Source organism: Serratia sp. TSA_130.1, assembly GCF_052691795.1.
Map to the genome: position 1 here is coordinate 1,067,769 of NZ_JBQZFS010000002.1, position 56,946 is coordinate 1,124,714.

Here is a 56,946-nt window from a genome sequence, read left to right on the forward strand (position 1 = left end):
GCTTCAACGGAGCAGGATACCACCGTTGAGCCGCCCGTCCGGTGAACTTTTCACTCCGGCACCGGCAGCGCGGTGGTGTACTTGATTTTTTCCATGGCAAAGCTCGAGGTGACGTCGATAAGGCCCGGCACGCCGTTCACCAGGCGCTTGTAAAAACCGTCGTAGCTTTTCATGTCCGCCACTTCGACCTGCATCAGGTAGTCGTACTCTCCCGCCATACGGTAGAACGCCAGCACCTCGGGCATCTGGCTGGTCAGCTGCACAAACGCCTGATACCACTCGCTGCTGTGCTGCTGGGTCTTGATCAGCACGAACGCCGTCAGCCCCAGGCCAAGCTTTTCGTTATCCAACAAGGCCACCCGGCCGCGGATATAGCCTTCGTCTTCCAGACGCTTCAGGCGCTTCCAGCACGGCGTAGAGGTCAAATTAACCGCATCGGCCAGCGCCTGCAGCGACTGGGTGCAATCTTGCTGCAGCATGCACAGCAGCTTACGGTCTGTTTTATCTAACATAGCGGCCACCTGGAGAAAAATTTTCTCCCATTAAGCGATTAAACAGGGAAAATGGCAATCCTTTTTTCCCGCCGACAGGCTATGCTACGCCATAAATCAGCCCCCTATTCTGAGGCCAAATCATGACAAACTCTTGGGTAAAATATGCTATCGGTGAAATAGAAGCGGATTTTCAGCGCTCCGCCGATACGCACCTGATTCGCCTGAACCTGCCGGCGTTTCCCGGCATCTGCCTGTATCTGAAGGATGAGAGCACCCACCCGACCGGCAGCCTGAAACACCGTCTGGCGCGCTCGCTGTTCCTTTATGGCCTGTGCAACGGCTGGATCACCGAGAACACCACCATCATCGAGGCCTCTTCCGGCAGCACGGCGGTGTCCGAAGCCTACTTCGCTCGCCTGATCGGCCTGCCGTTCATCGCAGTGATGCCGTCCTGCACCGCGCGCCGCAAGGTGGAACAGATCGCCTTTTACGGCGGCCGCTGTCACTTCGTCGATCACGCCGCCCAGATCTACGCCGCCTCCGAACAGCTGGCGAAAGAGCTGAACGGCCACTATATGGATCAGTTCACTTACGCCGAACGCGCCACCGACTGGCGCGGCAACAACAACATCGCCGACAGCATCTTCCGCCAGATGGCGCGCGAACCCTTCCCGGTGCCGAAACACATCGTGATGAGCGCCGGCACCGGCGGCACCTCCGCCACGCTGGGGCGTTATATCCGCTATCAGGGGCACGACACCCAATTGACGGTGGTCGATCCGGAAAACTCGGTGTTCTATGACTGCTTCCACCACGGCGATCGCACCCTGATCGGCAGCTGCGGCAGCCGTATCGAAGGCATCGGCCGCCCGCGCGCCGAGCCGTCGTTCATCCCGTCGGTGGTCGACAACATGCTGCGGGTGCCGGATGCCGCCAGCATCGCCACCATTCACTGGCTGGAAGGCGTGCTCGGCCGCAAGGTCGGCGCCTCCACCGGCACCAACGTCTGGGGTGCGCTGCAGCTGGCGAAACAGATGCGGGAAAACGGCGAGCAAGGGTCGATCGTCACCCTGCTGTGCGACAGCGGCGAGCGTTACCTGGATACCTATTACAACCCGGAATGGGTCAGCAACAACATCGGCGATCTGCAGCCGTATCTGGCGCAGCTGGCAAATTTGTAACGCCAGGCTTCGGGTAAAAAAAAGCCGGGTAGTCATACCCGGCCGGCTGTAAGGAGAACCTCATTCTTCGGGGGAATAGGTGAGGCAAGGTGAACGCAGCCAATGTTGTAAATAGTGGGCCACCGCCTGTTGTTGGCAATGGCCGATAACCGGTAGCTGCGGCAGCAGGGATTTCAGCTGCGGCAGGGCGTTGCCCATCACCACGCCGTGTCCCACCGCCCCCAGCATCTCTTTGTCGTTCATCGCGTCGCCGAACGCCATGCAGTCGGCCATCGTCAATCCCAGGTGACGGCTCAGCCGCTCCAGTGCCGCGCCCTTGTTGCAACCGAGCGGCAGCACCTCCAGGCAATCGTAAGCGGAGAAACACAGATCGGCCTCGCCGCCCAGCTGCGCCCGCAGCTGCACCTGCAATTCCAGCAACTCCTCATGCGGTGCAACAAAGCACACCTTGCTGTTGCCGAACGCCGGTAAGCGGCGCACGTCAGCCAATTGGAAGCGAAAGCCGCTCAGGTGGTGCGCCTGCAGCATCTCTTCCGGCGCGGGGAACTCGGTCAGCCAACCTTCGTCGCGGAACACGTGCATGCTGGCGCGGGTGCGCCAATGATGATGCAGCACCTCTTCGGCGATCTCCGCCGGCAGATCGGTGGCGTGCAGCTGTTGGCCACGGTTGTCATACACCCGCGTGCCGTTGCCGGTGATCAGATAGCCCTGCAGCCCCAGCTGCGCCATGATCGGTTGCGCATCAAGGTAGTGCCGCCCGGTGGCGAACGTCACCACCATCTCCCGCTCCACCAGCTGGTTCAGCACCGCCAGCGTTTCCGGGCCAACCCGGTGATCCGGCATCAACAGCGTGCCGTCCATATCGAAAGCCGCCAGGCGATACATAAAGACCTCATGAATGTGAACGCGATTACAATCAGTGCAGTATGGGATGGTATTTGCGGAAGTAATAGTGAACAATTTGGGAAAACTGTTCCGGATTTCTGCTCATGCGCCTGGTTCACCGTCTCAGCCAATATCAACGCCTGTATCAACAGCTCGGCAACGCGCCGGTCGCCGTGACCATCGGCGAGCTGGCGGCAATGTTCTACTGCAGCGAACGCCATGCCCGCACGCTGGTGCAGCAGCTGCAGGATCAGGGCTGGCTGAGCTGGCATTCGCAGCCCGGCCGCGGCAAACGCGCCAGCCTGCGCTGCCTGAAAACACCGGATGAGCTGCGCGCGCAGCTGTTGCAGCAGCTGTTGCAACAGGGCAATCATCAGGGGGCGCTGGAGATGGCGCAGCTCGATCCGCAACACCTGCAGGATCTGCTCAGCCCGCACCTCGGCGGGCAATGGCAGGCCGGCAGCCCGACGCTGCGCATTCCCTATTACCGTACGCTGGAGGCGCTCGATCCGCTCACGCTGACCGGCCGCGCCGAGCAACATCTGGTGTCGACCCTGCACGCCGGGCTGACGCGCCTGATGACCGGTAACCCGGAGCCGCAGCCCGATCTGGCGCACCACTGGCAGATAAGCGATGGCGGCCTGCGCTGGCGATTCTTTTTGCGTAGCCAGCTGCGCTGGCACAACGGCGAACCGTTGACCGGCCAGCAACTGCTGCAAACGCTGGAAAAACTGCTGGGCCATCCGCGCAGCCAACCCAGCCTGAGCAGCGTCGCGAACGTCAGCCTGCCGCATCCGCTGTGCATTCAGTTCGACCTGCACCTGCCGGACTATTGGCTGGCACACCGGCTGGCGGAGCTGCCTTGTCTGATGACGCACCCCGAACTGCCGGCCATCGGCGCCGGCCCATTTAAACTGGCGTTGAATGAACCGCAGTTAGTGAGGCTGGAACAGCATGCCGGTTACCATCTGCAGCATCCGTATCTGGACACCATCGAATACTGGATCACGCCCGATCTGCCCATCACCGGCGCCGACGCCAGCTGCCGGCATCCGGTGCGCATCACCATCGGTCAGCAAGACGATTTGGCGCAGGCCCGGCCGGTGCAGCGCAGCATGAGCCTGGGCTGGTGTTATCTGGCGCTGAACCTGCGCCACGGCGTGCTGAGCGAAGCCCAGGGGCAAAAGCTGCTGATGCTGATCCAGCAGTCCGGCCTGCTCAGCCATCTGCCGATCCCCAACAGCGTGATCACCCCCAGCCATGAAATGCTGCCCGGCTGGCGCATCCCCAGCCAACGGATTGAAGAAGATGTCCCGCTGCCCGCTCGGCTAACATTGCTGTATCGGCCGCCGGTCGAGCTGCAAACGGTGACGGTCGCGCTACAGCGGCTGCTCGCGCAGCACGGCTGCGAGCTGGAAGTGCGTTACTACGCCGGCAAGCGCTGGCAAAGCGAGGCGCAAATCGCCCAGGCCGACCTGCTGCTGGCAGACAACCTGATCGGCGAGGCGCCTGAGGCGACGCTGGAGAGCTGGCTGCGGCAGGATTCGCTGTGGCGCGGTATCCTGACGGCAAGCCGCTGGCAGCAGCAGCAGGAGACGCTGCGGGAGATCCAACAGCTGCAGGCGCAGCCACTGCGCTTCGAACGGCTGCAGGCCTATTATCAACAGCTGATGGCCGCCGCCATCATCACGCCGCTGTTCCACTACCAGTATCAGATCAGCGCGCCGCCGCGTATGCATGGCGTGACGCTGACCGCCCATGGCTGGTTCGATTTTTGCCAGGCGTGGCTGCCGCCGCCGGTGGATGACGCACCGACCGGAGCCGAACCGCCCTGCGCCTGACGGCCCTTTCTGCTACTATTGTCGCCGCAACGCAATTTTTATCCTGCCGCCCGAATGTGTATCGGGAATGGCCAAAGCCCAAAAAGGTGATTTTATGAAGCGCGCGGTTGTCGTTTTCAGCGGTGGACAAGACTCCACGACCTGCTTGATCCAGGCATTGCAACAGTATGACGAAGTTCACTGCGTCACGTTCGATTACGGCCAGCGCCATCGCGCCGAAATTGAAGTGGCTCAGGAGCTGTCGGAGGCCCTCGGCGCCAAGGCGCACAAGGTGCTGGACGTGACGTTGCTCAATGAGCTGGCCATCAGCAGCCTGACTCGCGACAATATTCCGGTTCCCGCCTACGATCCCAACCAGAAAAACGCGCTGCCGAGCACCTTCGTGCCGGGCCGCAACATCCTGTTCCTGACGCTGGCGGCGATCTACGCCTACCAGGTGGAAGCGGAGGCGGTGATCACCGGCGTGTGTGAAACCGACTTCTCCGGCTACCCGGATTGCCGCGACGAGTTCGTCAAAGCGCTGAACCAGGCGGTGGTGTTGGGCATCGCCCGCGATATCCGCTTCGAAACGCCGTTGATGTGGCTGAACAAGGCCGAAACCTGGGCGCTGGCGGACTATTACCAGCAGCTGGATCGGGTGCGTCAGGATACGCTGACCTGCTACAACGGCATCAAGGGTGACGGCTGCGGCGAATGCGCCGCCTGCAACCTGCGCGCCAATGGCCTGACGCAGTATCGCGCCAACCAGGCGGAAGTGATGGCGGCGTTGAAACAGAAGGCCGGTCTGGCCTGAGGCAGCGACGGCGGCAGCCGCCGCCGGTGAGCTGACTGCGAATGTTATTTGGGCGTGAGCGCTTCCAGGTGCTCGCGCAATTCCCCTTCAATCGGCAGCGCCCGCTGCGTTTTCAGATCGACGCACACGAAAGTCAGCAGCGCGTCGGCCACCGGCGTCCCCGCCGGATCCTGCGTCACCTTCTGGCTCAGTACCCCGCTTTTGCCGTTGAGCTGCACCATCTGGCTGTCGATGCGCAGTTTATCCCCCAATACCGCCGGGCTGCGGTAATTGATATTGATGTTCACCACGATGAAAGCGATGTTGTTTTCCGTCATCCAGCGGAACCCTGCCTCGTTTTCCAGCCACTCCCAGCGCGCCTCCTCCAGAAACTCCAGATAGCGGGCATTGTTAACGTGCTGGTAGACATCAAGGTGATAACCGCGAACTTTGATAAAGGTTTGCATAGGGAACGATCGCTCCTGCCTGGTGATTACAGAAAGAGGGAGCCGCGTGGGCTCCCTCGCCCGTTTGGTCAACGCGCCAAACTGGTAAGACCTGTAAAATGTAGCAGAGTCGCCATTGCCTCAGCGGCATTTTGCCGCGCAGCCGCGACCGGGATCACATTTTCAGCCGAGTGCGGTTCTTCTCGAACAGCGCCGGTCCGATGCCCGGCACCTCCTGCAGTTGCTCAACCTGGGTGAATGGCCCGTTCTGTTCGCGATAGCGCACAATGCCTTCCGCCTTCTTCAGACCGACACCGCTCAAAGCCGCTGCGAGCTGTTCGGCGGTGGCCTGATTGATGCTGACCGCCGTCTCTTCGGCCGCCTTGGTCATCGCCTGTTGCCCGCCATTGCTCGTCGGGGTTGAGAGCATCGGCGCCGGCGCATCGGCTTTATCCGCCGCGGCGGCCGGCACCGCCAGGCATAACAACAGCGCGGCCAGCGCGGCTTTAACGTGATGACGGTAACCTGATAACGTTTTTTTCTCTGTATGTTGCATGCTGTATCCTCCTTGTGTGTGACAGCACGGCTACCTTGCCGCGGCGGCAGATATTCAGCAATCGGCGGATATCAGATGTGGAAAAGGCCGCGAAAGCGGCCTTTGTTTGTTGCACTGCGTTGCAGAAAAATGCGGCGATTACTGCGGCTGTTGCTCAGCGGCGCCCATTTTAATTTTGGCTTCTTTACGCAGGCTCGCCAGCAGCGAATCGAAGGAAACGCCGGTCGCGCCCTCTTCCATCTTGCCGACGAAGGTTTTCATTTCGTCTTCCGGCAGCGTGCCTGGCTTCACCGCATCGAGTGCGATCAGCACCACGTTGTCCTGGCGATCCTGCGACATGCCGTACACCGGTTTGCCGTCCTGCGGGTGCGGCAGCGCGAACACGCTCTCCACCAGCTGGCTGTCTTCCGGCGCGCGCGCCATCTTCTGCACGGCACCAAAGCTCAGGCCGGCGGCTTTCATCGCCTCGTCGCCCTTGCCCTGCTTCAGCTCAACCAGCAGCTTCTCACCCTGCAGTTTCGCTTCCTGCACCGCCTTGTTGCGCTTCACCAGATCCGCCACGCGGTCTTTTACCTGGTCGAACGGCTCGATGCCTTCCGGCTTGTGGCCGCTCACGCGCACCACGAAGGCGCGGTCGCCGTCTACGGTGATCACGTCGGAGTTACTGCCCGGCGCGCCGTTCTCGCCGATCAGCGAACCGTCGAAGATCGCCTGCACCACCGGCTTGAAGTTCAGCGCCGCAGGGATGTTGTCGCGGGTGAACCAGTCGGTTTGCGCCGCTTTCACGCCGGCTGCTTCTTCAGCCGAGGCCAGGGATTCGTTGTCGCTGGTTGCCGCTTCGCTCACCTTCTGCTGCAGCGCGTAATACGCATCTACCGCTTTCTCCTGCTTCACCTGCTTGGCGATAGCGTCATGCACTTCGCTCAGCGGCTTCAGTTTCTCTGGTTCGATGTCGTTCAAACGCACGATCAGGTAGCCGACGGAAGATTTCACCACGCCGGACAGCTGCCCTTTTTCAGTCAGGTTAGCCTGTTTCAGCTCGTCGGCGGTGGTTTCCGGCTCCAGCCAACCCAGTTCGCCGCCGGTACGGCGTGAAATGATGTCGGTGGATTTCTCTTTCGCCAGCGTGGCGAAATCGGCGCCCTTCTTCAGCTCATCCAGCGCCGCATTGGCTTCCGCCTCGGTTTTCAGCTGGATCACGCTGTAGTTTTTACGCTCCGGCTGGCCGTAGCTGCTCTTGTGCTGGTCGTAGTAAGCGCTGATGTCCTCTTCGCTCACTTTCACCTTGTCCTGCATGGACGCGGCGTCCAGCGGGATATAGCTCACCTTCACCTGCTCCGGGGCGATGAAGCTGTTCTTGTTCTGATCGTAATACGCCTTCAGTTCGTCGTCGCCGGCGCTCTGTTTCGCCTGCAGCGCCTTCAGATCGATAGTCGCCAGACGCACGTCGCGCTCCTGCAGCACCAACGCCGCCATGGCTAGTGATTCGGACGGCAGCACGAAGCCGGATTCGCCGAAGGCCTGGATCAGCTGCTGATTGACCAGCTGCTGACGCATCGACTGCGCGAAGTTGTCGGCGGTGTAGCCCATACGGCCGATCAGGTCGAGGTACTTGGCGTTATCGAACTGGCCGTTGGTTTGGAAATAAGGCGCCTTGCGGATGGCGTCCTTGATCTGATCGTCGCTGACCGCCAGGCCCAGCTTCTTGGCGTATTGGTCGAGCAGCATGTTGTCGATCAACTGGGACAACACCTGACGGCGCATCTGCTGCATGTAGCCTTCGTTGCCGGCCAGCGCAGAGAACTGGTCACCCAGCTGCTGCTGCATGCGGCTACGCTCGCTTTGGAAAGCCTGTTCCAGCTGAGCGCGTTCGATCGTCTGACCATTTACTTTCGCAGCATAATCGCCGGAGCCGCCGATCAGGTAGTTACCCACCCCGGTCAGGACGAATGACAGGATGATCAGGGCCAGGATGATTTTGAGCACGACGTGATTGGCAGCCGCGCGTAAATTGTCCATCATAGTGTGACAACACTCCGCTGTGATGTGGATTAACAACCCTTGTGCAGGCGCGTTCCCTGCGACAAAAATAAAAAAAGCGCATCAGTCCGATGCGCCTTGTATCTTACCTTACCAGCACCGCTGCGTCAGGTGATTGTTTATTACAAAACCCTGTTACGCTAAACGGTTAGACGCCAAATCAGTTTACAGCGTCTTTCAGCGCTTTCCCTGCACGGAAGGCCGGCACTTTGGCTGCCGCGATCTTGATTTCTTTACCGGTTTGCGGGTTACGGCCGGTACGAGCCGAACGTTCACGCACGGTGAAGGAACCGAAACCAACCAGAGCCACGTCATCCCCAGCTTTCAGAGAGTCGGTAACGGAAGCGATTACTGCGTCTAAAGCACGTCCAGCTGCCGCTTTGGAAATATCAGCACCTGCGGCAATCTTGTCGATCAGTTGTGACTTATTCACTCTATCATCCCCTCTAGAATTCTATCGTCGCACCGAAAAATCCCTACGGTTGCGACAGCGCAGCTGTTATATCAATCCCATCGAACCTTGGCAAGCCACCGACTGCGTGGCAAAACGTGGGCCGACAGAGATCTAACTTAGCGGTACAAAAAAATACTGGCAAGTCCGAAATGGCTTGCCAGTATAAGTTTTATCAATGGTTTTTGCGATTCGTCACTATTTTGCCGCTACCGGCAGTGCGCCGAAGGCCGGGTTTTGCAACGCAATGTTCAAAACTTCATCGATTCGCTGCACCGGATGAATCTCCAGATCGGCGATGACATTATCCGGGATCTCTTCCAGATCGCGCTTGTTCTCGTAAGGGATCAGCACGGTTTTGATGCCGCCGCGATGCGCCGCCAACAGTTTCTCTTTCAGGCCGCCGATCGGCAATACCTGGCCGCGCAGCGTGATCTCGCCGGTCATCGCCACATCGGCGCGTACCGGGTTGCCGGTCAGGCAGGAGACCAGCGCGGTGCACATCGCGATACCGGCGCTCGGGCCGTCTTTCGGCGTCGCCCCTTCCGGCACGTGCACGTGGATGTCGCGTTTCTCGTAGAAATCGGCGTTGATGCCCAATTTCTCCGCGCGCGCGCGCACCACGGTCAGCGCCGCCTGAATCGATTCCTGCATCACTTCACCCAGAGAGCCGGTGTAAGTCAGCTTGCCTTTGCCCGGCACGCAGGCGGTTTCGATGGTCAGCAGATCGCCGCCCACTTCCGTCCACGCCAACCCGGTGACTTCGCCCACGCGGTTTTCGGTATCCGCACGGCCGTAATCGACGCGCTGCACGCCCAGGTAGTCCTTCAGGTTGTCGCCGTTGATCTCGATGTGCTTGCGCTTCTTATCCATCAGCAGCGTTTTCACCGCTTTACGGCACAGTTTAGAGATTTCACGCTCCAGGCTGCGCACCCCGGCTTCGCGGGTGTAGAAGCGAATGATGCCGATGATGGCGCTGTCGTCGACCGTCAGCTCGCCTTTTTTCAGCGCGTTGCGCTCAAGCTGCTTCGGCAGCAGGTGCTGTTTGGCGATGTTGAGCTTTTCGTCCTCGGTATAACCCGACAGACGGATCACTTCCATACGGTCCAGCAGCGGCGCAGGGATGTTCATCGAGTTGGAGGTGGCGACGAACATCACGTCGGACAGATCGTAATCCACTTCCAGGTAGTGGTCGTTGAACGCCACGTTCTGTTCCGGATCCAGCACCTCCAGCAGAGCGGAAGCCGGATCGCCGCGCATGTCGGAAGACATCTTGTCGATCTCATCCAGCAGGAACAGCGGGTTCTTCACCCCAACCTTGGCCATTTTCTGGATCAGTTTGCCCGGCATCGATCCGATGTAGGTACGGCGGTGACCGCGGATTTCCGCTTCGTCACGCACGCCGCCTAACGCCATGCGCACGTACTGGCGCCCGGTCGCTTTGGCGATCGACTGCCCCAGCGAGGTTTTACCCACGCCCGGCGGCCCAACCAGACACAGGATAGGCCCTTTGATTTTGCTGACGCGGCTCTGCACCGCGAGGTACTCGAGGATGCGATCCTTGACGCGCTCCAGGCCGTAGTGATCGGTATCGAGCACTTCCTGCGCCTTGACCAGGTCTTTTTTCACCTTGCTGCGCGCGTTCCACGGCACCTGAAGCATCCAGTCGATGTAGCCGCGTACCACGGTCGCTTCCGCCGACATCGGCGACATCATCTTCAGCTTTTGCAGTTCCGCTTCGGTTTTCTCGCGCGCCTCTTTCGGCATTTTCGCCGCATCGATCTTGCGCTTCAGCGCTTCGTGCTCGTCCGGCGCGTCGTCCATCTCGCCCAGTTCTTTCTGAATCGCCTTCATCTGCTCATTCAGATAGTACTCGCGCTGGCTCTTCTCCATCTGCTTCTTGACGCGGTTGCGGATGCGTTTCTCAACCTGCAGCAGGTCGATCTCCGACTCCATCATCGCCATCAGGTATTCCAGACGCTCGGTGATGTCGGACATCTCGAGCACCGACTGTTTGTCGCTGAGTTTCAGCGGCATGTGGGCGGCGATGGTGTCCGCCAGGCGCGCGGCGTCGTCGATGCTGTTCAGTGACGTCAGCACCTCCGGCGGGATTTTTTTGTTCAGTTTGATATAGCCTTCAAACTGATTGATCGCGGTGCGCACCAGCACTTCCTGCTCGCGCTCGTCGATAGCCGGCGATTCAAGGTATTCCGCCTGCGCGGCAAAATGCTCACCGCTGTCGGACAGCGTAGTGATGCGTGCGCGCTGCAGCCCCTCGACCAGCACTTTTACCGTGCCGTCCGGCAGCTTCAGCATCTGCAGGATCGACGCTACGGTGCCAACCGAGAACAAGTCGTTAATGCCAGGTTCATCCGTTGAGGCCTCTTTCTGTGCCACCAGCATGATCTTCTTATCGTGATCCATTGCGGCTTCGAGGCACCGAATCGATTTTTCCCGGCCAACAAATAACGGGATCACCATGTGCGGATAAACCACCACGTCGCGCAATGGCAAAACGGGGATTTCAATGCGTTCGGAACGCTCAGGGTTCATAGAGCTCTCTCTTAGTTTAATTTCCGCCAGGTTGAGGGGGAATCTCATGAGACGCAAGCATCTAACGTTTCATAAAATCTGGTTAATGAGTATATGGGGATGAATCTCTTACATTCAACGGCAAGAATGCAGGAAAAAGAAATGGGGGATGAAATCCCCCATTTTGCTGATAACGCGCTGGTTTAACTGGCTAATTATTCGCCAGACGCCTGGGCTTCCGGCTTGCCGTAAATCAGCAGCGGTTTGGATTGACCGGCGATCACCGACTCGTCGATCACCACTTTGTCCACGCTGTCCATCGACGGCAGATCGTACATGGTATCGAGCAGCGCGCCTTCCACGATGGAACGCAGGCCGCGGGCGCCGGTTTTGCGCGCCATGGCTTTCTTGGCGATGGCGTTCAGCGCTTCGTCACGGAACTCCAGCTCCACGCCTTCCAGGTTGAACAGCGCCTGATACTGCTTGGTCAGAGCGTTCTTCGGCTCTTTCAGGATCTGAATCAGCGCGTCTTCGCTCAGCTCGCTCAGGGTCGCCACCACCGGCAGACGGCCGATGAACTCAGGGATCAGACCGAACTTGATCAGGTCTTCCGGTTCGGCCTGCAGCAACAGTTCGCCTTCGGTGGCCTTCTCGGACTCGCCCTTGACGGTCGCGCCGAAGCCGATGCCGGAGCCGGTGTTGACGCGCTGGCCGATCACCTTATCCAGGCCGGCAAATGCGCCGCCGCAGATAAACAGGATCTTGGAGGTATCGACCTGCAGGAACTCCTGCTGCGGATGCTTGCGCCCGCCCTGCGGCGGAACCGCGGCGATGGTGCCTTCAATCAGCTTCAGCAGCGCCTGCTGCACGCCTTCACCCGAAACGTCACGCGTGATAGACGGGTTGTCGGACTTGCGGGAAATCTTATCGATTTCATCGATATAAACGATGCCGCGCTGCGCTTTCTGCACGTCATAGTCACATTTTTGCAACAGCTTCTGGATAATATTTTCCACGTCCTCGCCCACGTAACCGGCTTCGGTCAGCGTGGTGGCGTCGGCCATGGTGAACGGCACGTCCAGGAAGCGCGCCAGCGTTTCCGCCAGCAGAGTCTTGCCGCTACCGGTTGGGCCAATCAGCAAGATGTTGCTCTTGCCCAACTCGATACCGTTGCTGGTATCGCCGTTGCGCAGGCGTTTGTAGTGGTTGTACACCGCAACCGCCAGCACTTTCTTCGCCTGCTCCTGACCGATGACATAGTCATCCAGGTGGTGGCGGATTTCGTGCGGCGTCGGCAGCGCACTGCGCTCACGATGCGGGGCAACTTCTTTAATCTCTTCGCGAATAATGTCGTTACACAGATCGACACATTCATCGCAGATATACACTGACGGCCCGGCAATCAGCTTACGCACTTCATGCTGGCTTTTGCCGCAAAAAGAGCAGTACAGCAGCTTTCCTGAACCGTCTTTGCGCTTATCTGTCATCAGTCAAACCTCTTCTTTAGTCTTGTCCCGCAGGAAAATCACGGCGGCAGTGCGCCCAAACTCATATCGGGAACGCCGGGGGGCTACAACAGAGCGAGCCCCTGCCCACTCTGATTACTATAGTCCATCGGCGCCGCGTGGTTCTAGCTGCGGTGTGTCAGAATGCCGTCAACCAGGCCGTATTCCACGGCTTCTTCCGCGGTCATAAAGCGATCGCGCTCGGTATCGCGCTCGATCTGCTCCAGCGGTTGGCCGGTATGCTCGGCCATCAGTTCATTCATGCGCGCTTTCACCTTGAGGATTTCACGCGCGTGGATTTCGATGTCCGTCGCCTGGCCCTGGTAGCCGCCCAGCGGCTGGTGAATCATCACGCGCGAGTTCGGCAGGCAGAAACGTTTGCCTTTGGCGCCCGCGGTCAGCAGGAAGGAGCCCATCGAGCACGCCTGCCCCATACAGATGGTGCTGACGTCCGGCTTGATGAACTTCATGGTGTCGTAAATCGACATGCCCGCGGTGATCACCCCGCCCGGCGAGTTGATGTAGAGGAAAATGTCTTTTTCCGGGCTTTCCGCTTCGAGGAACAGCATTTGCGCCACGATCAGGTTGGCCATGTGATCTTCCACCTGGCCGGTCAGGAAAATGATGCGCTCTTTCAGCAGGCGGGAATAGATGTCGTAAGAACGCTCCCCGCGTGAAGTCTGCTCTACCACCATCGGCACCAGCGCCATGTTCGGTGCAAATTGATCTCGTTCGCCACTGTATGACATTACCGTCTCCTAATAGAAATTGCCTTGGCGGCCAGGGTGTCACCCTAATACGCCGATTCTACTTGAGAACGGCCATGATGACTATGCTCAAGCATTCGACCCGCGCCACACGTACCCGACGGTTATTTCATCCCGCGCACTTTGGCAAACAGCCCCAGAATTATTCTTTACAGATTGGGGGAGCCCGGCGCGATTTCAAGCCCAGAGGCCGATTTTCTCCGCGCGCCGGAAACGATGCCGTTATTCTGACCGTTATCATGCCAGCCAGTTCCCCAGGCAACAGGGTAAATATAGTGCATATTGCCCCGCTTAACCTGAGATTAATCAGCAACGTGGCAAAAAGAAAAGCCCGCAACCTGAGGTTGCGGGCTTTTTCATCGTGCGCCGGTTCGCCAGGCGAAACCGGGGGCGCCGTTCATCGCGCCCGGCACGCAGGCATTACGCCTGTTGAGTTTGGTTCATCAGCTCGCTGAAGGTAGTGGCTTTTTCAGTCACTTTCGCTTTTGCCAGCAGGGCTTCAACCGCTTGCTCTTCCAGAGCCACGTTGCGCATGTTGTTCATCAGCTCTTTGTTTTTGCTGTAGAACTCAATGACTTCGCTCGGATCTTCGTAGGCGGAGGCCATTTCTTCGATCAGCGTCTTCACGCGGTCTTCGTCAGCTTTCAGATCGTTGGTGCTGATCACTTCGCCCAGCAGCAGGCCAACCACTACGCGGCGTTTGGCTTGCTCTTCGAACAGCTCGCGTGGCAGTTCCAGCGCTTGCTTCTCGTTGCCGCCGAAACGCTGTGCAGCCTGACGACGCAGCACGTCGATTTCGCCGTCGATCAGCGCAGCAGGCACGTCGATTTCGTTCGCGCTCACCAGGCCTTCGATCGCCTGAGACTTGATGCGGTTACGCACGGCGCCTTTCAGCTCGCGCTCCATGTTCTTGCGAACTTCGGTGCGCAGACCGGCAACGGAACCGTCCGCCACGCCGAAACGCTTGATGAACTCTTCGGTCAGTTCAGGCAGCTCGCGCTCTTCAACTTTCTTCAGCACGATAGCGAATTTGGCCGCTTTGCCCTTCAGGTTTTCCGCGTGGTAGTCTTCCGGGAAGTTCACGTCGATGGAGAACTCTTCGCCCGCTTTGTGACCGACCAGACCTTCTTCGAAGCCTGGGATCATGCGGCCCTGGCCCATTGCCAGCACGAAGTCGGACGCTTTGCCGCCTTCGAACTCTTCACCGTCGATAGAACCGGTGAAGTCAACGGTCACGCGATCTTCAGCTTCCGCCGCGCGATCGGTTTCTTTCCAGGTCGCCTGCTGCTTGCGCAGAGTGTCCAGCATCGCGTCGACGTCTTCGTCGTTCACTTCCACTACTGGTTTTTCAACTTCGATGTTTTCCAGGCCTTTCAGCTCAACTTCTGGATACACTTCGAATTCAACGGCGAAAGTGAAGTCTTCACCTTCTTTGTACTCGCCCGGCACGTAGTTTGGTGCGCCGGCCGGATTAATCTTTTCTTTGATGATCGCGTCAACGAAGCTGCGCTGCATCGCTTCGCCCAGCACGTCCTGACGAACAGAGGCGCCGTAACGCTGTTCCACGATGTTCATCGGCACTTTGCCTTTGCGGAAGCCGTCGATACGCACGCTTTTCGCTGCGTTGATCAGCTCTTTCTTCACCGCCTGCTTGATAGTATCAGCCGGTACAGTAATAGAGAGACGGCGCCCAAGGCCTTGAGTGGTTTCTACTGAAACTTGCATCTTGTTACCTCAAAAAAATCACAGTGCTCGGTCAACTCCGTTCCAAGAACCAGGACGGCTACAAATAAGAACCGAGTTCCCTGATGACAGAAGCGTCCCGAAACCATTCCGGAAAAATAAGACGCGACATTATAGCGGCGCATGCATGGCGAGTCGAGGAAAGCTAGGCGGCGCAGGCGCGCTAAAAATCACACTTTTGTCGATTCGATCGCCAAAAGGCCGCCAAAACAGACCGAACGTTGGCCATATTGCGCATCGGCCGTGTCGTCGTCAAAAACAGAAACGGCCCGCAGGCCGTTTCAAAATTCGTCAGTAGTAATACCCTAATTCGAGGGCAAAGTTCCACTGATACCTGAAAATTTCCCCCTCAGGCCAGCGTCCCGGCGCCGCGGCACGGCGGCGAGGCCGGCACGGTATCCTGCAACCCTTCCCACTCTTTGAGCGTATAGGTGTGCAGCGCCAGCGCGTGTACGCCATCGGCCAACTCTTCCGACAATACCCCGTAGATGGAGCGGTGACGCGTCAAAAACCGTTCGCCGACGAAGCGATCGCTGACCAATACCACTTTGAAATGACTTTCTGAACCCGCCGGAACGTTATGACGATAGCTTTCATCAACGACTTCCAGATACGCGGGCTCAAACGCCGCCCTTAACTTTGCTTCTATTTGCTCGCGAATCATAGGATCTCCTTACAACACCGGCAGAGGACCGTGCCCATCTAGTTCAATATTAGCCGGTTTTCCCCCGTTTAGACCATCGCCTGGACAAATTTCTCTTTTCTGCGGTCAGAGGATGAGCGTCATCCCCGCCGCTTGGGGGATTATCCGATTGAGCGGGCCAAAAAAGCGTGTTTTTATCAACGGCAGGTAAAAATTTGTCACTCAGGCGCCTTCCGCGCTTCCACCGCACGGCGGCGATGCTATGATGTCGGCAATTCGTTGTCGGCTATCCCGCTCTGATTATTGCTAAATCCATCGAGAATGAGACAGAAAACATGTTAAAGAAACTTTGTCTTCCTTTGCTGACCGCCCTGCTGCTGGCCGGCTGCGCGACCAGCAGCAACACCCTGAACGTCACGCCGAAAATCGTTCTGCCGCAGCAGGATCCGACCCTGCAGGGCATCACCATCAGCATCAACGGCGCGGATCAGCGCACCGATCAGGCGCTGGCCAAGGTGAACCGCGACGGCCAACTGGTCACGCTGACGCCGTCGCGCGATCTGCGTTTCCTGCTGCAGGAAGTGCTGGAGAAACAAATGGGCGCCCGCGGTTACATGATTGGCGCCGACGGCCCGGTCGCGCTGCAGGTGGTCGTCAATAATCTGTACGCGGACGTATCCGAAGGCAACCTGCGCTACAACATCACCACCAAAGCCGACATCTCGATCATCGCCCAGGCGAAGAACGGCAACAAGCAGGTGAAAAACTACCGCTCGACCTATAACGTGCAGGGCGCCTTCACGGCGACCAACGACAAGATCACCGACGCCGTCAACTCCGTGCTGGGCGACGTGATCGCCGACATGGCGCAGGACACCAGCGTCAACGACTTTATCAAGCAAAACGCGCGCTAATCGGCGCGCCTGGCGCCGCCCGGCGGATCGGGCGGCGCAGACAGGGAACTCATGTCGAAACACTATCTGAACATCTTCACCCAGCGTAACTCCGCCATTCTGCTGCTGCTGGGCTTCGCGTCGGGTCTGCCGCTGGCACTGACCTCCGGCACGCTGCAAGCCTGGATGACCGTCGAAAACATCGATCTGAAAACCATCGGCATCTTCTCGCTGGTGGGCCAGGCTTACGTCTTCAAATTCCTCTGGTCGCCCTTCATGGATCGCTATACCCCGCCGTTCCTCGGGCGGCGGCGCGGTTGGCTGCTGATCAGCCAGCTGCTGCTGGTGGCGGCGATCGTGGCGATGGGCTTTATGCAACCCGCGCAGCACCTGTGGTGGCTGGCGGCGTTGGCGGTGCTGGTGGCGTTCTGCTCCGCCTCGCAAGATATCGTGTTTGACGCCTATAAAACCGACCTGCTGAAAGCCGAAGAACGCGGCGCGGGCGCGGCGATATCGGTGCTGGGTTATCGGCTGGCGATGCTGGTTTCCGGCGGCCTGGCGCTGTGGCTGGCGGATCGCTATTTCGGCTGGCAAGCCACCTACTGGCTGATGGCCGGATTGATGCTGATCGGCGTGGCTGCCACGCTGATGGCGCCGGAACCGGATGAAAGCATCCCGGCGCCGCGCACCATGGAACAGGCGGTCGTCGCGCCGCTGCGCGATTTCTTCGGCCGCAACAACGCCTGGCTGATCCTGCTACTGATCGTGATGTACAAAATGGGCGACGCCTTCGCCGGCAGCCTGAGCACCACCTTCCTGATCCGCGGCGTGGGATTCGACGCCGGCGAAGTGGGGCTGGTGAACAAAACCCTCGGGCTGTTCGCCACCATCGTCGGCGCTCTGTTCGGCGGCGTGCTGATGCAGCGTCTCACCCTGTTCCGCGCCCTGATGCTGTTCGGCGTCCTGCAGGCGGTATCCAATCTCGGCTATTGGATTCTGGCGGTGACCGACAAGAACCTGCTCACCATGGGCAGCGCCATCTTCCTTGAAAACCTGTGCGGCGGCATGGGCACCGCGGCCTTCGTCGCGCTGCTGATGACGCTGTGCAACCGTTCGTTCTCCGCCACCCAGTTCGCGCTGCTGTCGGCGCTGTCCGCCGTGGGTCGCGTTTATGTCGGGCCGATCGCCGGCTGGTTCGTCGAAGCCCATGGTTGGCCGCTGTTCTATCTGTTCTCGATCGCCGCCGCGCTGCCGGGCTTGCTGTTGCTCGGCGTCTGCCGCCAGACGCTGGAACACACCCAGCAGCATGGCGATTTTATGCCGCGCACCGCGTTTACCCAGGCTTACCGCTGGGCGCTGCGCCTGCTGACGCTGGGCTGCTCGCTGCTGGGGCTGTGGTTGCTGCTGCTGATCGCCAATGCGCTCGACTGGACGCAGGCGCCGCTGTTGGCCGACCGGCTGCTGCAGATCGGCGCAGCATTGAGCCTGCTCGGCGTCGCGATGGGCAGCATGCTGGATTATCTGGCGCTGCGCCGCGCTCGTTTGGCGTAACCCGACCGGCCGGCGATTTTGCCGGCCGAAAAAAAAGCGATCCGGGGGTGTATTTATTTCGTTAAAAAAAGATAATCAGCGAGAAAATTATTTTTTTATCCGACTGCGGCGCTCGGAAATAAAATTAAATTCACCTTTAAGACACAATTATTTTACATTAAATAAACCTTTTCTGCGTATTTCCCCGCCGCGCATTTCTTCGCCAGATTCATCATACCTTTAGTTTTCCTTAACATACGGACTGCTCGTCACGATTCAGCGTGCCAACGCGTTGTTGTCATTGGTAAATTGTCACGCAGGGTTACATCTGTGACCCCCTTAACAGAAAGTGTCAACAAGCCGCTGACACTCCCTTAAGCATGTTTACAGTACTGCAACCTTCCCGTAAAATGCCCGCACACATGAAACGACAATTGAGCCTTTGTTATTGAGGTCGTTAGATGAGACTTAAGAAATACAATAAAAGTATTGGGATGCTGTCATTAATTGCAGGCACTGTATTGCTCAGTGGCTGCGATATGGTTTTGATGAATCCCAAAGGAGCAATTGGTGTTGAGCAACGGACACTGATTATCACTGCAATCGCGTTGATGTTGATCGTGGTGGTGCCAGTTATCTTCATGGCGTTCGCCTTTGCCTGGAAGTATCGCGCTTCCAACAAAGACGCCAAGTACAGTCCGAACTGGGCCCACTCCAACAAGATCGAAGCGGTCGTCTGGACCATTCCTATCATTATCATCGCCATCCTTGGCACCATTACCTGGAAGACTACCCACGAACTCGACCCGTTCAAGCCGATTGTCACCGACAAGAAGCCGATGACGATCGAAGTGGTGTCGCTCGACTGGAAATGGCTGTTCATCTATCCGGAACAAGGCATTGCGACCGTTAATGAGCTGGCTTTCCCGAAAGATGTTCCAGTCGAATTCAAGATCACCTCTAACTCGGTAATGAACTCGTTCTTTATCCCGCAGTTGGGTGGACAGATTTATGCGATGGCCGGCATGCAGACCAAACTGCACCTGATCGGCAACGAAGCCGGTGCCTACAAGGGCATCTCCAGCAGCTACAGCGGCGCAGGCTTCTCCGGTATGAAATTCACCGCGATCGTTACCCCGACCGAAGGCGACTTCGATCAGTGGGTGGCCAAGGTGAAGGCATCGCCTAAAAACCTGAACACCACCGACGACTTTAACAAACTGGCAGAGCCGAGTGAAAACAACCCGGTCGAGTACTTTGCCGCTGTCAAACCGAATTTGTTCAAAGAAACAATTGCCAAATTCATGGGCGACATGGATATGCACAAGGGCGCTGGCGCGCACGAAGGCATGGACATGAGCCAAGGTATGGACATGGGTGAACATGCTGCTCACGCCGGAGCCGAGGAATAACTGATGTTGGGAAAATTAACACTTGATGCGGTTCCGTACCACGAACCGATCATCATGGTCACCGTAGCCGCAATTATCGTCGGGGGCCTGGCAGTGCTGGCGCTGCTGACCTATTTCGGCAAATGGAAGTGGCTGTGGAGCGAATGGCTGACTTCGGTCGACCATAAAAAAATTGGTATCATGTATATCGTCGTGGCGATGGTCATGCTGCTGCGCGGCTTCGCCGACGCCATCATGATGCGTAGCCAGCAGGCGTTGGCGTCCGCCGGCGAAGCCGGATTCCTGCCGCCGCACCACTACGACCAGATCTTCACCGCGCACGGCGTCATCATGATCTTCTTCATGGCGATGCCTTTCGTGGTCGGCCTGATGAACGTCGTGGTGCCGCTGCAAATCGGCGCGCGCGACGTCGCCTTCCCGTTCCTGAACTCCCTGAGCTTCTGGTTCTTCGTGGTGGGCGTTGTGCTGATCAACATCTCCCTGGGGGTCGGTGAATTCGCTCAGACCGGTTGGCTGGCGTATCCGCCGCTGTCGGGTAAAGAGTACAGTCCTGGCGTCGGGGTCGATTACTGGATCTGGAGTCTGCAGATTTCCGGTCTGGGTACCCTGCTGACCGGCGTGAACTTCTTCGCCACCATTCTGAAGATGCGTGCCCCTGGCATGCCTATGATGAAGATGCCGGTGTTCACCTGGGCGGCGCTGTGTACCAACGTCCTGATCATCGTTTCTTTCCCAATTCTGACCGTCACCATCGCGCTGCTGACCCTGGATCGCTATCTGGGCACCCATTTCTTCACCAATGATATGGGCGGCAACATGATGATGTACATCAACCTGATTTGGGCCTGGGGTCACCCAGAGGTGTACATTCTGGTTCTGCCGGTGTTCGGCGTGTTCTCCGAAGTCACCGCGACCTTCTCCAGAAAACGCCTGTTCGGCTATACCTCACTGGTATGGGCAACTATCGCGATCACCGTTCTGTCGTTCATCGTCTGGCTGCACCACTTCTTCACCATGGGGTCCGGCGCGAACGTTAACGCCTTCTTCGGTATCGCCACCATGATCATTTCCATCCCGACCGGGGTGAAAATCTTCAACTGGCTGTTCACCATGTATCAGGGCCGCATCAAGCTCAACTCCGCAATGCTGTGGACCGTTGGCTTCATCATCACCTTCTCCGTGGGTGGTATGACCGGCGTTCTGCTGGCTGTGCCGGGCGCGAACTTCGTGCTGCACAACAGCCTGTTCCTGATCGCGCACTTCCACAACGTCATCATCGGCGGCGTGGTGTTCGGTTGCTTCGCGGGCCTGACCTACTGGTTCCCGAAATCCTTCGGCTTCACGCTGAACGAAAAATGGGGCATCCGCGCGTTCTGGTTCTGGATCATCGGCTTCTTCACCGCCTTCATGCCGCTGTACGCATTGGGCTTTATGGGCATGACCCGTCGTATCAGCCAGAACATTAACCCTGAGTTCCACCCTCTGCTGCTGGTTGCAGCCGGCGGTGCGGCGCTGATCGCCTGCGGCATCTTGTGCCAGCTGACCCAGATCTTCGTCAGTATCCGTGACCGCGAACAGAACCGCGATCTGACCGGTGACCCATGGGGCGCTCGTACTCTGGAGTGGTCAACGTCTTCTCCACCGCCGTTCTATAACTTTGCCGTAGTGCCGCAGATTCATGACCGTGATGAGTTCTGGGACATGAAAGAAAAAGGCGAAGCCTATAAGAAACCGGCTAAGTACGAACCGATTCATATGCCTAAGAACACCGGCGCCGGCGTTATCATCGCCTTCTTCAGCCTGGTATTCGGTTTCGCAATGATTTGGGAAATCTGGTGGATGGCTCTGGCCGGTTTCATCGGTATGATCGTCGTCTGGATCGGCAAGAGCTTCGATCACGATGTTGACTACTATGTGCAGGTTGATGAAATCGAGCGCATTGAGAACCAACACTACGAACAAATCCGTAAAGCAGGCGTGAACCATGTCAACTGAAACTCTGACCAATCATAACGCAGCCCATGCAGAGCATGGGCACCACGATGCGGGTGAGACCAAGGTCTTCGGATTCTGGATCTACCTGATGAGCGACTGTATTTTGTTTGCGAGCTTGTTCGCGACTTATGCAGTCCTGGTGAACGGGACCGCCGGCGGTCCCTCTGGCAAAGACATCTTCGACCTGAAGTTTGTCTTGGTCGAAACTTTCCTGCTGTTATTCAGCTCCATCACCTACGGCATGGCGATGATCGCCATGAACAAGGGTAAAGTTGGCGGTGTAAACACCTGGCTGTTCCTGACCTTCCTGTTCGGTCTGGGCTTCGTGGCGATGGAAATCTATGAATTCCATCACCTGATCGCCGAAGGCTTCGGTCCGGATCGCAGCGCGTTCCTGTCCAGCTTCTTCGCGCTGGTCGGCACCCACGGTCTGCACGTGACTTCCGGCCTGATTTGGATCATCGTGCTGATGATTCAGGTGAGCAAGTTCGGCCTGACCGCGACCAACAAAACCCGCCTGATGTGCCTGAGCCTGTTCTGGCACTTCCTGGACGTGGTCTGGATCTGCGTATTTACCGTTGTCTACCTGCTGGGGGTTATGTAATGAGCCATTCATCCCATGAAACCTCTCACGGCGGCGCAAGCCACGGCAGCGTGAAGTCATACCTGATCGGCTTTATCCTGTCGATCATCCTGACGGTAATTCCATTTGCGATGGTAATGAACGGCACTGCCTCTCATTCCACCATCCTGGCGGTTGTTGTCGGTATGGCGGTTATCCAGGTGATTGTTCACCTGGTTTACTTCCTGCACATGAACACCTCATCGGAAGAGCGCTGGAACCTGGTGGCATTGCTGTTCACCGCTATGATCATCGGTATCGTTGTTGTAGGTTCACTCTGGATTATGTACAACCTCAACATCAATATGATGGTCGATTAAGAGCTGAGCTGCACGTGATGATTAAGCAATACCTGCAAGTCACTAAACCAGGAATTATTTTCGGCAATTTAATTTCTGTCGTTGGGGGATTCCTGCTCGCTTCCAAAGGGAGCATCGACTATCCCCTGTTTCTCGCCACCCTGGTGGGTGTCTCGTTGGTGGTCGCGTCGGGCTGTGTGTTTAACAACTACATCGACCGCGACATCGACAAGAAGATGGAGAGAACGAAGAATCGGGTGCTGGTAAAAGGCCTGATCGCGCCGAGTGTCACCCTGGTTTATGCGACCGCGTTGGGTATTGTGGGCTTCGCGTTGCTGTATATCGCGGCCAACCCGCTGGCCATGTGGCTGGCGGTGATGGGCTTCGTGGTTTATGTCGGCGTTTATAGCCTGTACATGAAGCGCCACTCGGTCTACGGCACGCTGATCGGCAGCTTGTCGGGCGCCGCGCCGCCGGTTATCGGTTACTGCGCGGTCACCAACGAGTTCGACGCCGGCGCGTTGATCCTGCTGGCTATCTTTAGCCTGTGGCAGATGCCGCATTCTTATGCGATCGCTATCTTCCGCTTTAAAGATTACCAGGCGGCCAACATTCCGGTGCTGCCGGTGGTGAAAGGCATTTCCGTCGCCAAGAACCACATCACGGTCTACATCCTGGCGTTTATGATCGCCACGCTGATGCTGACCCTGGTGGGCTACGCCGGCTACAAATACCTGATCGTCGCTGCGGCGGTGAGCGTATGGTGGCTGGGCATGGCGCTGCGCGGTTACAAAACCGAAAACGACAGCGTCTGGGCGCGTAAACTGTTCGTGTTCTCCATCGTCGCCATCACCTCGCTGAGCGTGATGATGTCGATCGACTTCAGCGCCACGGCGGCGCCTGAAGCGCTGGTGACCTACGTTTGGTAAGCCAAATCATCTGTCAATGGGCCGCGTATGCGGCCCATTTTATTTGTCACGCCGAAAAGCGGCCAAACTGTAATATCTGTTAAACAACATTCGATTTACCCCCCCCTGCCCTGCACACTAAAATGACGCAGCTTTACAGAAATCATGCCATCAGGCGCTGTCTCAACGTCTGATGGCATGGTTTTTACCGAGGTTTGATGTGAACGATAATTCAATGACCCCGCAGGAGCGCCGCGCCACCTGGGGATTGGGCACCGTATTCTCCCTGCGCATGCTCGGCATGTTTATGGTATTGCCTGTGTTGACCACCTACGGCATGGCGCTCAACGGCGCCAGCGAAGCGCTGATCGGCATCGCCATCGGCATTTACGGCCTGGCGCAGGCGGTGTTTCAGATCCCGTTCGGCCTGGTGTCCGATCGCATCGGCCGCAAGCCGCTGATCGTCGGCGGCCTGCTGATCTTTGCCCTCGGCAGCGTGATCGCCGCCGTCACTGACTCTATCTGGGGCGTGATCCTCGGCCGCGCGTTGCAAGGCTCCGGCGCCATCGCCGCCGCGGTAATGGCGCTGCTCTCCGATCTGACCCGCGAACAGAACCGCACCAAAGCGATGGCGTTTATCGGCGTCAGCTTCGGCATCACCTTCGCCATCGCCATGGTTCTGGGCCCTATCATCACTCACGCCTTGGGCTTGCACGCATTGTTCTGGATGATCGCCGTGCTGGCGCTGGCCGGTATCGTCATCACCCTGGCAGTGGTGCCTTCCGCCGACACCCATCTGCTGAACCGCGAGTCCAGCATCGTGCGCGGCAGCTTCCGCAAAGTGCTGAGCAACTCGCGCCTGTTGAAACTCAACTTCGGCATCATGTGTCTGCACATTCTGCTGATGTCGAGCTTCGTGGCGCTGCCGCTGGCGATGGAAAAAGCCGGGCTGGCGGCCAGCGAACACTGGATCGTCTACCTGGTGACCATGCTGGTGTCGTTCGCCGCCGTGGTGCCGTTCATTATCTATGCCGAGAAATATCGCCGCATGAAGCAGGTGTTTATGGGCTGCGTGGCGGTGCTGTTCTGCGCCGAAGTGCTGCTGTGGCTCTCCGGCGCTCATCTATGGGGCATCATCGCCGGCGTGCAGCTGTTCTTTATGGCCTTCAACGTGATGGAAGCCATCCTGCCTTCGCTGATCAGCAAAGAATCGCCGGCCGGCTATAAGGGCACCGCGATGGGGGTGTACTCCACCAGCCAGTTTATCGGCGTGGCGATCGGCGGCAGCCTCGGCGGCTGGCTGTACGGTTTGCAGGGGGCAGGCTTGGTGTTTATCGCCGGCGCAGTATTGGCCGCCGTCTGGTTCCTGGTCAGCAGCACCATGAAAGAACCGCCGTATGTCAGCAGCCTGCGCATTACGCTGTCGGAACTGGCGGTGAAGGATTCAGCGCTGGAAAGCCGCCTGAAGGCGCAGCCCGGCGTGGCCGAGGCGATCGTCGTGCCGGAAGAGCGCAGCGCCTACGTCAAGGTGGATACCAAGCAGACCAATCGCGGTCAGTTGGAAGCGCTGGTCAATTCGCTGTAAAAAATCAGGGCCGGCAATGCCGGCCCCGTCGAGATTAATCGCGGAAGTTCTTGAACTGGAACGGCTGGCCCAGATCGCCGCCGCGCACCAGCGCCATCACGCTCTGCAAGTCGTCGCGTGACTTGCCGGTCACCCGCACTTCTTCGCCCTGGATCTGCGCCTGCACCTTCAGCTTGCTGTCTTTGATCAGCTTGACGATTTTCTTCGCCACGCTGGTTTCAATCCCCTGCTTCAGCTTGGCTTCCACGCTGTAGGTTTTACCGCTGTGGGTAAACTCTTCCGGGATCTCCAGCGCGGCGCCGTCGATGCTGCGCTTGCTCAGCTTTTCGCGCAGAATGTCGAGCAGCTGCTGCACCTGAAAATCAGACTCGGTGGCAACCTTGATGCTTTGATTCTTCTCGTTTAGCTCAAAGCTGGCCGGCACGTTGCGAAAATCCCAGCGGGTGCCGAGATCGCGGGTGGCGTTCTCAACGGCGTTACGCACTTCCTGCATATCAATTTCGGAAACGATGTCGAAAGATGGCATACTTCTTCCTCCTGAATGAGTGCCTAATAGCTTAGGCGATTTTGATGCCGAGCATGATAACCGCTTTGCCGCCTCAGACAAAATCTGCTGAACGCACGCAGGGATAGCGCTTCAGGCTGCCATAAAGCCTATAGTTAGATCACGGTAATTGAGCGGTATTCCCGTGTTTCCAAGGAGACTGAATGAAAATAACCATTCTTGGTTGCGGCGCGCTCGGACAACTGTGGCTCTCCCGGCTGTATCAGCAGGGCCACGATGTACAGGGATGGCTAAGAGTGCCGCAGCCTTTTTGCGCCGTGAACGTGATAGAGCCGGAAGGCGTCTCGTTTAATCGCAATTTGCCCACCAACGATCCGGAGCACCTCGCGCAAAGCGAGCTGCTGCTGGTGACGCTGAAAGCCTGGCAGGTATCCAGCGCGGTCAGCGCGCTGTTGCCGAAGCTGAGCCCCCGCTGCGCCATCTTGCTGCTGCACAACGGCATGGGCACTCAGGAAGAGCTGCCGCCGAACGGCCAGCCCATCTTGCAGGGCACCACCACCCACGCCGCGCGCCACGAAGGCAGCACCATTATCCACGTCGCCACCGGCATCACCCACATCGGCCCCACCTCACCGGCCGCCCAGCACCTCAGCCACTTGGCGGAAGTGCTGCATCAGGCACTGCCCGACGTCGCCTGGCACAACAACATCGCCTCGGCCAACTGGCGCAAGCTGGCGGTCAACTGCGTGATCAACCCGCTGACGGCGCTGTACGGCTGCCGCAACGGCGATCTGCAGCGCTACCCGGAGCAGATCGAAGCGCTGTGTCGTGAAGTCGCCAGCGTGATGGCCATGGAGGGTTACCACACCTCCTGCGAAGGCCTGATGCAATACGTGATGGACGTGATCCACAGCACCGCCGACAACGTTTCGTCGATGCTGCAGGATATCCGCAGCCAGCGGCATACCGAGATCGACTACATCACCGGCTACCTGCTGCGCCGCGCGCGCAGCCACGGCCTCACGCTGCCGGAGAATGCGCGGCTGTTTGAATTGATTAAACGAAAGGAAAATGAATATGAGCGTATCGGCGCTGGTCTGCCTGGCACCTGGTAGCGAAGAAACCGAAGCCGTCACCACCATCGATCTGCTGGTGCGGGCGGGCGTTAAAGTCACTACCGCCAGCGTCGCCGGCGACGGCGAGCTGACTATCGTTTGTTCGCGCGGCGTCAAGCTGCTGGCCGACGCGCCGCTGGTGGCGATCGTCGATGAGCCTTTCGACGCCATCGTGCTGCCCGGCGGCCTGCAGGGGGCGGAATGCTTCCGCGACAGTCCGCTGCTGGTGGAAAAAGTGCGGCAGATGCATCTGCAGGGCCACATCGTCGCCGCCATCTGCGCGGCCCCGGCGCTGGTGTTGCAGCACCACGATCTGTTCCCGATCGGCAACATGACCGGTTTCCCGGGTTTGAAAGATCGGATACCGGCGGATAAATGGATGGAGCGCCGCGTGGTGTACGACGCGCGCGTCAACCTGCTCACCAGCCAGGGGCCGGGCACCGCGATGGAGTTTGCACTGAAGCTGATAGACCTGCTGCTCGGCAAGGCCAAAGCGGCGGAGATCGCCGCGCAGCTGGTGCTGATCCCTGGGATGTACGATTTCCGCGACTGAGCGGCTTGCCGATAAAAAAAGGGCTGAACACCGGTTCAGCCCCTCTCATTTACGCCGCTGCCCGCGTTACGGGCGATAAACCTTCACGTTGCTGAAGCCCTGCTCCAGCAGGTACAGCGCCTGCAGGCGGCTCATTACGCCGCGCTCGCAGTACAGCAGATAGGTTTTGCTCTGATCCAGATCGCCGAACTGGGTGCTCAGCTTATAGAACGGCAGCGCTTTCACTTCAACCTGTTCCAGCTGCAACGGCTTCTCTTCCTGCTCGTCGTTGGAACGGATATCCAGGATCACCTCGTCGGCGCCGAAGGCCGCGACGGTTTCCACTTCGGTCACCTGCTCCTGCGCCTGCTCGGCGATGGAGCGAATATCGACGTTCTTCGCCTCGCTCACCACCCGATCGAGAATGCTGAAATCGAAGTGGCTTTCTTCCTCTTCAATCTTGGCCTTGACGGCTTTTACCGTCGGGCTCTTCGAAATCACGCCGCAGTATTCCGGCATGGTTTTGGCGAAGTCCTCGGTGCCGATTTCACGCGCCAGTTTGATGATGTGCTCTTTATCGTGCGAGATCAGCGGACGCAGGATCAGCGTATCGGACGCATTGTCGATCAAGCGCAGGTTGGTCAGCGTCTGGCTGGACACCTGCCCCAGCGCCTCACCGGTTACCAGCGCCTGCACGCCGTAGCGTTCGGCCACTTGCGAAGCGGCGCGCACCATCATGCGCTTGAGCACCACGCCCATCTGACCGTCGTCGACTTTCTCCAGGATCTCGCCCACCACCGGTTCGAAGTCGATGGCGACGAAGCGCACCTTGTGCGAGCTGGCGAAACGGTTCCACAGATAGTGCGCCACCTGCTTCACGCCAATCTCATGCGCGGCGCCGCCCAGGTTAAAGAAGCAGAAATGCACGCGGCAGCCGCGACGCATCAGCATATAGCTGGACACGCCCGAGTCGAAACCGCCGGAAATCAGCGACATCACGTCTTCCTGAGTGCCGACCGGGTAACCGCCGATGCCTTCGAGGCGGCGTTTAACCAGCATCAGCTTGTCGTCTTCGATCTCGAGGTTTACCGTGACCTGCGGGCGGGTCAGGTTAACGCGCGCGCTGTCGATATGCTGGTTCAGACCGCCGCCGACGTAGCGCTCCACGTCCTGCGAGTTGAACGCCTGCTTGCCGCGGCGCTTGACGCGCACGCAGAAGGTTTTGCCTTCCAGCTGGGCGCGGTAGGCTTCCAGTGTCTGCTCGAAGATGTGGTGGATATCGGTATAAGCGCGATCTTCCACTTCCAGAATATGGTGGATGCCGGGAATGCGCGTCAGCGCGTCGGCGATGACCGGCCGCTGGTTTTCATCTTTGGCGCGAACTTCGATATGATCCCAGTGACGGACGACCGCCAGCGTTTCATCATACTGCTTCAGGACGTTGCGAATATTGGTCGAGAGAATCTTGATAAAGCGCAAGCGCACAGATTGGCTCTTGATGGTGATTTCCGGGAACAATTTAATGATAAACTTCATGGCGGTCTTTGTTGTCAGATAAGAATTACGGCGCGGAGTATATCACCATATCGCCGTGCTCTGCGCACAAAACCACACATGAGCGCCATGATTTGCTAATCAAGATCCGCTAGGATAGGCTCTGGCGCCACGGTTCACATGATGACGTAAAAAGAAAATTATGCCGAAAAAACCAGCACAATCAGCCAGTACAGAGCAAACAGCCAGCTTTGAAAGCGCCCTCGGCGAGCTGGAAAGCATCGTGACGCGTCTGGAGTCGGGCGAACTGCCGCTGGAAGACGCGCTGAACGAATTCGAACGCGGCGTGCAGCTGGCGCGTCAAGGCCAGCAGAAACTGCAACAGGCGGAACAGCGTGTGCAGATCCTCCTTAACGACAGCGCCGACGACGCGGCGTTGGCGCCTTTCACACCGGATACCGAGTAACCGACATGTCTGAGATCGTCCCATCGGCCGCTTTTGCCGATCAACTGCAGATTTTCCGCCGGCGCGCCGATCGCGCGCTGCTGGATTTCATCGCCCCGCTGCCGTTCAACAACGGCAACATGGTGGCGGCGATGCGTCATGGCGCCTTACTGGGCGGCAAGCGCCTGCGCCCGTTCCTGGTGTACACCACCGGCCAGATGTTCGGCGTATCGCTGACCAACCTGGACGCGCCGGCGGCGGCGGTGGAATGCATTCACGCCTACTCGCTGATCCACGACGATCTGCCGGCGATGGACGACGACGATCTGCGCCGCGGCCAGCCGACCTGCCACATTAAATTCGGCGAAGCCAACGCGATCCTGGCCGGCGATGCGCTGCAAACGCTGGCGTTTTCGATCCTGGCCGATGCCGAAATGCCCGACGTGGCGCTGCGCGATCGGCTGGCGATGGTCTCCGAACTGGCGGCGGCCAGCGGCGTCGCTGGCATGTGCGGCGGCCAATCGCTGGATCTGGAGGCCGAAGGCAAGCGCGTCGATCTGCAGGCGCTGGAGCAGATCCACCGCCACAAAACCGGTGCGCTGATCCGTGCCGCGGTGCGTCTGGGCGCGCTGAGCGCCGGCGAAGCAGGACGAGCGGCGCTGCCGCAGTTGGATCGTTACGCCGCTGCGGTCGGCCTGGCGTTCCAGGTGCAGGATGACATTTTGGACGTTGTCGGCGAGACTGAAAAGATCGGCAAGCGCCAGGGAGCGGACCAACAACACGGAAAGAGTACCTACCCGGCGTTACTCGGGCTTGACAGCGCGAAAGCAAAAGCGTGGGATCTCTATCAGGAAGCATTAGCTGCATTAGACACTTTGGCAGCGCAATCTTATAACACAGCGCCATTGCGAGCGTTAGCCAGCTTCATTATTGAACGCGACAATTAACGTGTGACGTTAACTCCTCTGATATGAGTATCGAATGAGTCTTGATATAGCCAAATACCCAACCCTGGCGCTAGCGGAAAACCCCGAGGAACTCCGCTCACTGCCCAAAGAGAGCTTGCCGAAGCTGTGCGATGAGCTGCGGCAATATCTGCTGAACAGCGTCAGTCGCTCCAGCGGCCACTTTGCCTCCGGGCTGGGTACCGTCGAACTGACGGTGGCGTTGCATTTCGTCTACAACACGCCGTTCGATCATCTGGTGTGGGACGTCGGCCACCAGGCCTACCCGCACAAAATCCTGACCGGCCGCCGCGACCGGATCGCCACTATCCGGCAAAAGAACGGGTTGCACCCCTTCCCGTGGCGCGCCGAAAGCGAATACGACGTGCTGTCGGTCGGCCATTCGTCAACCTCGATCAGCGCCGGCCTCGGTATGGCGGTGGCGGCAGAGCGTGAAGGCAAAGGCCGCCGCACGGTGTGCGTGATCGGCGATGGCGCCATCACCGCCGGCATGGCGTTCGAAGCGATGAACCACGCCGGCGACATCAATCCGGACATGCTGGTGGTGCTGAACGACAACGAGATGTCGATCTCGGAAAACGTCGGCGCGCTGAACAACCATCTGGCACAGCTGCTGTCCGGCAAGCTTTACTCCACCCTGCGCGAAGGCGGCAAAAAAGTGCTGGCCGGCGTGCCGCCGATCAAGGAGCTGGTGAAACGCACCGAAGAGCACCTGAAAGGCATGGTAGTGCCGGGTACGCTGTTCGAAGAGCTGGGCTTCAACTACATCGGCCCGGTAGACGGGCACGACGTACAAGGCCTGGTCGCCACGTTGAAAAACATGCGCGATCTGAAAGGCCCGCAGCTGTTGCACATCATGACCAAGAAAGGCCGCGGTTACGCGCCGGCGGAGAAGGATCCGATCAGCTTCCACGCGGTGCCGAAGTTCGATCCCGCCAGCGGCACGCTGCCGAAAAGCGCCGGCGGTCTGCCGACCTATTCGAAAATCTTCGGCGACTGGCTGTGTGAAACCGCCGCCAAAGACAGCTCACTGATGGCGATCACGCCGGCGATGCGCGAAGGTTCCGGCATGGTGCAGTTCTCGCGCGACTATCCGCAGCAATATTTCGATGTGGCGATCGCCGAGCAGCACGCGGTCACCTTCGCCGCCGGGCTGGCGATCGGCGGCTACAAGCCGGTGGTGGCGATCTATTCCACCTTCCTGCAACGCGCCTACGATCAGCTGATCCATGACGTGGCGATCCAAAACCTGCCGGTGATGTTCGCCATCGATCGCGGCGGCATCGTAGGCGCCGACGGCCAGACCCACCAGGGGGCGTTCGATCTGTCGTTCATGCGCTGCATCCCGACCATGGTGATCATGACGCCGAGCGACGAAAATGAATGCCGCCAGATGCTGTATACCGGCTATCACTACAACGACGGCCCGAGCGCCGTGCGCTATCCGCGCGGCACCGGCACCGGCGCTGCGCTGGAGCCGCTCAGCCTGCTGCCGATCGGCAAAGGCGTGGTGCGCCGCCAGGGGGAAAAGATCGCCATTCTCAACTTCGGCACCCTGCTGCCGGAGGCCGCTGCGGCGGCGGAAGCGCTCAACGCCACGCTGGTCGACATGCGCTTCGTCAAACCGCTGGACGAGCAGCTGGTGCTCGAACTGGCCGCCAGCCATGAAACGCTGGTCACGCTGGAAGAGAACGCCATCATGGGCGGCGCCGGCAGCGGCGTCAACGAACTGCTGATGGCCAAACGCCGTCCGGTGCCGGTGCTGAACCTCGGCCTGCCGGACAGCTTCGTCTCACAGGGCACCCAGGAAGAACTGCGCGCCGATCTGGGGCTGGACGCCGCCGGCATTCAGCGCCAAATCGAAACCTGGCTGGCGCAGTAATTCGCCACTCGCGCCTGATAAAACGCCTCCGCCTTCGGGGGCGTTTTCATTTCCGCCCTCCGGGATCCGCGCTACAGTTACTGTCTGAGCTGTGAATGGGAGGCAAGCATGAAGTATCTCAAACTGGGCAACACCGATCTGAACGTCTCGCGCATCTGCCTGGGTTGCATGACCTACGGCGAGCCGAGCCGCGGCAATCACGCCTGGACGCTGCCGGAAGAAAGCAGCCGCCCACTGTTGAAACAGGCGCTGGAAGCCGGCATCAACTTTTTCGACACCGCCAACAGCTATTCCGACGGCAGCAGCGAGGAGATCCTCGGCCGGGCGCTGCGCGACTATGCACGCCGCGAGGAGGTGGTGATCGCCACCAAGGTCTATTTCCCGCTGAGCAACCTGGAGCGCGGTTTGTCGCGCGCCAAGATCATGCAGTCCATCGATGACAGCCTGCGCCGTCTCGGCACCGACTATGTCGATTTGCTGCAAATCCATCGCTGGGATTACGAAACGCCGCTGGAAGAGACGCTGGAAGCGCTGCACGACGTGGTGAAAGCCGGTAAGGCACGTTACATCGGCGCCTCTTCCATGTACGCCTGGCAGTTCGCCAAGGCGCTGTATACCGCCGATCTGCACGGCTGGACGCGCTTCGTCAGCATGCAGGATCAATACAACCTGATCCAGCGCGAAGAAGAGCGCGAGATGCACCCGCTGTGCGCCGCCGAAGGCATCGCCGTACTGCCGTGGAGCCCGCTGGCGCGCGGCCGCCTGACCCGCCCCTGGGGCGAAACCACCGCCCGCCTGGTCTCGGACCAGTTCGGCAAGAGTCTGTACGATGAAACCGAAGGCATCGACGCCATTATCGCCGAGCGCGTCGCCAGCCTGGCGGAGGAACGCGGCGTGCCACGCGCGCAGATCGCGCTGGCCTGGCTGCTGAACAAGCCGGCGGTCAGCGCGCCGATCGTTGGCGCGTCACGCAGCGAGCAGTTGGACGACGCCATTGCCGCGGTCGATTTGAGTTTGTCGCCGCAAGAGGTGGCGGAGTTGGAAACGGCTTACGTGCCGCATCGGGTGACGGGATTTGAATAAGAAAAGCGGGCGCGAAGAACCGCGCCCGGCTGTCAGAACAGCCCGATCGGCCAGTGGTGCCCAATCAGGTAGATGATGCCCGCAGACAGCACGCCGGCGATGATATCGTCGACCATGATGCCCATGCCGCCATGCACATTGCGGTCAAACCAGCGGATCGGCCACGGCTTCCACATATCCAGAATGCGGAAGATGACGAAACCGGCGGCGACCCAGCGCCAATCGTTGACCGGCAGCGCCATCAGCGTGATCCACATGCCGACGAACTCATCCCAGACGATGCTGCCGTGATCGTGCACCTTCATGTCTTTTGCCGTGCGGTGGCAAATATAGACGCCGATGCAAATGCTGAACATCACCGTCAGCGAGTAGAGCTGCCACGGCAGTTGGATCAGCAGCAGCCAGAACGGGATCGCCGCCAGCGATCCCATGGTGCCCGGCATCACCGGTGACAAACCGCTGCCGAAACCGGTGGCCAGCAGGTGCCACGGATTGCTCATCCGCAGCCGACGCTTGGCTTCATCCATGGGTGCCCGGCTCCGCGTTGAAATGATCGAACCCGGCCCAGTCCAGCACCACCGCCTCGTCGTTGCGGTAATAGCGAATGCCTTCAGACAGCGGGCCAATCTGGCCGATACAGGTGTAATCGGCCCCGAGGTGGCTCAGCGCCACGTCCAGCGCGCCGCGGTTGATCTCCGGCACGGTGAAGCACAGCTCGTAGTCTTCGCCGCCCGCCAGCGCCCAACGCAGCGCCTGTTCGGCATCGGCATGGCTGCTCAGCGCCTGCGACATCGGCAGCTCGTCCAGCACGATGCGCGCGCCGCAGTCGCTGGCCTTCAGGATGTGCTTCAGATCGGAAATCAGGCCGTCGGAAAGATCGATTGCCGAGCTGGCCAGATCGCGCAGCGCCTGCCCCTGCAGCACCCGCGGCTGCGGACGCAGATGGCGAGCGACCAGATAATCGCGCGCCGCGCTATCCGTCACCGCCAGGCGATCCTGCAGGATCGCCAAACCGGCGGCGCTGTCGCCCAGCGTGCCGGTCACATAGATCCAGTCGCCGATGCGCGCGCCGCTGCGGCTCAACGCCCGGCCGGCCGGGATCAGCCCCTGAATGGTCAAGGTCATGCTCAGCGGGCCGCGCGTGGTATCGCCGCCGATCAGCTGCATGCCGTAATAATTGAGTTGATCGAACAGGCTGTCGCTGAACGCCTTCAGCCAGGGTTCGTTCACCTCCGGCAGCGTCAGGGCCAGCGAGAGCCACGCCGGATCGGCGCCCATCGCCGCCAGATCGCTCAGATTGACCGCCAGCGCTTTATACCCGAGATCGGCCGGATCGATGTCCGGCAGGAAGTGAATGCCCGCGACCAACGTATCGGTACTGACGGCCACCAGCTGTTTTTCCGGCACTGCCAGCAGTGCGCAGTCATCTCCAATGCCCAACTGTACATCCCGGCGCACGCGCTTAAACCGGTCAAAATAGCGGGCAATGAGGTCAAATTCGCCGCATGCCATATCGATATTCCACTAGAAGAAATTAAGGCCGGGAATGCCGGCCTTAATGTTTTTACTTTTTCTTGCGAAGGGTTGGCGCCACTTTATCCAGCACCCCGTTCACAAACTTGTGGCTGTCTTCCGCGCCGAAGGTTTTCGCCAGCTCGATCGCTTCGTTGATCGCCACCTTGTAAGGGACATCCTCGCGCATTTTCAGTTCAAACAGCGCGACGCGCAGCACCGCGCGTTCCACCTGGCCCAGCTCTTCGAGCTGACGCGACAGGTAAGGCGCCATCAGTTCGTCCAGCATACCTGCATTCACTGCCGCGCCGGACAGCAACTCGCGAAAATAGGCGACGTCAACATCTTTGACATCCTGCTCCGTCAGGAACTGGTGTTCAACATCGGCAAGGTCGTTTTTAGACAACTGCCAAGAGTAAAGCGCTTGAACAGCGCACTCACGAGCGCGGCGACGAGCAGCAGGTTTCACGGAATTCCCCTTAACTAAATTCAGGCTTTAATAGCTTTGATAACATTAATCATTTCAAGTGCGGTCAACGCGGCTTCAGCGCCCTTGTTGCCCGCTTTGGTGCCGGCGCGTTCGATCGCTTGTTCGATGCTTTCGGTAGTCAGCACGCCAAAGGCAACCGGGATTTCGGCATTCATCGCAACGTTGCCGATGCCGGAGCTGGCTTCGCCCGCCACATATTCGAAGTGCGCGGTGCCCCCACGGATAACGGTGCCCAGCGCGATAACCGCGTCGTATTTGCCGGTTTTGGCCAATACGCTCGCCGTCAGCGGCAGCTCGTAAGCGCCCGGGACCCAGACAACGGTGATGTTGTCGTCAGCAACCTGACCAATGCGTTTCAGCGCGTCGATGGCGCCTTCCAGCAGGCTGTCGTTGATGAAATTGTTAAAACGTGCAATTGCGATCGCCACACGGGCATTTGGAGTAGCAACAACACCTTCGATAACTTTCATGGGCTTTCCTTAAAAATGGGTTCAATACCCCGCAGGGGGGCGGATTCTATCATATTCTTTCATCGCCTGCGCGGCGCTTTTGTAAAACCGGCGCGCGGGCGCGAGATTCAGTGTTTCGCCCGCAGGCGCAAACGCAGATCGGGGCCAACCTGGCGCACGTCGCTAAAGACAAATTCCGGCGCGTCGGCCAACCGCTCCAGGCCCGGCAGATGACACAGACCGCGGCTATTATCGCCCAACAGTTTCGGCGCGATATACAAAATGAGCTCATCCACCAGGCCGGCCTGCAGCAATGCCCCGGCCAGCGATGCGCCCGCCTCCACCCAGATTGAATTCACCTGGCGCTTGGCCAACAGCATCATCATCACCACCAGATCGATACCGCCGCCGTGCGCCGGGCAGATAAACTGCTCAACGTCTTGCGGCCAGGCCTGTTCATCCGCCTGCAGCCGCGCCAGCCAGGTAGCGCCCGGCTGCTGCACCACGCGATGCTGTGGGGTGATGCGATTTTGGCTGTCGAGCAGGATACGCAGCGGCTGACGCAGATTTTCGCGCGGATAGAGGCGCTGGGTCTCGGCATCCAGCTCATCCCAACGCACCGTCAGCGACGGATCGTCCGCCAGCACGGTGGCGCTGGTGCTGAGAATGGCGGCGCTCTGCGCGCGCAGCCGCTGCACGTCCTGACGCGCTTCGGGTGAGGTGATCCACTGGCTTTCGCCGGAGGCCATCGCCGTGCGGCCGTCCAGCGACGCGCCCAGCTTCAGTTGCACATAGGGAAAACCGGTGCGCATGCGTTTGAGGAAGCCCAGGTTGACCGCTTCGGCCTCGGCCAGCATCAGGCCATGACGTACTTCGACGCCGGCTTGCTGCAGCTTGTACAAGCCGCGCCCCGCCACCTGAGGATTGGGATCTTGCATCGCCGCGACCACCCGCGTCACGCCGGCGGCCACCAGCGCATCGGCGCAGGGAGGCGTGCGGCCGTGATGGCTGCACGGCTCGAGCGTCACATAGGCGGTGGCGCCGCGCGCCTTGTCGCCCGCCATGCGCAGCGCGTGCACTTCCGCGTGCGGCTCGCCGGCGCGCAGATGATAGCCTTCACCGACAATTTCGCCGTCGCGCACGATAACGCAGCCGACGTTCGGATTGGGCGCGGTGGTGAAACGCCCCAGCCGCGCCAGCTCGAAGGCGCGCGCCATGTAAAATTCGTCGTGATGCATGAAAGATCCTTTAGTCTTGCAGGCGGGCAATCTCTTCGCCGAACTCGCGCACGTCTTCGAAGCTGCGGTACACCGACGCGAAGCGAATGTAGGCGACCTTATCCAGCTTTTTCAGCGCGTCCATCACCAGATTGCCGACTAACTTGGTCGGCACTTCGCGTTCGCCGGTGGCGCGCAGTTGGGATTTGATATGGTTAAGGGCGTTTTCCACGTCGTCCGAGCTGACCGGGCGCTTTTCCAGCGCTTTCAGCATTCCGCGACGCAGTTTGTCTTCGTTGAACGGCTCGCGCACCTCATCGCTTTTAATCACTCGCGGCATCACCAGCTCGGCCACCTCGAAGGTGGTGAAGCGTTCATTGCACACCAGACACTGGCGACGACGGCGTACTTGCGAACCGTCCCCCACCAGGCGGGAATCAATGACTTTGGTATCAACGGCGGCGCAGAAAGGGCAATGCATAACACGTCCTGATAAACGTTTTTTATAGATAAATGCAGTTTAACCCGAAGTGAAGCCACAACAAAGGGCGTCGGCCATTTGTTGCGATAAGCGGCGGGCAGGCGGCGCCGATATGACTTTCACCGCCATGCGGGCTAAGCTTGATAGTAGGAGATTCAGCATAGGAAATCGCCGTCATGACAACCCGTTATCCCAAAACCGCCCTGCTCGCCGCCGCCGTGTTGCTCACTGGCTGCGCGCACAACGCCGCCGTGCCTCAGCTGCGCCATCAGGTCGCCGCACTTAACCAAAAAGTGAGCGTATTGACCGATCAGGCCACCGCGCTGGAGCGGCAAAACCAGCTCAATCAGCACTCCGACAACGGCGTCTACCTGCTGCCGGCGGCGCGGAGCGCCGCCCGTTTGCAAAGCGGCATCGGCGAACTGAGCGTTTCGCTGAGCCACATCAAGAGCGAAGCCAACGGTGCCCAGGCGCAGCTGCATGTGCGCATCCTCTCACAGGCCACGCTGCCGCCGTTTAAAGCGGTGGTGGAATGGGGCCAACTGGACGCGGCCACCGGCCGGCCGCTGACCGCCGAGGCGCTGTCGCAACCGATCGCCAGCGCCGACTCGCTGCTGCCGAAACCCGGGCAGGACTTCGAGCTGCGCTTCAGCGGCCTGACGCCGGAACAGCTGGGCTATATCCGTCTGCACAGCCTGGTAGCCACCGCCCAGCCGGCGGTGGTGCAGCAACACTGAAATCCGAGGCAAAAAAAAGGAGCGCCGATAGGCGCTCCTTCTCATTTCGCTGAATACTGCGGCGGTTAAGGCAGAATCGAAGGCTGATCCGCGCCCTCTTTTTCCACTTTTTGCTGCAGCATGTGTTCGCGTTTCATCCCCAGCTTCAACGCCAGCGCGGACGCGACGTAGATAGAGGAAACGGTACCGATCGACACGCCGATCAGCATCGCCAGCGAGAAGCCTTGCAGCATCGCGCCACCGAAGATGTACAGCATCAGCACCACCATCAGGGTGGTCCCGGAAGTCATCAGCGTACGGCTCAGCGTCTGGGTCAACGACACGTTCATGATCTCGTAAGGCGTGCCGCGGCGGATCTTGCGGAAGTTCTCACGAATACGGTCGGAGACCACGATGCTGTCGTTCAGCGAGTAACCGATAACCGACATCAGGGACGCGACGATGGTCAGGTCAATCTCGATGTGGAACAGCGACAGCACGCCCAGCGTGATGATCACGTCGTGCGCCAGCGCGATAACCGCCCCCAGCGCCAGGCGCCATTCGAAGCGGAAGCCGACGTAGATCAGGATACAGATCAACGCCACCAGCAGCGCCATGCCGCCGGTTTGCGCCAGCTCGCTGCCCACGCTCGGGCCGACGAACTCAATGCGCTTCACGGTGGCGTTTTTATCCACCGAGTCGTTGATCACGCCGATCACCTTATTGCCCAGTTCCTGGCCTGCGGTGCCGGTCGCCGGTGGCATGCGCACCATCACGTCGCGGCTGCTGCCGAAGTTCTGGATAATCGGATCCTGGAACCCGGCCTTCTCCAGCGTGTCGCGCATCAGGTCGAGGTTAGCCGGCTTCTCCAGGTTGATTTCAATCACCGTACCGCCGGTGAAATCCAGACCCCAGTTAAAGCCGCGCACCGACATGGTGGCGATCGACGCGACCAACAGCACCAACGAGATGCCGAAAGCCACGTAGTCCCAGCGCATAAAGTCGTAGACTTTACGGCCGTAGTTGAGTTGCTCAACAGTATAATCCTGTGCCACAACGCACTCCTCAGATAGACAGCTTGTTAATGCGTTTGCCGCCGTAAAGCAGGTTGACGATGGCACGGGTACCGACAATCGCGGTGAACATGGACGTCGCCACACCGATAGCGGTGGTGATCGCAAAGCCCTTGATCGAACCGGTGCCGACTGCGTACAGGATGACCGCGGTGATCAGGGTGGTGATGTTGGCGTCGACGATACTGGAGAACGCGCCTTTATAGCCCTCATGGATCGCCTGCTGAACGGATCGGCCGTTCTTCAGCTCTTCCTTGATACGTTCGTTAATCAGTACGTTGGCGTCGACCGCCACCGCCAGCGTCAACACGATCCCGGCAATGCCCGGCATGGTCAGCGTCGCCCCCGGCAACAGGGACATCACGCCGACGATCAACACCAGGTTAGCGACCAGCGCCGTGGTGGCGATCACGCCGAACTTACGGTACCAGACCACCATGAAGACGATGGACGCCACCAGGCCCCACAGACAGGCTTCCAGACCTTGGGTGATGTTCTGCTGACCCAAGGTTGGACCGATGGTGCGCTCTTCAACGATCTGAATCGGCGCAATCAGCGCACCCGCACGCAGCAGCAGCGAAAGCTGACGCGCTTCGTTCGGGTTGCCGATGCCGGTGATGCGGAAGCTGTTGCCCAGACGCGACTGAATGTTCGCCACGTTGATCACTTCTTCCTGTTTCACCAGCACCGCACGGCCGTTGGCGTCTTTCTTGCCGCTGTCCTTGTACTCCACGAACAGGGTCGCCATCGGTTTGCCGATGTTGTCCTTGGTGAAGTTGGACATCGACGTGCCGCCGGCGCTGTCCAGCGAGATGTTAACCTGCGGCTGGTTGTATTCGTCGGTGCTCGAGGTGGAGTCGGTGATGTGGTCACCGGTCAGGATCACGCGCTTGTACAACACGATCGGCTGGCCGTCGCGGGTGTATTTCACCTCGGAATCGCCCGGCACGCGGCCGTTGGCCGCCGCGGTGGCGTCCGCATTGGTGTTCACCAGACGGAATTCCAGCGTCGCGGTGGCGCCCAGAATTTCTTTGGCGCGCGCGGTGTCCTGAATGCCCGGCAACTCAACCACGATGCGGTCGGATCCCTGGCGCTGCACCAGCGGTTCGGCGACGCCGAGCTGGTTGACGCGGTTACGCAGGATAGTGATGTTCTGCTGTACGGCGTATTCGCGCGCTTCGCTCAGACGGGCGTCCGTCAGGCTGGCTTTCATGGTGTTGGCGCCATTGGCGGACAGCACCAGATCGCGCTGACGCGGGCCGATATAGCTGATGGCCTGGTCACGGGCCACATCGTCGCGGAAGCGAACTTCCACGCCGTTGTTGTCCAGCTTGCGGATAGACGCGTAAGGAATGCCCTTCTCGCGCAGCTCGCTGCGCAGGGTATCCATGGTCTGTTCCTGCAGCTTGCTCAACGCGGTGTCCATGTCCACTTCCATCAGGAAGTGCACGCCGCCGCGCAGGTCCAGACCGAGTTTCATCGGCTCTGCGCCCAGCATGGCCAGCCAGGTCGGCGTAGCCGGCGCCAGGTTCAGCGCCACGACGAATTTGTCACCCAGCTCGGTCACCAGCGCTTCGCGGGCGCGCAGCTGAACGTCAGGATCTTTAAAGCGAGCCAGGATGGCGCCATTTTCCAGCGCAATCGACTTGCTCGCGATGTTGTCTTTTTCTAATACGGTACGGACCTGGTCCAGCGTAGTTTCACTGGCGGCGACGCCGCGCGCGCCAGTGATTTGTACGGCCGGATCCTCACCGTAGATGTTGGGAAGCGCATAAAGCAGACCGACGAGGATCACGACGATCAACATCAGATACTTCCACAAAGGATAACGGTTTAGCACGGCAATTCCCTTCGGGAAAAAAGATTACAGGGCCTTCATGGTACCTTTCGGCAGAACGGCCGCCACGAAGTCACGCTTGATCATCACTTCCGTGGTGTCGTTCAGCGCGATGGCGATGATGCCGGTGTCGGCCACTTTGGTCACGCGACCGATCAGGCCGCCGGTGGTCAGCACTTCGTCGCCCTTACCGATGGAGTCCATCAGCTTCTTGTGATCTTTCGCGCGCTTCTGCTGTGGGCGCAGGATCATGAAGTAGAAGATCAGGCCGAACACCACCAGCATAATGATCAGAGAGTACGGGCTTCCCTGAGCCGGAGCCCCTGCGGATGCGACGGCGTCAGAAATGAAAAAGCTCATTGAAATTCCCTCATTAAGTTATCAATTATTAGATCAAGCGTTTAAAGGCGGAATCGGCTTGCCGATCCGACCATAGAAATCCGCAACAAACTGCTCTAATTTACCCTCTTCGATAGCCTGGCGTAAACCCGCCATCAGGCGCTGGTAGTGACGCAGGTTATGAATTGTGTTCAGTCGAGCACCCAATATTTCGTTGCAACGGTCGAGATGGTGCAAGTAGGCGCGGCTGTAATGGCGACACGTGTAGCAATCACAGTCTTTATCCAGCGGAGAAGTATCATCCTTGTGCTTGGCATTACGGATTTTTACCACACCGTCAGTCACGAACAAATGGCCGTTGCGGGCGTTGCGGGTCGGCATGACGCAGTCGAACATGTCGATGCCGCGGCGCACGCCTTCCACCAAATCTTCCGGCTTGCCGACGCCCATCAAATAGCGTGGCTTATCTTCCGGAATTTGCGGGCAAACGTGTTCAAGAATGCGATGCATATCCTCTTTCGGCTCGCCTACAGCCAAGCCGCCCACAGCGTACCCATCAAAGCCGATATCCACCAGCCCTTTTACTGAAACATCACGTAAATCTTCGTAAACGCCGCCCTGAATGATGCCGAACAGCGCATTTTTATTTTCCAGCTCGTCGAAACGCTGGCGGCTGCGCTGCGCCCAACGCAGCGACATTTCCATCGAACGCTTGGCGTAGTCCCAGTCGGCCGGGTACGGCGTACATTCATCGAAGATCATCACGATGTCGGAACCCAGGTCATACTGGATTTCCATCGATTTTTCCGGGCTCAGGAACACCTTGTCGCCGTTGATCGGGTTGCGGAAGTACACGCCTTCCTCTTTGATCTTGCGCATCGCCCCCAGGCTGAACACCTGGAAACCGCCGGAGTCGGTGAGGATCGGGCCCGGCCACTGCATGAAATCGTGCAGATCGCCGTGCAGCTTCATGATCTCCTGGCCAGGGCGCAGCCACAGGTGGAAGGTGTTGCCCAGCAGGATCTGCGCGCCGGTCTCTTTCACTTCTTCCGGCGTCATGCCCTTGACCGTGCCGTAGGTACCGACCGGCATAAAGGCCGGGGTTTCCACTACGCCGCGGTCGAAAATCAGGCGGCCGCGGCGTGCGCGGCCATCGGTAGTTTGTAGTTCGTACTTCACAAAGCCTCCAGCATCAGAGAAACAGTCTGATGTCGTTGAAACGGGGCCGCGCCGTGGGCGCAGCCCGGGAAATTAACCGCCGACGGACTCGTTTTCCGCCTGCGGATTACGGCTGATGAACATCGCATCGCCGTAGCTGAAAAAGCGATACTGCTCGGCCACCGCCTGCTGATAGGCGTTCATGGTATTTTTGTAGCCGGCGAAAGCCGACACCAGCATGATCAGGGTGGACTCCGGCAGGTGGAAGTTGGTCACCAGCGCGTCGATCACCTGATAGTGGTAACCCGGATAGATAAAGATGCTGGTGTCGCCGAAGAACGGCGCAATCAGCGCCTCTTTGCTGGCCGCCGCGGCGCTTTCCAGCGAACGCACCGAGGTGGTGCCCACCGCCACCACGCGCTTGCCGCGCGCTTTGCAGGCCAGCACCGCATCTACCACCTCCTGCGGCACTTCGGCGTATTCGGCGTGCATCACGTGATCTTCGATGGTTTCCACGCGCACCGGCTGGAAGGTGCCGGCGCCGACGTGCAGCGTCACGAACGCCATTTCCACGCCCTTGGCGCGCAACGCCGCCAGCAGCGGTTCGTCGAAGTGCAGGCCGGCGGTCGGTGCGGCGACCGCGCCCGGCTTCTCGCTGTAGACCGTCTGATACAGCTCGCGGTCGGCGTCCTCATCCGGGCGAGCGATATAAGGCGGCAGCGGCATATGGCCGGCCGCGTTGAGAATGGTGAAGACATCGCGTTCGTCGTTGAAGCGCAGCTCGAACAGCGTCTCGTGGCGCGCCACCATGGTGGCGGCGATGCTCTCGTCATCACCCAGCAGCAGCTCGGCGCCCGGCTTGGGCGCTTTCGACGCGCGCACGTGCGCCAGCACGCGATGGTCGTCCAGCACGCGCTCCACCAGCACTTCAATCTTGCCGCCGCTGACCTTGCGGCCGAACATGCGCGCCGGGATCACGCGGGTATTGTTGAACACCAGCAGGTCGCCAGCTTCCAGCTTGTCCAGCAGATCGGTGAATACGCCGTGCGTCAGCGCCCCGCTCGGCCCGTCCAGCTGCAGCAGGCGGCATGCGCTGCGCTCGGCCTGGGGATAGTGGGCAATCAGGGATTCGGGAAGTTCAAACGAAAAATCAGCGACGCGCATGGGTATTCACTTCTTCAATTTAGGGCTGGTTGGTAAAAAACAGGCGGCCTAGTCTAAAGCCGGGGGCGGTCAGCGGCAAGAAATAAGGAGGATTTGCCTGACTTCGGGTATAGTTGAGGGATGAATTTTCTCGCTCATCTTCACCTGGCCATGCTGGCGGACAGCTCGCTGCTGGGCAACCTGCTGGCCGATTTCGTGCGCGGCAACCCCGCCGCCGACTACCAGCCCGACGTGGTGGCCGGCATCATGATGCACCGCCGCGTCGACGTGCTGACCGACAGCCTGCCGCAGGTCAAAGCCAGCCGCGACTATTTCAGCGCCCCCTACCGCCGCGTGGCGCCGATCACCCTCGACGTGGTGTGGGACCATTTTCTGGCGCGCCACTGGCAGCAGTTGGAGCCTTCACGCGACCTGCACCAGTTTACCCAGGAAGCCCGCAGCCAGATCGAACCTTTTCTGCCGCTCACGCCGCCGCGCTTTCAGAACCTGAACGGCTACCTGTGGCCGGAACGCTGGCTGGAGCGCTACGCCGAATTGCCGTTCATCGCCCGGGTGCTGCAGGGCATGGCCAGCCGCCGCCCGCGCCTCGATGCGCTGGCCGGCTCGTTCGCCGACGTCGAGCAACATTATCATCAGCTTGAAACACAGTTCTGGCAGTTTTACCCGCAAATGATGCGACAGGCGAAGGACAAAGCGCTCTGAGGTCAAGCCCAAGTCATTGAAATTTCAACGCCTTGCAAGAATTTACGTTTTGCCGCTTGCCCTTTTGTGGGAAAAGGTTATTTTTAAAGCTCGCTAAATTATATAAACGACTTTGATAGGTGAAAGCTATCTCATCGATTGGTCTTTTACCCTTTATTCACCAAGTCGCGGCCCCTATACTGGCCCTTGTTTTTACATCCACCCTTTAACACCTATTACAGGAGTAATTATGGTCCTGGTAACTCGTCAAGCCCCTGACTTCACTGCAGCTGCCGTACTGGGTAGCGGCGAAATCGTTGAAAACTTCAACCTGAAGAAGCACCTGAACGGCAAACCGGCCGTACTGTTCTTCTGGCCAATGGACTTCACCTTCGTATGCCCTTCCGAGCTGATCGCTTTCGATCACCGCTATGAAGAGTTCCAGAAGCGTGGCGTTGAAGTGGTTGGCGTTTCCTTCGACTCAGAGTTCGTCCACAACGCATGGCGTAAAACCCCTGTCGACAAAGGCGGCATCGGTGAAGTGAAATACGCAATGGTTGCTGACGTTAAGCGTGAAATCCAGAAAGCTTACGGCATCGAACACCCGGAAGCCGGCGTTGCGCTGCGCGGCTCTTTCCTGATCGACAAAGACGGCATCGTGCGTGCTCAGGTTGTTAACGACCTGCCAATCGGCCGTAACATCGACGAAATGATCCGTACCGTCGACGCGCTGCAATTCCACGAAGAGCACGGTGAAGTGTGCCCGGCTCAGTGGGAAAAAGGCAAAGCAGGTATGGGCGCTTCCCCAGACGGCGTTGCAAAATACCTGTCTGAAAACGCTGCCAAGCTGTAATTTCAGCCTGATAGTGAATCAACCGGCCCACGCGGCCGGTTTTTTTATGCCCCTTTATGGGGCAGACCGCCCACCTTCAGTGCTTTATTTCCCTGTTTCCGCTCACATTTCCTACCCTGCTCGCCGCGCGCACGCCCATCTGCGGCTACTATCAATAACGCTGGCTCGCGCTTTGCAAGTGAACAGCGGCAAGCAAACACAACACAATAAAAAACTGACAGGGTAGGAATAACTATGTTTTTACAGAAATGGAGCAAACCCCTGACCATGGCGGCGCTGCTGGTCAGCGGCAGCCTGTATGCGGCATCCAACCCGGCGGTGGAAGCCAAAAACGGCATGGTGGTCACCTCGCAACACCTGGCCTCGCAGGTCGGCGTGGATATCCTGAAGATGGGCGGCAACGCCATCGATGCCGCCGTGGCGGTGGGCTATGCGCAGGCGGTGGTTAACCCTTGCTGCGGCAACATCGGCGGCGGCGGCTTTATGACCGTCCACCTGGCGGACGGCACCGACACCTTCATCAACTTCCGTGAAACTGCGCCGGCGGCGGCCAGCGCCAACATGTATCTGGACGCCGACGGCAAGGTGAAGAAAGACGCCAGCCTGTACGGCTATCTGGCGGCCGGCGTACCGGGCACCGTGCTGGGAATGGAAACCGCGCGTGAGAAGTACGGCAAACTGAGCCGCGAACAGGTGCTGGCGCCGGCGATCAAGCTGGCGCGCGAAGGCTTTGTGCTGACCCGCGCTGATACCGATATTCTCGACACCACCGTTGCACGCTTCAAACAGGATCCCGAGTCGGCCAAAATCTTCCTGCGCCCGGACGGCAGCCCGCTGCAGCCGGGGGACAAACTGGTGCAAACCGATCTGGCCAATACGCTGGAAGCCATCGCCAAAGGGGGAACCGACGCCTTCTACAAAGGCAAGATCCCGCAGGCGGTAGAGGCGGCGGCCAAACAGGGCGGCGGCATTTTGACGGCGGCCGACTTCGCCAACTATAAAGTCACCGAAACCCCACCGATCACCTGCAGCTACCGCGGCTACAAGTTCGTGTCGGCGCCGCCTCCCAGCTCCGGCGGCGTGACGCTGTGCGAAATCCTCAACGTGGTGGAAGGCTATGACCTGAAAAGCATGGGCTTCAACTCGGCGGCGGCCATTCACACCATGACCGAGGCGATGCGCCATGCCTACATGGACCGCAACACCTACCTCGGCGACCCGGAATTCATCAAGAACCCGATCGACCGGCTGGTGAGCAAGAGCTACGCCGAGCAGATCCGCAAGAAAATCGTCGCGGACAAGGCCACGCCGTCGGAAAACGTGCAGCCCGGTATGGAACCGCATGAGAAGCCGGAAACCACCCACTATTCGATCGTCGACCATGACGGCAACGCGGTCTCCACCACCTATACCGTCAACGGCCGCTTCGGCGCCGTGGTGATCGCACCGGGCACCGGCTTCTTCCTCAACGACGAGATGGACGATTTTACGGTCAAAGTGGGCGAGAAAAACCTGTACGGGCTGGTGCAGGGCACCGCCAACAGCATTGCCCCCGGTAAGCGCCCACTATCGTCAATGAGCCCGACGCTGGTGACCAAGGACAACAAGATCTTTATGGTGCTGGGCTCGCCTGGCGGTTCGCGCATCATCACCATCACCCTGCAGACCGCGTTGAACGTGATCGACCACGGCATGGCGCCGCAGGAAGCGGTGGACGCGCCGCGCATCCATCACCAATGGCTGCCGGATGAGGTGTACTACGAACAGCGCGGCGTTTCCGCCGATACGCTAAAACTGCTGAGCGGCATGGGCTATAAGATGGTCGAACAAACGCCGTGGGGCGCCGCCGAACTGATTCTGGTCGGTTTGCCGGGCGCGGCGGGCGTCAGCCCGGCCAACTCCGGCAACGATTCGGCGGTTTCCGGCAAAGTGCGCGAAGGTTACCTGTACGGCGCCAACGACGTGCGTCGCCCGGCAGGCTCCGCGGTCGGTTACTGATGTAAACGCCCACTCACCTTAATCGCGGGGGCCCTTCGGCCCCCGCAGTTCCCTTAGCCTTCACAGCGCCACACGGTGGCCGATTCTTCCGCCAGCTGCAGGCGCAGCCCGCCGGCCGTTTCGCTCAACTCTCCCCGCCCTTCCACACGCCGCCACGGGCCGCGGGCCAACAGCGGGTTGTGCGGCAGCTGCGCCTGGCCACTGCCGTCGCGCTGCAGCGCCACCAGCACCTGCTCCTGCTGATACAGGCGCACGAAAACCAGCGTTTCTCCGCTGGCGTACAGCACCTGACAGCCGCCGCGACGCAGCGCCAGGCTCTGTTTACGCAGCGCGGCCATGCGCTGGAACAGCGCCAGCAGCGGCCGATCCCAGTCGCCGACGTCCCACGGGAACGGCTTGCGGCAGAACGGATCGTTGCCGCCGTCCAGGCCAATCTCATCACCGTAATAGAGGCAAGGCACGCCGATCCAGCTCAGCAACCACACCGCCGCCATCTGCATGCGCGCCGCGTTCCCCTGCAACAGCGTGAGGAAACGCGCGGTATCGTGACTGTCCAGCTGGTTGAACTGGATCAGCTGGCGGCCGTGCGGCAACCCGGCGCGGTAGCCGTCCATCCACTGCGCGCACCCGGCGGCGTCCAGCCGCACCGGGTGATAGGCCACGTCCAGCCCCGCCAAAAACGCCCGCACCGGCAGCGCGAACCCCATGTAGTTCATCGCCGCATCCTCCACGCCGGCGTGCAGCCAGCGGCGCGCGTCGCCAAAGTGCTCGCCCACTACGTAGGCCTGAGGATTCTCCTGCTTCACCGCCTGATAGATGCCCGCCAGGTGACGCAGGTTGCCGGCAGCGCCGCCGTTCTCCCCCAGCATATGCACCACGTCCAGCCGCCAACCGTCGATGCTGTACGGCGGGCGCAGCCAGTGACGCACCACGCTGCCTTCCCCGCGATAGATCGCTTCCGCCACCTGCGGCTCGGCGAAGTTGAGCTTCGGCAGGCTGGCGTTACCCTTCCAGTCGAGCGCGCGGCCGTCCGGGTAGAAGTTGAACCAGCCGCGATACGGCGAATCGGGATGGTGGCAGGCGCCGTTTTGCCCTTGGCGATGGCGGTCGAACCACGGATGCGAGTCGCCGGTGTGGTTGAAGACCCCGTCCAACACCAGTTTCATGCCCACCTTGTGAGTGCTCACTCGCAAACGCTGCAGCGCCGCGTTGCCGCCGAAGTGCGGATCGACCTGGTAATAGTCCTCGGTATCGTACTTATGCACGCTCGGCGCGGTAAAAATCGGGTTCAGATACAGCGCCGTCACGCCCAGCTGCTGCAAATACGGCAGTTTGGCGCAGATGCCGTCCAGATCGCCGCCGTAAAAGGTCGAGGCGGCGTGGCTATCCTCCAGCGGATGCTGCCAGTCGCGCCGAATTACCTCGGCACCGGCCGCGTGATGGCGGTAACTGCCGCTTTGGATGCCGTGCTCGCCGCCGCTGCTGGCGAAGCGATCGGGGAAAATCTGGTAGAACAGCTGATCCGCCACCCATTCGGGGCCGTTGTCGGGCTCGTCGACGGCAAACTGCGCCAGCTGGCCCGGCGGCGTTGGCGACCAGCCCTGCGGGCCGAACCACTGCTGGCGATCGGCCCACAGCAGCTTGAAGCAGTAACGCCGCGTCGGCTCGCCCTCATTCAGCGTCAGGCTGGCCTGGTAGCGCCGCATCCCCTCGTGGCGCTGCGCTTTCATCACCAACAGCCACTCTTCGTTGTCCGGTTCGGCGCGCAAAAACACCCGTTCCGGCAGCTCATCCCCTTGTAACCACAGCGTGATATCCAAACGTTGCCCTTGCTTCACCACAAAAGGCGGAACCGGTTGATGCCAGGCGTTAAGCATACTGTTCTCCTGCTGTACCAAACGAAATCGACGGCATTCTTCAAGAAGCGAACAATGCCACGTTAAGTGCAACTCCCCCTCCTCTCTGACCGCAAAACCCAGGGATGAGCCGGGGGGCGGAGACCGAAAAATAACGCTAACTCGATGTAAAAAAAGGTAAACAGGCACAAATCCTGCACGTTACCCCTTAGGCTAACGCGTTTTGAGCATACAGGATATTTTTTGCGCATTTTTTAAGGAGCGGTAATGCAACAACAGATAACGCGCTGGCTGGAACAATTTGGGTTGGAATTCGGCGGAGTGATGTCGCTGTTGATGGTATTGGGGTTGATTGTTCTGATCTCGGTGGTGATCCACCTGGTGCTGCACCGGGTAGTGTTGGCTGCCCTTCAGCGCCGAGGCCAGCAATCGCAGCGCGTCTGGCAACAGGCCATCACCCAATACAAACTGTTCCAGCGCGTGGCGCTGCTGCTGCAAGGGGTGATCATCAGCATCCAGGCGACGCTGTGGCTGCAGAGCGGCAGCCACACCCAGGCGGTGATCGTTACCGCCGCGCAGGTGTGGATCCTCGCCTTCACCCTGCTGTCGCTGTTCTCGTTGCTGGATACGCTGCTGGCGCTGCTGCGCCAAAGTCCGATCTCCAATCAGCTGCCGCTGCGCGGCATTTTCCAGGGCCTGAAACTGGTGGCGGCGATCCTGATCGGCATCATGATCGTCTCGCTGCTGATGGGCAAATCGCCGCTGTTGCTGCTCAGCGGCCTGGGCGCCATGACGGCGGTCTTGATGTTGGTGTTCAAGGATCCGATCCTCGGGCTGGTGGCCGGCATTCAGCTCTCCGCCAACGACATGCTGAAGATCGGCGACTGGCTGGAAATGCCGAAATACGGCGCCGACGGCGCGGTCACTGACATCGGCCTGACCACGGTCAAAGTGCGTAACTGGGACAACACCGTCACCACCATACCGACCTACGCGCTGATCTCCGACTCGTTCAAAAACTGGCGTTCGATGTCGGAATCCGGCGGGCGTCGCATCAAACGCAGCCTGAATATCGACACCGGCAGCGTGCACTTCCTGTCGGAAGAGGAACAGCGCCGCCTGCAGCGCAACCCGCTGCTGCACAGCTACCTGAACGTCAAGACCCAGGAGCTGAGCCAGCATAACCAGGAGATCGCCGTCGATCTGGCCTCGCCGCTCAACGGCCGCCGCCTGACCAACCTCGGCACGCTGCGCGCCTATCTGGAAGCCTATCTGCGTGCTCACCCGCGCATTCACCAGAACATGACGCTGATGGTGCGCCAGCTGGCGCCGACGCCGGAAGGCCTGCCGCTGGAAATCTACGCCTTCACCAACACCACGGTCTGGGCGGAGTACGAAAGCATTCAGGCGGATATTTTCGACCATATCCTGGCGGTGATCGACGAGTTCGGCCTGCGCGTGCATCAGACGCCGACCGGCAACGACATGCGCGGCATGCTGCGACAAAGCGCGAACGCTTCCTGACGTCGGCTGACGTAACTGTGTCTGCTGGTAATTATTCGCTTTCAATTGCCAGCAGATATCTCCATCCCCTTCTTTTCCCCGGCGAAAACGGCGTTAATGCGCCCTCACCTTCACCACCGAGAGGGAAAGCCCTTGCTGAAACGGATACGTCATCGGCTGTTTACCCTGATGGCCACCCTGCTGTTTATCGGCTGCCTGCACAACGCTTTGCTGGATGAAAGCCACATGCCCCGCAATCTGCAACCTTCGCTGAGCGCCCTCAGCAGCAACCTGCAGGACATTCGCGAAGTGCTGGCGCGCTGCGCCGGCGAGGAAGAGGAGGATCGCCTGAACGACGGCGGCATACGCATCGAAGCGCGCGCCGCCGGGGATGAGGAAGCGGAAGACAAACGCCAGACATAGTGGGTTAAAAAACGCCCCAATTTGTTGCGTGATACGCAACACCCTACTATGATGCGTATAGCGCAACACTCATGGAGCCATCAGGATGATAAGAAGCTTCAAGCATAAGGGACTCAAAAAGTTTTTCGAAACCGGTTCAACAGCAGGTATCGACGCCAAACAGGCGAAAAAAAATCGCGCTGCGGCTGAGCGTGCTGGATTTAGCGAAAGTGATTGATGACGTAGATCTGCCCGGCTTCTTCTTGCATCCGCTAACGGGCGCTCGCAATGGGCAATGGTCCGTCACCGTGACCGGTAACTGGCGCATCACGTTTGAACTGGTCGAGGGTGATGTTTATATCGTGAATTATGAGGACTATCACTAATGAACCGCATGCATAATCCTCCTCATCCTGGCGAGTTGATCAAAGAAACCATGGAAACGCTGAATCTCAGCGCGCGCGCGCTGGCCAAAGCATTGGACGTCGCGCCGTCTACGGTTCAACGCCTGATCAGCGGAAAATCCGATATCTCGCCGGAAATGGCCATCCGCCTGTCCATCGTAATAGGCAGTTCCGAACAGGTCTGGATGGGAATGCAAGATGCTTACGATCTGTGGCAGGCCAGGCAGTCCATCGACGTTTCCAAACTGCGCAAGCTGGACTTCGCTTGACGCCTGCCCCTAAAAAAACACCGGCCTCAGCCGGTGTTTTTCCATTTAGTCTTGCTGCGTCGCCAGCAGCGCGCGTTTTTTCTGGCGGTTGACCTTGAACCAGTACCCCGCCAACAGCAACACCACCCAGACCAGGCCGGCGTACAGCGAGACGCGCGTGGTCGGGAAGTAGCCGATCAGGCCGATGATGAACACCAGGAACACGATCGCCAGCACCGAGGTAAACACCCCGCCGCGCAGCGGGAACGCCAGCTGCTTCACCTGCTCTTTGCTCAGGCTGCGGCGGAAGGCGATTTGCGAGAACAGGATCATGATCCACACCCACACGGTGGCGAAAGTCGCCAGGGACGCGATCACCAGGAACACGCTCTCCGGCATGATGTAGTTGAGGTATACCGCCAGCAGCAGCGCCAGCATCATCACCACCACCGTCACCCAGGGAATGCCGCGCTTCGACACCTTGCTGAACATTTTCGGCGCGTGGCCCTGCTCAGCCATGCCGTGCAGCATGCGGCCGACGCCGAACACGTCGCTGTTGATCGCCGACAGCGACGCGGTAATCACCACGAAGTTGAGAATGCCCGCCGCCACGGTGATGCCCATATGCTGGAAGGTCAGCACGAACGGGCTGCCGTTGGTGCCCACCTGGTTCCACGGGTAGATAGACATAATGACGAACAGCGTGCCGACGTAGAACACCAGAATGCGCCACGGCACCGAGTTGATGGCTTTGGGAATCGATTTTTTCGGATCTTTGGCTTCGCCGGCGGTGATGCCGATGATTTCAATGCCGCCGTAAGCGAACATCACCAACTGCAGCGACAGGATCATGCCGATAAAGCCGTTGCTGAAGAAGCCGCCGTTCGACCACAGGTTATGAATGCCGGTCGGTTGCCCGCCGTTGCCGATACCCCAGATGATGATGCCGATACCGGCCGCGATCATGATGATGATGGTGGCGACCTTGAAGAACGAGAACCAGAACTCCAGCTCGCCGAATACCTTGACGCTCATCAGGTTGATGGCGCCGATGATCAGCACCACGCTCAGCACCCAGATCCAGTGCGGCACTTCCGGGAACCAGACCCCCATATAGATGCCGAAAGCGGTCACGTCGGCGATAGCGACGATCAGGATTTCAAAGCAGTAAGTCCAGCCGGTGATGTAACCCGCCATCGGGCCGAGGTAGTCCTGCGCGTAGCGGGAAAACGAGCTGGCCTGTGGGTTGTTGACCGACATCTCCCCCAGTGCACGCATGATGATGAAGGCCACGATGCCGCCGATCAGGTAAGCCAGCAGCACGCTCGGACCGGCCATTTTGATGGCGTCCGCCGAGCCGTAGAACAACCCGGTGCCGATGGCCGACCCCAACGCCATAAAGCGGATATGACGCGTACTGAGGCCGCGTTTCAGCTTATTGTCGGGGACAGTGGTGGGTGACTGTTGTTGCATGAAAATGACCCATAGTTTTAAACGTAAAAAAGCCACGGACATGTCCGTGGCCCTAGATTAAGCCGGGGGATTATCAGTGCGCGGTCACTTGGGAACGCGTGCACACCCGATCATAAATCGCGACCAGCGCCAGCATCAGCAGCGAAGGCGGCAACCATGCCAACCCCTGCTCCGCCAGCGGCAGGTGAGTGGTCCAGGCCGGCAGCAGCTGCTGGAAGCTGGACGCTTTCACCGCGTCAAGGATACCAAACAACAGGCTGACAAGCATCACCGGCGCGATGATGCGCGGCGCGCTGTGCCACCAACGCAGGGTGAAGCTCAGCACCACCAGCACGATGCACGGCGGGTAAATCGCGGTCAGCACCGGAATGGAGATCTGGATCAGGTGGCTCAGGCCGAGGTTGGACACCACCATCGAGAACAGGCCCAGAATAAACACCAGCGTCTTGTAAGAGAACGGCAGGTATTGCGCGAAGAACTCGGCGCAGGCACAGGTCAGGCCCACCGCGGTCACCATGCAGGCGATGAAGATCAGCGCCGCCAGGAAGAAGCTGCCGAGGCCGCCAAAGGTGTTCTGAACGTAAGCGTGCAGGATCACCGCGCCGTTGGTGGCGTCCGGCACCAGCGCGCCGCTGCCGGAACCCAGTTTGAACAGGCTCAGGTACACCAGCGTCAGGCCCACGCCGGCGATCAAACCGGCCAGAATGGTGTAGCGGGTCAACAAACCGGCGTCTTTCACGCCGCGCGAACGCGCCGCGTTGACGATAACGATGCCGAACACCAGCGCGCCCAGCGTATCCATGGTCAGATAGCCGTTAACGAAGCCGGAGGAGAAAGGCACGCTCTGATAAGCCGTCGTCGCCGGAATCGGCGCACCGGCAGGCCACAGCAGCGCGGCGATGCCCAGTACGGCCAGCGCGACGATCTTCAGCGGCGCCAGCACATGGCCGACGGTATCGAGCAGGCGGCCCGGATACAGAGAGATGCCGATCACCAGCGCGAAGTACACCAGGCTGTAGATGAACAGCGGCATGGCGCCGTCGCCGGTCAGCGGGGCGATGCCCACTTCGAAGGACACGGTGGCGGTGCGCGGCGTGGCGAACAGCGGGCCGACGGCCAGGTAGCAGACGGTCGCCAGCAGCAAGCCGGCGCCGCGGCCGATTGGCGAACTGAGGGCGTCGATGCCGCCGCCGACGCGCGCCAGCGCGATGACGGTGATGACCGGCAGACCGACGGCGGTGATCAGGAAGCCCAGCGCCGCAGTCCAGACGTGTTCACCGGACTGCAAGCCGACCATCGGCGGGAAGATGATGTTCCCGGCCCCGACGAATAAGGCAAAGGTCATAAAGCCCAGTGCCAGGATATCTTTTGACGTTAAACGATGACTCATACGATGTCGTGTTGCCTGTTCAAATGAAAAATAGTGTCCGATTGCGTGGTGGCGTGACGCCCCACCCGGTTGCCGGCATGCCCGATCGTTGCAGCGCCAAATAAGCACCCTAAACGCAGTTGATCCGGCGTTTATGTCCCTATTCGAAAGTGGCCGCTCATGAAGATGGGCAAAATTTTAGGAGTTATAAAAATGGAGGTTTAATCCGACAACGAGGGCTAAGGTAAACGTTTATAGCGCTTCAAGGCAAGACGCACGGCGAAAAGCAGAGCTATCAACCATATAAACTTTAGCCACCAGTCGATCATATTGGCTATCAATAAATATACACTACATGATTTGTATCATTTTTGAACAGCAAATTCACGAAACGTGAAGCATATATCTCTTTATCGCGCGAAAACGCCAATAAATGCCCGATTTTCGCGTGGCATAAGCTCCGTTTGGCCGTAAAAAAAGGCGAAAATTACGCCGATTTTTGTCGCTTATTGCATCGTTGCAGACGCAAGCGGTGGCAGCCCTAACGCCTGACGGGTCTTCTGCAGGGTGGCCGGCGGCAGCGGCAGATAGCCGTCATGGTTGACCAGGCTCTGGCCTGGTGTCGACAGCACGCGATCGAGGAACGCGGCGGTTAGCGGCTCCAGCGGTTGATGGGGGGCTTTGTTGATGTAGATATACAGATAGCGCGACAGCGGGTAGCGATCGTTGCGCACGTTGGCGGCGGTAGGCGCGACATAGTCCTCTCCCGACTCCGCCAATGGCAGCAGCCGCACGCCGCTGGCGCGAAAGCCAATGCTGGCGTAGCCGATGCCGTTGAGCGAACCGGCCACCGCCTGCACCACCGAGGCCGAGCCGGGCAGCTCATTGACGCGCGGCATAAAATCGCCGCCGCACAGCGCACGCAGTTTGAAATAGCCGTAGGTGCCGGACGCCGAGTTGCGGCCGAAACGCTGCAGCGAACGCGTCGCCCAGTCGCCACTCAGCCCCAGCTCGCCCCAGCGCGTCAGCGGTTTGCTTTCGCCGCAGCGCAGGGTGGCGGAGAAAATGCGATCGAGCTGCTGCAGATTGAGGCCGCGCAGCGGATTGTCCTGATGCACCAACACCACCAGTGCATCCACCGCTACCGGCACCGCCAGCGGCGCATAGCCGTAACGGTGTTCGAACGCCGAGACCTCGGCCGCCTTCATCGGCCGGCTCATCGGGCCCAGCTGCGCGGCGCCCGCCGCCAAGGCGGTCGGCGCGGTCGACGAACCGGCGGCCTGAATCTGCAGGTTAACGTTGGGGTAATGCTGACTGAAATCCTGCGCCCACAGCGCCATCAGATTCGCCAGCGTGTCGGAACCGACGCTGGACAGGTTGCCCGCCAGCATGCCGTCGGGCTGCGCCAGCGCGCCGCGTCCGGCCAGCAGCGCCAGGCAAAGCAACAGCCCTCGGGTTATTCGGGTCATACCGGTGTCTCGCGTTAATTTTTCACCGCATTCTCTGATAAAGCGGCGGGAACAATCAACCGATTGGGTAAGGTAAAGATAAAGCGGGTGCCGATCCCCGGTTCGCTGAGGATCTCCAGCCGCGCGTCGTGATGGCTGAGCGCGTGCTTGACGATCGCCAGCCCCAGCCCGCTGCCGCCGGTCTGGCGCGAGCGGGCCTTGTCGACGCGGTAAAAACGCTCGGTCAGGCGCGGAAGGTGTTCGGCGGCGATGCCCGGCCCGTTGTCGCTGACCTGGAACTGCGCGCCATGCGCCGTCTGTTGCCAGCTCACTTCGATATGGGTGCCCTTCGGCGTGTGGTTGACCGCGTTGTACACCAGGTTAGACACCGCGCTGCGCAACTGGTCTTCATTGCCGAACACGTTGAGCTGTTCGTTCACCCGGAAGGTGATCTCATGATTGCCGCCGCTCAGCGATTGCGCCTCGCGCTGCAACACCCGCAGCATCAGCGGGATATCCACCCGCTCGTTCATGTCGACATTGGGCGCCGCCTCGATGCGCGACAGCGTCAGCAGTTGCTTGACCAGCCCGTCCATCCGGCGGGTCTGCTCTTGCATGGTGCTGAGCGCCTTGCTGCGCAGCGAACCGTCCTGCTCTTCGTCGCCCATCATCTCCAGGTAGCCCTGCAGCACCGTCAGCGGCGTGCGCAGCTCATGGCTGACGTTGGCGAAGAAGTTGCGCCGCGCGCCCTCCAGCTGGCGCATCTGGGTGACGTCGCGCGCCACCATCAGCAACTGCCCTTCGGAATACGGCATCACGCGGAATTCGACGTAGTGTTCGTTGTTCAACTGCAGCGTCAGCGGACGCGAAAACTCCTGCTGTTGCAGATAGTGGCTGAATTCCGGATAACGCAGCAGGTTAAGGATGTGCTGGCCGTTGTCTTCCGGCCAGCGGAAGCCGAGCAGATGCTGCGCCAGCCCGTTGCACCAGAAGATGTTGCCCTCGACGGTGGTCATCACCACCGCGTCAGGCAGCGATTCGGCCCCGCTGCGAAAACGCTTGATAAGCAGCGCCAGCTCGCGCCGGCGGCGGCGGTTGCGCTGCTGCATCTGATACAGGCCATAAAACAGCGGCTCCCAGCTCCAGCGGCCGGG

53 protein-coding genes and 1 pseudogene (1 of these 54 cut by a window edge) are annotated in these 56,946 nt (G+C 59.5%); 25 read left to right on the forward strand and 29 right to left on the reverse strand.

Features of this window, described 5'->3' with window-relative positions:
• Positions 1–50: 50 nt before the first annotated feature.
• Positions 51–512, reverse strand: coding sequence for an Lrp/AsnC family transcriptional regulator (locus ACUTQY_RS12010; RefSeq protein WP_004940330.1), 462 nt, complete (start codon positions 510–512; stop codon positions 51–53).
• Between the two features lie 122 nt (positions 513–634).
• Between ACUTQY_RS12010 and ACUTQY_RS12015 the strand changes: the two genes are divergently transcribed.
• Entirely contained in the window at positions 635–1,675 is a 1,041-nt protein-coding gene (locus ACUTQY_RS12015) for a PLP-dependent cysteine synthase family protein (RefSeq protein ID WP_046688359.1), read from the forward strand.
• Between the two features lie 60 nt (positions 1,676–1,735).
• Here the strand turns inward: ACUTQY_RS12015 and cof are convergent, their stop codons facing one another.
• Positions 1,736–2,560, reverse strand: a complete 825-nt coding sequence (gene cof / locus ACUTQY_RS12020) for an HMP-PP phosphatase (protein WP_046688358.1) — start codon at positions 2,558–2,560, stop codon at positions 1,736–1,738.
• A 104-nt stretch (positions 2,561–2,664) separates the two neighbouring features.
• Between cof and ACUTQY_RS12025 the strand changes: the two genes are divergently transcribed.
• Together ACUTQY_RS12025 and queC are read left to right on the forward strand one after the other, a co-directional pair.
• Positions 2,665–4,401: an SgrR family transcriptional regulator gene (locus ACUTQY_RS12025; RefSeq protein WP_046688357.1), complete on the forward strand. Its 1,737-nt coding sequence runs from the start codon at positions 2,665–2,667 to the stop codon at positions 4,399–4,401.
• 94 nt (positions 4,402–4,495) lie between these two features.
• Entirely contained in the window at positions 4,496–5,194 is a 699-nt protein-coding gene (gene queC / locus ACUTQY_RS12030; RefSeq protein WP_033644204.1) for a 7-cyano-7-deazaguanine synthase QueC, read from the forward strand.
• A gap of 44 nt (positions 5,195–5,238) precedes the next feature.
• Here the strand turns inward: queC and ACUTQY_RS12035 are convergent, their stop codons facing one another.
• The 9 genes from ACUTQY_RS12035 to bolA form a co-directional block, all read right to left on the reverse strand.
• Positions 5,239–5,640, reverse strand: coding sequence for an acyl-CoA thioesterase (locus ACUTQY_RS12035; RefSeq protein ID WP_033642075.1), 402 nt, complete (start codon positions 5,638–5,640; stop codon positions 5,239–5,241).
• Positions 5,641–5,794: 154 nt separating this feature from the next.
• A complete protein-coding gene (locus ACUTQY_RS12040) occupies positions 5,795–6,175 on the reverse strand; it encodes a ComEA family DNA-binding protein (protein ID WP_033642074.1) in 381 nt (126 codons plus the stop codon).
• Between the two features lie 138 nt (positions 6,176–6,313).
• Complete coding sequence (gene ppiD, locus ACUTQY_RS12045) at positions 6,314–8,197, reverse strand: peptidylprolyl isomerase (protein WP_046688356.1); 1,884 nt, start codon at positions 8,195–8,197, stop codon at positions 6,314–6,316.
• Between the two features lie 178 nt (positions 8,198–8,375).
• Positions 8,376–8,648, reverse strand: a complete 273-nt coding sequence (gene hupB / locus ACUTQY_RS12050; protein WP_004940351.1) for a nucleoid-associated protein HU-beta — start codon at positions 8,646–8,648, stop codon at positions 8,376–8,378.
• A 216-nt stretch (positions 8,649–8,864) separates the two neighbouring features.
• Positions 8,865–11,219, reverse strand: coding sequence for an endopeptidase La (gene lon, locus ACUTQY_RS12055; protein ID WP_019454189.1), 2,355 nt, complete (start codon positions 11,217–11,219; stop codon positions 8,865–8,867).
• Positions 11,220–11,413: 194 nt separating this feature from the next.
• Positions 11,414–12,685: an ATP-dependent protease ATP-binding subunit ClpX gene (clpX, locus tag ACUTQY_RS12060; protein ID WP_004940354.1), complete on the reverse strand. Its 1,272-nt coding sequence runs from the start codon at positions 12,683–12,685 to the stop codon at positions 11,414–11,416.
• A 143-nt stretch (positions 12,686–12,828) separates the two neighbouring features.
• Positions 12,829–13,452, reverse strand: a complete 624-nt coding sequence (clpP, locus tag ACUTQY_RS12065) for an ATP-dependent Clp endopeptidase proteolytic subunit ClpP (protein ID WP_016928858.1) — start codon at positions 13,450–13,452, stop codon at positions 12,829–12,831.
• Between the two features lie 438 nt (positions 13,453–13,890).
• Positions 13,891–15,195, reverse strand: a complete 1,305-nt coding sequence (tig, locus tag ACUTQY_RS12070; protein WP_031300019.1) for a trigger factor — start codon at positions 15,193–15,195, stop codon at positions 13,891–13,893.
• A 367-nt stretch (positions 15,196–15,562) separates the two neighbouring features.
• Positions 15,563–15,877 carry a transcriptional regulator BolA gene (gene bolA, locus ACUTQY_RS12075; RefSeq protein ID WP_004940361.1) on the reverse strand — a complete coding sequence of 105 codons (315 nt, stop codon included), beginning with the start codon at positions 15,875–15,877 and terminating at the stop codon, positions 15,563–15,565.
• A gap of 314 nt (positions 15,878–16,191) precedes the next feature.
• Here bolA and ACUTQY_RS12080 point away from each other — a divergent pair, with 314 nt between their 5' ends.
• From ACUTQY_RS12080 to ACUTQY_RS12115, 8 genes are all read left to right on the forward strand, one after another.
• The gene (locus tag ACUTQY_RS12080) at positions 16,192–16,770 is read left to right on the forward strand and encodes a lipoprotein (RefSeq protein ID WP_033642071.1); all 579 of its coding nucleotides are present in this window, start codon (positions 16,192–16,194) and stop codon (positions 16,768–16,770) included.
• A gap of 51 nt (positions 16,771–16,821) precedes the next feature.
• Positions 16,822–18,300 (forward strand): muropeptide MFS transporter AmpG, encoded by a 1,479-nt coding sequence (ampG, locus tag ACUTQY_RS12085; protein WP_033642070.1) that lies wholly within the window; start codon positions 16,822–16,824, stop codon positions 18,298–18,300.
• A gap of 440 nt (positions 18,301–18,740) precedes the next feature.
• Positions 18,741–19,691 (forward strand): cytochrome o ubiquinol oxidase subunit II, encoded by a 951-nt coding sequence (cyoA, locus tag ACUTQY_RS12090; protein WP_033642069.1) that lies wholly within the window; start codon positions 18,741–18,743, stop codon positions 19,689–19,691.
• Between the two features lie 3 nt (positions 19,692–19,694).
• Entirely contained in the window at positions 19,695–21,686 is a 1,992-nt protein-coding gene (gene cyoB, locus ACUTQY_RS12095) for a cytochrome o ubiquinol oxidase subunit I (RefSeq protein WP_033642067.1), read from the forward strand.
• Positions 21,676–22,290 (forward strand): cytochrome o ubiquinol oxidase subunit III, encoded by a 615-nt coding sequence (locus ACUTQY_RS12100; protein ID WP_004940367.1) that lies wholly within the window; start codon positions 21,676–21,678, stop codon positions 22,288–22,290. The genes cyoB and ACUTQY_RS12100 overlap by 11 nt, the downstream gene beginning before the upstream one ends.
• A complete protein-coding gene (locus tag ACUTQY_RS12105) occupies positions 22,290–22,628 on the forward strand; it encodes a cytochrome o ubiquinol oxidase subunit IV (protein ID WP_004940369.1) in 339 nt (112 codons plus the stop codon). Before ACUTQY_RS12100 ends, ACUTQY_RS12105 begins: the two co-directional genes overlap by 1 nt.
• Before the next feature lie 17 nt (positions 22,629–22,645).
• Complete coding sequence (gene cyoE, locus ACUTQY_RS12110) at positions 22,646–23,536, forward strand: heme o synthase (protein ID WP_025301761.1); 891 nt, start codon at positions 22,646–22,648, stop codon at positions 23,534–23,536.
• A 199-nt stretch (positions 23,537–23,735) separates the two neighbouring features.
• Positions 23,736–25,100 carry an MFS transporter gene (locus ACUTQY_RS12115; protein WP_025301760.1) on the forward strand — a complete coding sequence of 455 codons (1,365 nt, stop codon included), beginning with the start codon at positions 23,736–23,738 and terminating at the stop codon, positions 25,098–25,100.
• A gap of 34 nt (positions 25,101–25,134) precedes the next feature.
• Here the strand turns inward: ACUTQY_RS12115 and ACUTQY_RS12120 are convergent, their stop codons facing one another.
• Positions 25,135–25,626: a YajQ family cyclic di-GMP-binding protein gene (locus ACUTQY_RS12120; protein WP_004940373.1), complete on the reverse strand. Its 492-nt coding sequence runs from the start codon at positions 25,624–25,626 to the stop codon at positions 25,135–25,137.
• 182 nt (positions 25,627–25,808) lie between these two features.
• On the opposite strand from ACUTQY_RS12120, the gene panE reads away from it, so the two are divergent.
• Positions 25,809–26,720 (forward strand): 2-dehydropantoate 2-reductase, encoded by a 912-nt coding sequence (panE, locus tag ACUTQY_RS12125; protein WP_033642065.1) that lies wholly within the window; start codon positions 25,809–25,811, stop codon positions 26,718–26,720.
• Positions 26,683–27,273 carry a protein deglycase YajL gene (yajL, locus tag ACUTQY_RS12130; RefSeq protein WP_033642064.1) on the forward strand — a complete coding sequence of 197 codons (591 nt, stop codon included), beginning with the start codon at positions 26,683–26,685 and terminating at the stop codon, positions 27,271–27,273. Before panE ends, yajL begins: the two co-directional genes overlap by 38 nt.
• 66 nt (positions 27,274–27,339) lie before the next feature.
• Here the strand turns inward: yajL and thiI are convergent, their stop codons facing one another.
• The gene (gene thiI, locus ACUTQY_RS12135; protein WP_033642063.1) at positions 27,340–28,788 is read right to left on the reverse strand and encodes a tRNA uracil 4-sulfurtransferase ThiI; all 1,449 of its coding nucleotides are present in this window, start codon (positions 28,786–28,788) and stop codon (positions 27,340–27,342) included.
• A gap of 160 nt (positions 28,789–28,948) precedes the next feature.
• On the opposite strand from thiI, the gene xseB reads away from it, so the two are divergent.
• The 4 genes from xseB (at position 28,949) to ACUTQY_RS12155 (ending at position 33,121) form a co-directional block, all read left to right on the forward strand.
• Positions 28,949–29,212 (forward strand): exodeoxyribonuclease VII small subunit, encoded by a 264-nt coding sequence (gene xseB, locus ACUTQY_RS12140; RefSeq protein ID WP_033642062.1) that lies wholly within the window; start codon positions 28,949–28,951, stop codon positions 29,210–29,212.
• 5 nt (positions 29,213–29,217) lie between these two features.
• Complete coding sequence (gene ispA, locus ACUTQY_RS12145; RefSeq protein WP_033642061.1) at positions 29,218–30,138, forward strand: (2E,6E)-farnesyl diphosphate synthase; 921 nt, start codon at positions 29,218–29,220, stop codon at positions 30,136–30,138.
• 34 nt (positions 30,139–30,172) lie between these two features.
• The gene (dxs, locus tag ACUTQY_RS12150; RefSeq protein ID WP_033642060.1) at positions 30,173–32,038 is read left to right on the forward strand and encodes a 1-deoxy-D-xylulose-5-phosphate synthase; all 1,866 of its coding nucleotides are present in this window, start codon (positions 30,173–30,175) and stop codon (positions 32,036–32,038) included.
• Positions 32,039–32,146: 108 nt separating this feature from the next.
• Positions 32,147–33,121: an aldo/keto reductase gene (locus ACUTQY_RS12155; protein ID WP_033642059.1), complete on the forward strand. Its 975-nt coding sequence runs from the start codon at positions 32,147–32,149 to the stop codon at positions 33,119–33,121.
• Positions 33,122–33,153: 32 nt separating this feature from the next.
• Here the strand turns inward: ACUTQY_RS12155 and pgpA are convergent, their stop codons facing one another.
• From pgpA to nrdR, 6 genes are all read right to left on the reverse strand, one after another.
• A complete protein-coding gene (gene pgpA / locus ACUTQY_RS12160; protein ID WP_033634010.1) occupies positions 33,154–33,648 on the reverse strand; it encodes a phosphatidylglycerophosphatase A in 495 nt (164 codons plus the stop codon).
• The gene (thiL, locus tag ACUTQY_RS12165) at positions 33,641–34,633 is read right to left on the reverse strand and encodes a thiamine-phosphate kinase (protein WP_033642058.1); all 993 of its coding nucleotides are present in this window, start codon (positions 34,631–34,633) and stop codon (positions 33,641–33,643) included. The genes pgpA and thiL overlap by 8 nt, the downstream gene beginning before the upstream one ends.
• Before the next feature lie 52 nt (positions 34,634–34,685).
• Positions 34,686–35,102, reverse strand: coding sequence for a transcription antitermination factor NusB (nusB, locus tag ACUTQY_RS12170; RefSeq protein ID WP_004940384.1), 417 nt, complete (start codon positions 35,100–35,102; stop codon positions 34,686–34,688).
• Between the two features lie 20 nt (positions 35,103–35,122).
• Positions 35,123–35,593 carry a 6,7-dimethyl-8-ribityllumazine synthase gene (ribH, locus tag ACUTQY_RS12175; RefSeq protein WP_004940385.1) on the reverse strand — a complete coding sequence of 157 codons (471 nt, stop codon included), beginning with the start codon at positions 35,591–35,593 and terminating at the stop codon, positions 35,123–35,125.
• 107 nt (positions 35,594–35,700) lie between these two features.
• Complete coding sequence (gene ribD, locus ACUTQY_RS12180; protein WP_046688355.1) at positions 35,701–36,810, reverse strand: bifunctional diaminohydroxyphosphoribosylaminopyrimidine deaminase/5-amino-6-(5-phosphoribosylamino)uracil reductase RibD; 1,110 nt, start codon at positions 36,808–36,810, stop codon at positions 35,701–35,703.
• Between the two features lie 10 nt (positions 36,811–36,820).
• The gene (nrdR, locus tag ACUTQY_RS12185) at positions 36,821–37,270 is read right to left on the reverse strand and encodes a transcriptional regulator NrdR (RefSeq protein ID WP_004940387.1); all 450 of its coding nucleotides are present in this window, start codon (positions 37,268–37,270) and stop codon (positions 36,821–36,823) included.
• A gap of 176 nt (positions 37,271–37,446) precedes the next feature.
• On the opposite strand from nrdR, the gene ACUTQY_RS12190 reads away from it, so the two are divergent.
• Positions 37,447–38,007 (forward strand): SadB/YajI family lipoprotein, encoded by a 561-nt coding sequence (locus ACUTQY_RS12190; protein ID WP_046688354.1) that lies wholly within the window; start codon positions 37,447–37,449, stop codon positions 38,005–38,007.
• A 65-nt stretch (positions 38,008–38,072) separates the two neighbouring features.
• On the opposite strand, the gene secF is transcribed toward ACUTQY_RS12190, so the two are convergent.
• From secF to queA, 5 genes are all read right to left on the reverse strand, one after another.
• Positions 38,073–39,041 carry a protein translocase subunit SecF gene (gene secF / locus ACUTQY_RS12195; protein ID WP_019454209.1) on the reverse strand — a complete coding sequence of 323 codons (969 nt, stop codon included), beginning with the start codon at positions 39,039–39,041 and terminating at the stop codon, positions 38,073–38,075.
• A gap of 10 nt (positions 39,042–39,051) precedes the next feature.
• Entirely contained in the window at positions 39,052–40,899 is a 1,848-nt protein-coding gene (secD, locus tag ACUTQY_RS12200) for a protein translocase subunit SecD (protein ID WP_071991633.1), read from the reverse strand.
• A gap of 24 nt (positions 40,900–40,923) precedes the next feature.
• Positions 40,924–41,256 (reverse strand): preprotein translocase subunit YajC, encoded by a 333-nt coding sequence (gene yajC, locus ACUTQY_RS12205; protein WP_004940391.1) that lies wholly within the window; start codon positions 41,254–41,256, stop codon positions 40,924–40,926.
• 33 nt (positions 41,257–41,289) lie between these two features.
• Entirely contained in the window at positions 41,290–42,414 is a 1,125-nt protein-coding gene (tgt, locus tag ACUTQY_RS12210) for a tRNA guanosine(34) transglycosylase Tgt (protein WP_016928877.1), read from the reverse strand.
• A gap of 72 nt (positions 42,415–42,486) precedes the next feature.
• Complete coding sequence (gene queA, locus ACUTQY_RS12215) at positions 42,487–43,557, reverse strand: tRNA preQ1(34) S-adenosylmethionine ribosyltransferase-isomerase QueA (protein WP_004940394.1); 1,071 nt, start codon at positions 43,555–43,557, stop codon at positions 42,487–42,489.
• A 120-nt stretch (positions 43,558–43,677) separates the two neighbouring features.
• Here queA and ACUTQY_RS12220 point away from each other — a divergent pair, with 120 nt between their 5' ends.
• The 3 genes from ACUTQY_RS12220 to ggt all read left to right on the forward strand — a co-directional run bounded on the left by ACUTQY_RS12220 (position 43,678) and on the right by ggt (position 47,089).
• Complete coding sequence (locus tag ACUTQY_RS12220; RefSeq protein WP_046688353.1) at positions 43,678–44,259, forward strand: ACP phosphodiesterase; 582 nt, start codon at positions 43,678–43,680, stop codon at positions 44,257–44,259.
• 229 nt (positions 44,260–44,488) lie between these two features.
• Positions 44,489–45,091: a peroxiredoxin C gene (locus tag ACUTQY_RS12225; protein WP_004940403.1), complete on the forward strand. Its 603-nt coding sequence runs from the start codon at positions 44,489–44,491 to the stop codon at positions 45,089–45,091.
• Positions 45,092–45,325: 234 nt separating this feature from the next.
• On the forward strand, positions 45,326–47,089 hold the full coding sequence (gene ggt / locus ACUTQY_RS12230) for a gamma-glutamyltransferase (RefSeq protein WP_046688352.1): 1,764 nt from the start codon (positions 45,326–45,328) through the stop codon (positions 47,087–47,089).
• 53 nt (positions 47,090–47,142) lie between these two features.
• On the opposite strand, the gene malZ is transcribed toward ggt, so the two are convergent.
• Positions 47,143–48,966, reverse strand: a complete 1,824-nt coding sequence (malZ, locus tag ACUTQY_RS12235; RefSeq protein ID WP_046688351.1) for a maltodextrin glucosidase — start codon at positions 48,964–48,966, stop codon at positions 47,143–47,145.
• Positions 48,967–49,212: 246 nt separating this feature from the next.
• Here malZ and ACUTQY_RS12240 point away from each other — a divergent pair, with 246 nt between their 5' ends.
• The 4 genes and pseudogenes from ACUTQY_RS12240 (at position 49,213) to ACUTQY_RS12255 (ending at position 51,523) form a co-directional block, all read left to right on the forward strand.
• A complete protein-coding gene (locus tag ACUTQY_RS12240) occupies positions 49,213–50,469 on the forward strand; it encodes a mechanosensitive ion channel family protein (RefSeq protein ID WP_046688350.1) in 1,257 nt (418 codons plus the stop codon).
• Between the two features lie 132 nt (positions 50,470–50,601).
• Positions 50,602–50,871, forward strand: a complete 270-nt coding sequence (locus ACUTQY_RS12245; protein WP_046688349.1) for a hypothetical protein — start codon at positions 50,602–50,604, stop codon at positions 50,869–50,871.
• An 85-nt stretch (positions 50,872–50,956) separates the two neighbouring features.
• Positions 50,957–51,236, forward strand: a pseudogene (locus tag ACUTQY_RS12250) (type II toxin-antitoxin system RelE/ParE family toxin).
• Positions 51,236–51,523, forward strand: coding sequence for a HigA family addiction module antitoxin (locus ACUTQY_RS12255; RefSeq protein WP_025160069.1), 288 nt, complete (start codon positions 51,236–51,238; stop codon positions 51,521–51,523). Before ACUTQY_RS12250 ends, ACUTQY_RS12255 begins: the two are co-directional and overlap by 1 nt.
• A gap of 45 nt (positions 51,524–51,568) precedes the next feature.
• On the opposite strand, the gene proY is transcribed toward ACUTQY_RS12255, so the two are convergent.
• From proY to phoR, 4 genes are all read right to left on the reverse strand, one after another.
• Positions 51,569–52,975 carry a proline-specific permease ProY gene (gene proY, locus ACUTQY_RS12260; RefSeq protein ID WP_033644203.1) on the reverse strand — a complete coding sequence of 469 codons (1,407 nt, stop codon included), beginning with the start codon at positions 52,973–52,975 and terminating at the stop codon, positions 51,569–51,571.
• Between the two features lie 73 nt (positions 52,976–53,048).
• A complete protein-coding gene (brnQ, locus tag ACUTQY_RS12265) occupies positions 53,049–54,365 on the reverse strand; it encodes a branched-chain amino acid transport system II carrier protein (protein ID WP_021504688.1) in 1,317 nt (438 codons plus the stop codon).
• Between the two features lie 485 nt (positions 54,366–54,850).
• Positions 54,851–55,813, reverse strand: coding sequence for a PstS family phosphate ABC transporter substrate-binding protein (locus tag ACUTQY_RS12270; RefSeq protein ID WP_046688348.1), 963 nt, complete (start codon positions 55,811–55,813; stop codon positions 54,851–54,853).
• 14 nt (positions 55,814–55,827) lie between these two features.
• Positions 55,828–56,946: the 3' portion of a phosphate regulon sensor histidine kinase PhoR gene (gene phoR / locus ACUTQY_RS12275; protein WP_004940434.1), read on the reverse strand. Its footprint extends 198 nt past the window's final position; 1,119 of the gene's 1,317 nt are visible here — the last part of the coding sequence; the start codon falls outside the window, past its right edge; it ends in the stop codon at positions 55,828–55,830.

What these genes read in the sequence shown, in the direction of transcription:
- ACUTQY_RS12010 (WP_004940330.1), bottom strand. Translation starts at nt 512, where the DNA reads ATGTTAGATAAAACAGACCGTAAGCTGCTGTGCATGCTGCAGCAAGAT.
- ACUTQY_RS12015 (WP_046688359.1), top strand. Translation starts at nt 635, where the DNA reads ATGACAAACTCTTGGGTAAAATATGCTATCGGTGAAATAGAAGCGGAT.
- cof (WP_046688358.1), bottom strand. Translation starts at nt 2,560, where the DNA reads ATGTATCGCCTGGCGGCTTTCGATATGGACGGCACGCTGTTGATGCCG.
- ACUTQY_RS12025 (WP_046688357.1), top strand. Translation starts at nt 2,665, where the DNA reads ATGCGCCTGGTTCACCGTCTCAGCCAATATCAACGCCTGTATCAACAG.
- queC (WP_033644204.1), top strand. Translation starts at nt 4,496, where the DNA reads ATGAAGCGCGCGGTTGTCGTTTTCAGCGGTGGACAAGACTCCACGACC.
- ACUTQY_RS12035 (WP_033642075.1), bottom strand. Translation starts at nt 5,640, where the DNA reads ATGCAAACCTTTATCAAAGTTCGCGGTTATCACCTTGATGTCTACCAG.
- ACUTQY_RS12040 (WP_033642074.1), bottom strand. Translation starts at nt 6,175, where the DNA reads ATGCAACATACAGAGAAAAAAACGTTATCAGGTTACCGTCATCACGTT.
- ppiD (WP_046688356.1), bottom strand. Translation starts at nt 8,197, where the DNA reads ATGATGGACAATTTACGCGCGGCTGCCAATCACGTCGTGCTCAAAATC.
- lon (WP_019454189.1), bottom strand. Translation starts at nt 11,219, where the DNA reads ATGAACCCTGAGCGTTCCGAACGCATTGAAATCCCCGTTTTGCCATTG.
- clpX (WP_004940354.1), bottom strand. Translation starts at nt 12,685, where the DNA reads ATGACAGATAAGCGCAAAGACGGTTCAGGAAAGCTGCTGTACTGCTCT.
- clpP (WP_016928858.1), bottom strand. Translation starts at nt 13,452, where the DNA reads ATGTCATACAGTGGCGAACGAGATCAATTTGCACCGAACATGGCGCTG.
- tig (WP_031300019.1), bottom strand. Translation starts at nt 15,195, where the DNA reads ATGCAAGTTTCAGTAGAAACCACTCAAGGCCTTGGGCGCCGTCTCTCT.
- bolA (WP_004940361.1), bottom strand. Translation starts at nt 15,877, where the DNA reads ATGATTCGCGAGCAAATAGAAGCAAAGTTAAGGGCGGCGTTTGAGCCC.
- ACUTQY_RS12080 (WP_033642071.1), top strand. Translation starts at nt 16,192, where the DNA reads ATGTTAAAGAAACTTTGTCTTCCTTTGCTGACCGCCCTGCTGCTGGCC.
- ampG (WP_033642070.1), top strand. Translation starts at nt 16,822, where the DNA reads ATGTCGAAACACTATCTGAACATCTTCACCCAGCGTAACTCCGCCATT.
- cyoA (WP_033642069.1), top strand. Translation starts at nt 18,741, where the DNA reads ATGAGACTTAAGAAATACAATAAAAGTATTGGGATGCTGTCATTAATT.
- cyoB (WP_033642067.1), top strand. Translation starts at nt 19,695, where the DNA reads ATGTTGGGAAAATTAACACTTGATGCGGTTCCGTACCACGAACCGATC.
- ACUTQY_RS12100 (WP_004940367.1), top strand. Translation starts at nt 21,676, where the DNA reads ATGTCAACTGAAACTCTGACCAATCATAACGCAGCCCATGCAGAGCAT.
- ACUTQY_RS12105 (WP_004940369.1), top strand. Translation starts at nt 22,290, where the DNA reads ATGAGCCATTCATCCCATGAAACCTCTCACGGCGGCGCAAGCCACGGC.
- cyoE (WP_025301761.1), top strand. Translation starts at nt 22,646, where the DNA reads ATGATTAAGCAATACCTGCAAGTCACTAAACCAGGAATTATTTTCGGC.
- ACUTQY_RS12120 (WP_004940373.1), bottom strand. Translation starts at nt 25,626, where the DNA reads ATGCCATCTTTCGACATCGTTTCCGAAATTGATATGCAGGAAGTGCGT.
- panE (WP_033642065.1), top strand. Translation starts at nt 25,809, where the DNA reads ATGAAAATAACCATTCTTGGTTGCGGCGCGCTCGGACAACTGTGGCTC.
- yajL (WP_033642064.1), top strand. Translation starts at nt 26,683, where the DNA reads ATGAGCGTATCGGCGCTGGTCTGCCTGGCACCTGGTAGCGAAGAAACC.
- thiI (WP_033642063.1), bottom strand. Translation starts at nt 28,788, where the DNA reads ATGAAGTTTATCATTAAATTGTTCCCGGAAATCACCATCAAGAGCCAA.
- xseB (WP_033642062.1), top strand. Translation starts at nt 28,949, where the DNA reads ATGCCGAAAAAACCAGCACAATCAGCCAGTACAGAGCAAACAGCCAGC.
- ispA (WP_033642061.1), top strand. Translation starts at nt 29,218, where the DNA reads ATGTCTGAGATCGTCCCATCGGCCGCTTTTGCCGATCAACTGCAGATT.
- dxs (WP_033642060.1), top strand. Translation starts at nt 30,173, where the DNA reads ATGAGTCTTGATATAGCCAAATACCCAACCCTGGCGCTAGCGGAAAAC.
- ACUTQY_RS12155 (WP_033642059.1), top strand. Translation starts at nt 32,147, where the DNA reads ATGAAGTATCTCAAACTGGGCAACACCGATCTGAACGTCTCGCGCATC.
- pgpA (WP_033634010.1), bottom strand. Translation starts at nt 33,648, where the DNA reads ATGGATGAAGCCAAGCGTCGGCTGCGGATGAGCAATCCGTGGCACCTG.
- thiL (WP_033642058.1), bottom strand. Translation starts at nt 34,633, where the DNA reads ATGGCATGCGGCGAATTTGACCTCATTGCCCGCTATTTTGACCGGTTT.
- ribH (WP_004940385.1), bottom strand. Translation starts at nt 35,593, where the DNA reads ATGAAAGTTATCGAAGGTGTTGTTGCTACTCCAAATGCCCGTGTGGCG.
- ribD (WP_046688355.1), bottom strand. Translation starts at nt 36,810, where the DNA reads ATGCATCACGACGAATTTTACATGGCGCGCGCCTTCGAGCTGGCGCGG.
- nrdR (WP_004940387.1), bottom strand. Translation starts at nt 37,270, where the DNA reads ATGCATTGCCCTTTCTGCGCCGCCGTTGATACCAAAGTCATTGATTCC.
- ACUTQY_RS12190 (WP_046688354.1), top strand. Translation starts at nt 37,447, where the DNA reads ATGACAACCCGTTATCCCAAAACCGCCCTGCTCGCCGCCGCCGTGTTG.
- yajC (WP_004940391.1), bottom strand. Translation starts at nt 41,256, where the DNA reads ATGAGCTTTTTCATTTCTGACGCCGTCGCATCCGCAGGGGCTCCGGCT.
- queA (WP_004940394.1), bottom strand. Translation starts at nt 43,557, where the DNA reads ATGCGCGTCGCTGATTTTTCGTTTGAACTTCCCGAATCCCTGATTGCC.
- ACUTQY_RS12220 (WP_046688353.1), top strand. Translation starts at nt 43,678, where the DNA reads ATGAATTTTCTCGCTCATCTTCACCTGGCCATGCTGGCGGACAGCTCG.
- ACUTQY_RS12225 (WP_004940403.1), top strand. Translation starts at nt 44,489, where the DNA reads ATGGTCCTGGTAACTCGTCAAGCCCCTGACTTCACTGCAGCTGCCGTA.
- ggt (WP_046688352.1), top strand. Translation starts at nt 45,326, where the DNA reads ATGTTTTTACAGAAATGGAGCAAACCCCTGACCATGGCGGCGCTGCTG.
- malZ (WP_046688351.1), bottom strand. Translation starts at nt 48,966, where the DNA reads ATGCTTAACGCCTGGCATCAACCGGTTCCGCCTTTTGTGGTGAAGCAA.
- ACUTQY_RS12240 (WP_046688350.1), top strand. Translation starts at nt 49,213, where the DNA reads ATGCAACAACAGATAACGCGCTGGCTGGAACAATTTGGGTTGGAATTC.
- ACUTQY_RS12255 (WP_025160069.1), top strand. Translation starts at nt 51,236, where the DNA reads ATGAACCGCATGCATAATCCTCCTCATCCTGGCGAGTTGATCAAAGAA.
- proY (WP_033644203.1), bottom strand. Translation starts at nt 52,975, where the DNA reads ATGCAACAACAGTCACCCACCACTGTCCCCGACAATAAGCTGAAACGC.
- brnQ (WP_021504688.1), bottom strand. Translation starts at nt 54,365, where the DNA reads ATGAGTCATCGTTTAACGTCAAAAGATATCCTGGCACTGGGCTTTATG.
- ACUTQY_RS12270 (WP_046688348.1), bottom strand. Translation starts at nt 55,813, where the DNA reads ATGACCCGAATAACCCGAGGGCTGTTGCTTTGCCTGGCGCTGCTGGCC.